Annotated in this window: 55 protein-coding genes (1 of these 55 only partly in view); 23 read left to right on the top strand and 32 right to left on the bottom strand. The window is 67.6% G+C overall.

Going from position 1 to position 54864, the window contains the following annotated elements:
- From metG to rnfB, 3 genes are all read left to right on the top strand, one after another.
- A protein-coding gene (metG, locus tag AC5P7R_RS09575; RefSeq protein WP_021204691.1) for a methionine--tRNA ligase crosses the window boundary here: on the top strand, window positions 1–681 show its final stretch. 1395 nt of this gene lie to the left of the window's left edge; 681 of the gene's 2076 nt are visible here — the last part of the coding sequence; its start codon lies beyond the left edge, outside the window; the stop codon is at window positions 679–681.
- A 75-nt stretch (window positions 682–756) separates the two neighbouring features.
- Window positions 757–1347, top strand: a complete 591-nt coding sequence (locus tag AC5P7R_RS09570; RefSeq protein WP_031270850.1) for an HAD family hydrolase — start codon at window positions 757–759, stop codon at window positions 1345–1347.
- A gap of 25 nt (window positions 1348–1372) precedes the next feature.
- On the top strand, window positions 1373–1786 hold the full coding sequence (gene rnfB, locus AC5P7R_RS09565) for an Rnf electron transport complex subunit RnfB (protein ID WP_021204689.1): 414 nt from the start codon (window positions 1373–1375) through the stop codon (window positions 1784–1786).
- Between the two features lie 152 nt (window positions 1787–1938).
- On the opposite strand, the gene AC5P7R_RS09560 is transcribed toward rnfB, so the two are convergent.
- Window positions 1939–2286: a RidA family protein gene (locus AC5P7R_RS09560; RefSeq protein ID WP_019662128.1), complete on the bottom strand. Its 348-nt coding sequence runs from the start codon at window positions 2284–2286 to the stop codon at window positions 1939–1941.
- Window positions 2287–2478: 192 nt separating this feature from the next.
- Between AC5P7R_RS09560 and mprF the strand changes: the two genes are divergently transcribed.
- Window positions 2479–5043, top strand: coding sequence for a bifunctional lysylphosphatidylglycerol flippase/synthetase MprF (gene mprF / locus AC5P7R_RS09555; protein WP_021204688.1), 2565 nt, complete (start codon window positions 2479–2481; stop codon window positions 5041–5043).
- A gap of 106 nt (window positions 5044–5149) precedes the next feature.
- Here mprF and AC5P7R_RS09550 read toward each other — a convergent pair whose 3' ends face one another.
- From AC5P7R_RS09550 to AC5P7R_RS09535, 4 genes are all read right to left on the bottom strand, one after another.
- Window positions 5150–6496, bottom strand: coding sequence for an AcvB/VirJ family lysyl-phosphatidylglycerol hydrolase (locus tag AC5P7R_RS09550; RefSeq protein ID WP_031270849.1), 1347 nt, complete (start codon window positions 6494–6496; stop codon window positions 5150–5152).
- Window positions 6497–6574: 78 nt separating this feature from the next.
- Window positions 6575–7192: a DUF998 domain-containing protein gene (locus AC5P7R_RS09545; RefSeq protein ID WP_021204686.1), complete on the bottom strand. Its 618-nt coding sequence runs from the start codon at window positions 7190–7192 to the stop codon at window positions 6575–6577.
- Window positions 7189–7362, bottom strand: a complete 174-nt coding sequence (locus AC5P7R_RS09540; RefSeq protein WP_080241960.1) for an oxidoreductase-like domain-containing protein — start codon at window positions 7360–7362, stop codon at window positions 7189–7191. Before AC5P7R_RS09540 ends, AC5P7R_RS09545 begins: the two co-directional genes overlap by 4 nt.
- 49 nt (window positions 7363–7411) lie before the next feature.
- Window positions 7412–8014, bottom strand: a complete 603-nt coding sequence (locus tag AC5P7R_RS09535; RefSeq protein ID WP_478435940.1) for an HD domain-containing protein — start codon at window positions 8012–8014, stop codon at window positions 7412–7414.
- 228 nt (window positions 8015–8242) lie between these two features.
- Here AC5P7R_RS09535 and AC5P7R_RS09530 point away from each other — a divergent pair, with 228 nt between their 5' ends.
- The gene (locus AC5P7R_RS09530) at window positions 8243–9397 is read left to right on the top strand and encodes a tetratricopeptide repeat protein (RefSeq protein WP_478435941.1); all 1155 of its coding nucleotides are present in this window, start codon (window positions 8243–8245) and stop codon (window positions 9395–9397) included.
- 6 nt (window positions 9398–9403) lie between these two features.
- On the opposite strand, the gene AC5P7R_RS09525 is transcribed toward AC5P7R_RS09530, so the two are convergent.
- The gene (locus AC5P7R_RS09525) at window positions 9404–9739 is read right to left on the bottom strand and encodes a zinc ribbon domain-containing protein YjdM (protein ID WP_021204683.1); all 336 of its coding nucleotides are present in this window, start codon (window positions 9737–9739) and stop codon (window positions 9404–9406) included.
- Between the two features lie 181 nt (window positions 9740–9920).
- On the opposite strand from AC5P7R_RS09525, the gene AC5P7R_RS09520 reads away from it, so the two are divergent.
- The 3 genes from AC5P7R_RS09520 to AC5P7R_RS09510 all read left to right on the top strand — a co-directional run bounded on the left by AC5P7R_RS09520 (window position 9921) and on the right by AC5P7R_RS09510 (window position 11998).
- Window positions 9921–11282, top strand: a complete 1362-nt coding sequence (locus AC5P7R_RS09520) for an Hsp70 family protein (RefSeq protein ID WP_019662134.1) — start codon at window positions 9921–9923, stop codon at window positions 11280–11282.
- A 228-nt stretch (window positions 11283–11510) separates the two neighbouring features.
- Entirely contained in the window at window positions 11511–11804 is a 294-nt protein-coding gene (locus tag AC5P7R_RS09515) for a YkgJ family cysteine cluster protein (protein WP_080112561.1), read from the top strand.
- A gap of 11 nt (window positions 11805–11815) precedes the next feature.
- Complete coding sequence (locus tag AC5P7R_RS09510) at window positions 11816–11998, top strand: hypothetical protein (RefSeq protein WP_478435942.1); 183 nt, start codon at window positions 11816–11818, stop codon at window positions 11996–11998.
- A gap of 49 nt (window positions 11999–12047) precedes the next feature.
- Here the strand turns inward: AC5P7R_RS09510 and AC5P7R_RS09505 are convergent, their stop codons facing one another.
- The 3 genes from AC5P7R_RS09505 to AC5P7R_RS09495 are packed head-to-tail and all read right to left on the bottom strand — an operon-like array spanning window position 12048 to window position 14048.
- On the bottom strand, window positions 12048–12929 hold the full coding sequence (locus AC5P7R_RS09505; RefSeq protein ID WP_478435943.1) for a DUF4097 family beta strand repeat-containing protein: 882 nt from the start codon (window positions 12927–12929) through the stop codon (window positions 12048–12050).
- Window positions 12930–12939: 10 nt separating this feature from the next.
- Window positions 12940–13473 (bottom strand): hypothetical protein, encoded by a 534-nt coding sequence (locus AC5P7R_RS09500; protein WP_019662137.1) that lies wholly within the window; start codon window positions 13471–13473, stop codon window positions 12940–12942.
- Complete coding sequence (locus tag AC5P7R_RS09495; RefSeq protein WP_019662138.1) at window positions 13470–14048, bottom strand: RNA polymerase sigma factor; 579 nt, start codon at window positions 14046–14048, stop codon at window positions 13470–13472. Before AC5P7R_RS09495 ends, AC5P7R_RS09500 begins: the two co-directional genes overlap by 4 nt.
- 124 nt (window positions 14049–14172) lie before the next feature.
- On the opposite strand from AC5P7R_RS09495, the gene AC5P7R_RS09490 reads away from it, so the two are divergent.
- Window positions 14173–14352, top strand: a complete 180-nt coding sequence (locus tag AC5P7R_RS09490; protein WP_019662139.1) for a hypothetical protein — start codon at window positions 14173–14175, stop codon at window positions 14350–14352.
- 35 nt (window positions 14353–14387) lie between these two features.
- Window positions 14388–14981, top strand: coding sequence for a mechanosensitive ion channel domain-containing protein (locus tag AC5P7R_RS09485; RefSeq protein WP_019662140.1), 594 nt, complete (start codon window positions 14388–14390; stop codon window positions 14979–14981).
- 537 nt (window positions 14982–15518) lie between these two features.
- On the opposite strand, the gene AC5P7R_RS09480 is transcribed toward AC5P7R_RS09485, so the two are convergent.
- Together AC5P7R_RS09480 and AC5P7R_RS09475 are read right to left on the bottom strand one after the other, a co-directional pair.
- Window positions 15519–15785: a DksA/TraR family C4-type zinc finger protein gene (locus AC5P7R_RS09480; RefSeq protein WP_019662141.1), complete on the bottom strand. Its 267-nt coding sequence runs from the start codon at window positions 15783–15785 to the stop codon at window positions 15519–15521.
- A gap of 170 nt (window positions 15786–15955) precedes the next feature.
- Entirely contained in the window at window positions 15956–16513 is a 558-nt protein-coding gene (locus AC5P7R_RS09475; protein ID WP_111103071.1) for a DUF2058 domain-containing protein, read from the bottom strand.
- Between the two features lie 63 nt (window positions 16514–16576).
- Here AC5P7R_RS09475 and AC5P7R_RS09470 point away from each other — a divergent pair, with 63 nt between their 5' ends.
- From AC5P7R_RS09470 to AC5P7R_RS09460, 3 genes are all read left to right on the top strand, one after another.
- Window positions 16577–17077, top strand: a complete 501-nt coding sequence (locus AC5P7R_RS09470; protein WP_021203991.1) for a M48 metallopeptidase family protein — start codon at window positions 16577–16579, stop codon at window positions 17075–17077.
- Between the two features lie 47 nt (window positions 17078–17124).
- Entirely contained in the window at window positions 17125–17823 is a 699-nt protein-coding gene (locus tag AC5P7R_RS09465) for an RNA pseudouridine synthase (RefSeq protein ID WP_019662144.1), read from the top strand.
- A gap of 69 nt (window positions 17824–17892) precedes the next feature.
- Entirely contained in the window at window positions 17893–19485 is a 1593-nt protein-coding gene (locus AC5P7R_RS09460; RefSeq protein WP_031270567.1) for a phospholipase D family protein, read from the top strand.
- Between the two features lie 3 nt (window positions 19486–19488).
- On the opposite strand, the gene AC5P7R_RS09455 is transcribed toward AC5P7R_RS09460, so the two are convergent.
- Complete coding sequence (locus tag AC5P7R_RS09455) at window positions 19489–20565, bottom strand: HDOD domain-containing protein (protein WP_021203993.1); 1077 nt, start codon at window positions 20563–20565, stop codon at window positions 19489–19491.
- A gap of 277 nt (window positions 20566–20842) precedes the next feature.
- Between AC5P7R_RS09455 and AC5P7R_RS09450 the strand changes: the two genes are divergently transcribed.
- The gene (locus AC5P7R_RS09450; protein WP_019662147.1) at window positions 20843–21940 is read left to right on the top strand and encodes a Glu/Leu/Phe/Val dehydrogenase dimerization domain-containing protein; all 1098 of its coding nucleotides are present in this window, start codon (window positions 20843–20845) and stop codon (window positions 21938–21940) included.
- 46 nt (window positions 21941–21986) lie between these two features.
- Here AC5P7R_RS09450 and AC5P7R_RS09445 read toward each other — a convergent pair whose 3' ends face one another.
- Window positions 21987–24827 (bottom strand): autotransporter serine protease, encoded by a 2841-nt coding sequence (locus tag AC5P7R_RS09445; protein ID WP_111103073.1) that lies wholly within the window; start codon window positions 24825–24827, stop codon window positions 21987–21989.
- A 183-nt stretch (window positions 24828–25010) separates the two neighbouring features.
- Between AC5P7R_RS09445 and AC5P7R_RS09440 the strand changes: the two genes are divergently transcribed.
- The 3 genes from AC5P7R_RS09440 to AC5P7R_RS09430 all read left to right on the top strand — a co-directional run bounded on the left by AC5P7R_RS09440 (window position 25011) and on the right by AC5P7R_RS09430 (window position 27219).
- Window positions 25011–26186 carry a thiolase family protein gene (locus AC5P7R_RS09440; protein WP_019662149.1) on the top strand — a complete coding sequence of 392 codons (1176 nt, stop codon included), beginning with the start codon at window positions 25011–25013 and terminating at the stop codon, window positions 26184–26186.
- A 124-nt stretch (window positions 26187–26310) separates the two neighbouring features.
- Window positions 26311–26652, top strand: coding sequence for a hypothetical protein (locus tag AC5P7R_RS09435; RefSeq protein WP_019662150.1), 342 nt, complete (start codon window positions 26311–26313; stop codon window positions 26650–26652).
- Window positions 26653–26808: 156 nt separating this feature from the next.
- Complete coding sequence (locus AC5P7R_RS09430) at window positions 26809–27219, top strand: hypothetical protein (protein WP_019662151.1); 411 nt, start codon at window positions 26809–26811, stop codon at window positions 27217–27219.
- Between the two features lie 282 nt (window positions 27220–27501).
- Here the strand turns inward: AC5P7R_RS09430 and AC5P7R_RS09425 are convergent, their stop codons facing one another.
- Window positions 27502–29139 carry an acyl-CoA dehydrogenase family protein gene (locus AC5P7R_RS09425; RefSeq protein WP_019662152.1) on the bottom strand — a complete coding sequence of 546 codons (1638 nt, stop codon included), beginning with the start codon at window positions 29137–29139 and terminating at the stop codon, window positions 27502–27504.
- Between the two features lie 113 nt (window positions 29140–29252).
- Here AC5P7R_RS09425 and AC5P7R_RS09420 point away from each other — a divergent pair, with 113 nt between their 5' ends.
- From AC5P7R_RS09420 to pdeM, 4 genes are read left to right on the top strand one after another with little or no spacing between them, the layout of a single operon-like run.
- On the top strand, window positions 29253–30251 hold the full coding sequence (locus tag AC5P7R_RS09420) for a ligase-associated DNA damage response exonuclease (RefSeq protein WP_111098037.1): 999 nt from the start codon (window positions 29253–29255) through the stop codon (window positions 30249–30251).
- Window positions 30248–31855 (top strand): ATP-dependent DNA ligase, encoded by a 1608-nt coding sequence (locus AC5P7R_RS09415; protein ID WP_021203997.1) that lies wholly within the window; start codon window positions 30248–30250, stop codon window positions 31853–31855. The genes AC5P7R_RS09420 and AC5P7R_RS09415 overlap by 4 nt, the downstream gene beginning before the upstream one ends.
- The gene (locus AC5P7R_RS09410) at window positions 31852–34311 is read left to right on the top strand and encodes a ligase-associated DNA damage response DEXH box helicase (RefSeq protein ID WP_021203998.1); all 2460 of its coding nucleotides are present in this window, start codon (window positions 31852–31854) and stop codon (window positions 34309–34311) included. The genes AC5P7R_RS09415 and AC5P7R_RS09410 overlap by 4 nt, the downstream gene beginning before the upstream one ends.
- Window positions 34301–34942 (top strand): ligase-associated DNA damage response endonuclease PdeM, encoded by a 642-nt coding sequence (gene pdeM, locus AC5P7R_RS09405; RefSeq protein ID WP_021203999.1) that lies wholly within the window; start codon window positions 34301–34303, stop codon window positions 34940–34942. The genes AC5P7R_RS09410 and pdeM overlap by 11 nt, the downstream gene beginning before the upstream one ends.
- Window position 34943: 1 nt before the next feature.
- On the opposite strand, the gene AC5P7R_RS09400 is transcribed toward pdeM, so the two are convergent.
- The 9 genes from AC5P7R_RS09400 to rlmD all read right to left on the bottom strand — a co-directional run bounded on the left by AC5P7R_RS09400 (window position 34944) and on the right by rlmD (window position 42229).
- Window positions 34944–35213 (bottom strand): hypothetical protein, encoded by a 270-nt coding sequence (locus AC5P7R_RS09400; protein ID WP_019662157.1) that lies wholly within the window; start codon window positions 35211–35213, stop codon window positions 34944–34946.
- 180 nt (window positions 35214–35393) lie between these two features.
- On the bottom strand, window positions 35394–36662 hold the full coding sequence (locus tag AC5P7R_RS09395; protein WP_111098040.1) for an FAD-dependent oxidoreductase: 1269 nt from the start codon (window positions 36660–36662) through the stop codon (window positions 35394–35396).
- 102 nt (window positions 36663–36764) lie between these two features.
- Window positions 36765–36971, bottom strand: coding sequence for a cold-shock protein (locus AC5P7R_RS09390; RefSeq protein WP_005410590.1), 207 nt, complete (start codon window positions 36969–36971; stop codon window positions 36765–36767).
- A gap of 88 nt (window positions 36972–37059) precedes the next feature.
- On the bottom strand, window positions 37060–37806 hold the full coding sequence (locus AC5P7R_RS09385) for an S-methyl-5'-thioinosine phosphorylase (RefSeq protein WP_459390041.1): 747 nt from the start codon (window positions 37804–37806) through the stop codon (window positions 37060–37062).
- A gap of 82 nt (window positions 37807–37888) precedes the next feature.
- Window positions 37889–38443, bottom strand: coding sequence for a hypoxanthine-guanine phosphoribosyltransferase (locus tag AC5P7R_RS09380; protein ID WP_021204002.1), 555 nt, complete (start codon window positions 38441–38443; stop codon window positions 37889–37891).
- A complete protein-coding gene (gene nagZ, locus AC5P7R_RS09375) occupies window positions 38443–39450 on the bottom strand; it encodes a beta-N-acetylhexosaminidase (protein WP_227854002.1) in 1008 nt (335 codons plus the stop codon). The genes AC5P7R_RS09380 and nagZ overlap by 1 nt, the downstream gene beginning before the upstream one ends.
- A 115-nt stretch (window positions 39451–39565) precedes the next feature.
- Entirely contained in the window at window positions 39566–40261 is a 696-nt protein-coding gene (locus AC5P7R_RS09370; RefSeq protein WP_021204004.1) for a DsbA family oxidoreductase, read from the bottom strand.
- Window positions 40262–40374: 113 nt separating this feature from the next.
- Window positions 40375–40860: a CYTH domain-containing protein gene (locus tag AC5P7R_RS09365; protein ID WP_031270571.1), complete on the bottom strand. Its 486-nt coding sequence runs from the start codon at window positions 40858–40860 to the stop codon at window positions 40375–40377.
- Window positions 40861–40894: 34 nt separating this feature from the next.
- Window positions 40895–42229, bottom strand: coding sequence for a 23S rRNA (uracil(1939)-C(5))-methyltransferase RlmD (gene rlmD, locus AC5P7R_RS09360; RefSeq protein ID WP_031270572.1), 1335 nt, complete (start codon window positions 42227–42229; stop codon window positions 40895–40897).
- A gap of 127 nt (window positions 42230–42356) precedes the next feature.
- On the opposite strand from rlmD, the gene AC5P7R_RS09355 reads away from it, so the two are divergent.
- Window positions 42357–43085 carry a response regulator gene (locus AC5P7R_RS09355; protein WP_031270573.1) on the top strand — a complete coding sequence of 243 codons (729 nt, stop codon included), beginning with the start codon at window positions 42357–42359 and terminating at the stop codon, window positions 43083–43085.
- Between the two features lie 517 nt (window positions 43086–43602).
- Here AC5P7R_RS09355 and recO read toward each other — a convergent pair.
- The 9 genes from recO to rpoE all read right to left on the bottom strand — a co-directional run bounded on the left by recO (window position 43603) and on the right by rpoE (window position 52253).
- Window positions 43603–44322, bottom strand: coding sequence for a DNA repair protein RecO (gene recO / locus AC5P7R_RS09350; protein WP_478435944.1), 720 nt, complete (start codon window positions 44320–44322; stop codon window positions 43603–43605).
- Between the two features lie 18 nt (window positions 44323–44340).
- Entirely contained in the window at window positions 44341–45237 is an 897-nt protein-coding gene (gene era, locus AC5P7R_RS09345) for a GTPase Era (protein WP_019662166.1), read from the bottom strand.
- Entirely contained in the window at window positions 45234–45914 is a 681-nt protein-coding gene (rnc, locus tag AC5P7R_RS09340) for a ribonuclease III (protein ID WP_019662167.1), read from the bottom strand. Before rnc ends, era begins: the two co-directional genes overlap by 4 nt.
- Complete coding sequence (locus AC5P7R_RS09335; protein WP_010482821.1) at window positions 45904–46287, bottom strand: DUF4845 domain-containing protein; 384 nt, start codon at window positions 46285–46287, stop codon at window positions 45904–45906. Before AC5P7R_RS09335 ends, rnc begins: the two co-directional genes overlap by 11 nt.
- A 37-nt stretch (window positions 46288–46324) precedes the next feature.
- On the bottom strand, window positions 46325–47119 hold the full coding sequence (gene lepB / locus AC5P7R_RS09330) for a signal peptidase I (protein WP_021203460.1): 795 nt from the start codon (window positions 47117–47119) through the stop codon (window positions 46325–46327).
- 54 nt (window positions 47120–47173) lie between these two features.
- Window positions 47174–48967, bottom strand: coding sequence for a translation elongation factor 4 (gene lepA / locus AC5P7R_RS09325; protein ID WP_227854026.1), 1794 nt, complete (start codon window positions 48965–48967; stop codon window positions 47174–47176).
- A gap of 180 nt (window positions 48968–49147) precedes the next feature.
- Window positions 49148–50680: a DegQ family serine endoprotease gene (locus tag AC5P7R_RS09320; RefSeq protein ID WP_019662170.1), complete on the bottom strand. Its 1533-nt coding sequence runs from the start codon at window positions 50678–50680 to the stop codon at window positions 49148–49150.
- A gap of 74 nt (window positions 50681–50754) precedes the next feature.
- Entirely contained in the window at window positions 50755–51636 is an 882-nt protein-coding gene (locus tag AC5P7R_RS09315) for a sigma-E factor negative regulatory protein (RefSeq protein WP_021203461.1), read from the bottom strand.
- Window positions 51633–52253, bottom strand: coding sequence for an RNA polymerase sigma factor RpoE (gene rpoE, locus AC5P7R_RS09310; RefSeq protein WP_019662172.1), 621 nt, complete (start codon window positions 52251–52253; stop codon window positions 51633–51635). Before rpoE ends, AC5P7R_RS09315 begins: the two co-directional genes overlap by 4 nt.
- A 235-nt stretch (window positions 52254–52488) precedes the next feature.
- On the opposite strand from rpoE, the gene AC5P7R_RS09305 reads away from it, so the two are divergent.
- The gene (locus tag AC5P7R_RS09305) at window positions 52489–54552 is read left to right on the top strand and encodes a 3-hydroxyacyl-CoA dehydrogenase NAD-binding domain-containing protein (RefSeq protein ID WP_019662173.1); all 2064 of its coding nucleotides are present in this window, start codon (window positions 52489–52491) and stop codon (window positions 54550–54552) included.
- Window positions 54553–54864 lie beyond the last annotated feature (312 nt).

The raw sequence follows: 54864 nt of genomic DNA, 5'->3' as shown, positions 1-54864 counted from the left end.
GAAGGCGCCGACGCGCAGCTGCAGGCCGTGTGCAGCCAGGGCCTGAACCTGTTCCGCGTGCTCGTCACCGCACTGAAGCCGGTGCTGCCGGCCACCGCCGCGCAGGCCGAGGCCTTCCTGGCCGCGCCGGTGAACGACTGGACCGAGCTGGCGCAGCCGCTGCTGGATCACCGCATCGCCGACTACACCCCGCTGTTCACCCGTATCGACCCGAAGAAGATTGACGCCATGATCGACGCCTCCAAGGACACCCTGCAGCCGGCCGCTGCCGCCGCCCCCGCCGCCAGGACCGAAGCGGTCAAGCCGGCCGCCCCGGCCAAGGACGAAGCAAAGAGCGCCGATGCTCCGGCCTACATCGGCATCGACGATTTCGCCAAGCTCGACCTGCGTATCGGCAAGGTGCTGGTGTGCGAGTTCGTGGAAGGCTCGGACAAGCTGCTGCGCTTCGAACTGGACGCAGGTGAACTGGGCAAGCGCCAGATCTTCTCCGGCATTCGTGGCAGCTACGGCGAGCCGGAGCAGCTGGTGGGCCGCAACGTGGTGTTCATCGCCAACCTGGCCCCGCGCAAGATGCGCTTCGGCCTGAGCGAAGGCATGATCCTGTCGGCCGGTTTCGACGGTGGCGCGCTGGCGCTGCTGGACGCCGACAGCGGCGCGCAGCCGGGCATGCCGGTGCGCTGATGCCTGCAGCGGGCGCGGCCACCGCCGCGCCCGCCGGCAGCACCGGCCACGGGGCACGCGATGGGAGGCAACGGAATGGAACTGGCGCTGTTCGACTTCGACCACACCGTGACCACCTGCGATACCTATGGCCGCTTCCTGCGCCGCGTGGCCACCGCCGAACAGCTGGCGCAGGCGTGGTGGAAGGTCGGCCCGTGGCTGGCTGCGTACAGGCTGAAACTGATCTCGGCCGAACGCATCCGCGCACGCGTCACCCGTTTGACCTTCAGTGACCGCCACAGCGATGACATCGCCACGCTGGCGGCCGGCTTCTCGCGTGAGTTCCTGCCCGACGTGGTACGCCCGGAAATGCTGGAGCAGATCCGCTGGCACAAGGAACAGCAGCACACCGTGGTGATCGTGTCCGGTTCGCTGGACCTGTACCTGCAGCCATGGTGCGAGCAGCTGGGCCTGCAGCTGATCTGCAACCGGTTGGAGAGCCGGGACGGACGCCTGACCGGCCGTTACGTCGGCGGCGACTGCGGCCCGCGCAAGGCCGAGCACATTCGACGCCGGTTCGATCTGTCGCGCTACGTGCGCATCCATGCCTACGGTGACAGTGCCGAAGACAGGCCGATGCTGGCGCTGGCCCACGAGCGCTGGTTCCGTGGGAAACCCTTGAAGTGAACTTGACGCGCAGCCTTCGCCACGCATGAGCCTGATTCCGCCCCTGACCGAACGCCTCGACCGCCTGCTGCCGCAGACCCAATGCGGGCAATGCGGCTACGATGGCTGCCGCCCGTATGCTCAGGCCATGGCGCGCGGCGACGCGGGCGTGGACCGCTGCCCGCCGGGCGGAGATGCCGGTGCGCGTGCGCTGGCGCAGGTGCTGGGCGTACCGGCGATTCCGTTCGATCGTTCGCGCGGCGAGTACAAGGCACCGCAGGTGGCAGTGATCGTCGAAGCCGACTGCATCGGCTGTACCAAATGCATCCAGGCCTGCCCGGTGGATGCCATCGTCGGTGGCGCCAAGTACATGCACACGGTCATCGCCGACCTGTGCACCGGCTGCGAGCTGTGCATCCCGCCATGCCCGGTGGACTGCATCGAGCTGGTGCCAGCGTAGCCACCGGACCAACCGGCAGTGGAGCGGCGGGGTAGAGTCGACTGCTAGTCGACTGCTCTTCGTTCCGGCGGCGCAAAACCGCGCGCTGCGTGCGATAGTCGGCCAACAGTCGACTCTACCCCCTCCCTGGTGGGAGGTGACCTTGCCTGCCGTTACGGTACTGCCGCCGTCACCACGATCTCGACCTTCCAGTCGGCGTGGGCCAGCTTGGCCTCGACCGTGGCACGTGCCGGGGTCGCGCCTTCAACCACCCATTCGTCCCATGCCTTGTTCATGCCGTCGAAGTCGGCCATGTCGGCCAGGAAGATCTCCGCACGCAGCACGTGCTGGCGGTCACTGGCGACCAGCGCCAGCAGCTTGTCGATCTCCGCCAGCACCTGCCGGGTCTGGCCGGTGATGTCCTGGCTGGTGTCCTCCGGAATCTGGCCGGAGAGGTAGGCGACCTTGTTGTATACGGTCATTTCGGACATGCGCGGTCCGACGTCGTAACGCTCCATCATGGGCGTGGCTCCTGCGGTTGATCAGGCCTGCATTGTCCTCCAAACCGGTCGACGGTGGGTGCACGGGTGCCCTCCGCGATACGTCATTACCGGGCTCCGACGGTCCCACTGGTCAAATGACGATGACAGGCGCACGATGCGCCACGCCCGCGTTGACACCGCCCTCGCCCCTCCTGCCGCACCCTTGCGCCGATGACCGCCCCCGTCGATTCCACCACTGCCCCTTCCACGCCAACCTGGAAGCGGGTTGCCACCATCGTCATCCCGCTGCTGATCCTCGCCCTGGCCCTGCACGGCCTGGCCAATGAGTTCGACGAGCACGGCTATCGTGCGATCCGCCAGGCGTTCCGGCAGCTCAGCGGCACGCAGATCGCGCTCACCGTGGTACTCGGCCTGGCCAGTTACGCCTGCCTGATCGGCTTCGATGCCATCGGCCTGCGTCGCAGCGGCATCCGCGTGCACCCCGCGCGCGTCGGCATCACCGCGTTCCTTGCGCACACGTTGGGCCAGACCGTGGGCTTTGCCGCGTTGACCGGTGGCGCGGTGCGCCTGCGCGGCTACCGCGGCGCCGGCCTGGATCTGGCGCAGATCGGCCAGGTGGTGCTGATGAGCACGCTCGGTTTCGTATTCGGTGCATGGCTGTTGATCAGCGTGGCCCTATGCATGGAACCCGCCGCGGCAGCGTTGGCATTGCCATTGAATCCCGATGCCGTGCGCATCGTCGGCATCGTTGCCCTGCTCGCCTATCTCGGCACCGTGCTGCTGGTCGGCCGCGACGGACGGCAGTTCAGTGTGCTCGGTCACGCCTTGTGGCTGCCCGATCGCCGCACCATGATCGGTGTCACCGTACTCAGCGTCGTCGAGCTGGTGCTGGCCAGTGCCGCGTTCTACGTGCTGCTGCCGGACTCCACGCCAACCGGCCTGCCGGGCTTCGTCGGCCTCTACCTGGTGGCAGTGCTGGCCGGCCTGGTCTCCACCGTGCCCGCAGGCCTGGGTGTGTTCGAGTGGAGCCTGCTGAAGCTGTTGCCGCAGGTGGCACCGGCAGCGGTGCTGGCGGCAGCACTGATCTACCGCGTCACCTACTACGTGCTGCCGCTGGTGCTGGCCACCCTGCTCGCCCTTGCGCCGGCCCTGCGTCAGCCGCTGCAGGCCAGCGCAGGGGCAACCCGTGCCGGCTGGAACGCGCTGCGCCCGTGGCTGCCGCAGATCATCGCGCTGGCGGTGTTCAGCATCGGCGCCGCGCTGGTCATCGACGGCACGCTGCCGACGCCACGCCGTCACCTGGTGAACGCCTCGCTGCCGATTTTGGAAACCTCACACCTGATCGGCAGCCTCAGTGGCGTCGCGCTGCTGCTGATCGGCCAGGGCCTGGCCCGGCGCAGCCACGCCGCGTGGATGCTGGCGATGGCGGTGTGCGTTGTCACCCCGTTGCCGCTGTGGCTGCGCGGCGGGCAACCATTGATCGCCGTCTCGGCGGTGCTGGTGGCGATGGCCTTGTGGGCTGCACGCCGCGAGTTCTACCGCCAGGGCGCGCTGCTGGATGAAGCCTGGTCGTGGCCGTGGCTGCGCAATCTGGGTCTGGTGCTGGTCGCCGTCACCTGGCTGCTGTTCTTCACCTACAGCCATGTCGAATACCAGAACGAGCTGTGGTGGCAGTTCGCGTTGTCCGGCAACGCACCGCGCGCGCTGCGTGCGTTGCTGGTGGTGGCGATCGCGCTGGTGATGTTCGGCCTGGCCCGCCTGCTGCACAGTACGCGCAGCCCGCTGCCGGCCGCTGACGAGGCCACGTTGCAGTCGCTGGCACCGGTGCTGGCCGGGGCCACCGATACCCAGGCCTGCTTGGTACTGACCGCCGACAAGGCGGTGCTGCGCGATGATGCGAAACAGGGCTTCGTGATGATGCAGCGCTATGGCGGTTCGCTGATCGCGATGGGTGATCCGGTCGGCCCGCCGGACGTGGCCCGTGCACTCATCTGGCGCTTCCGCGAAGAAGCCGACCGGCTCGGCCTGCGCCCGGTGTTCTACCAGGTGGGCGAGACCTACTGGCAGACCTATCTCGACCTCGGCCTGGGCCTGGTCAAGCTGGGCGAGGAAGCGATCGTGCCGCTGCACGATTTCGGGCTGGAAGGCCGCGAACGCGCCGATCTGCGCCAAGCCTGGAACCGCGGCAGGCGCGGCGGCCTGTCGTTCCGCGTGGCACCGGAGGAGGAGGTTCCCGGCCTGCTGCCACGTCTGCATGCGATCTCCAACGCATGGCTGGAGGACAAGGCCGGCGATGAGAAGGGCTTTTCGCTGGGCAGCTACGACCCGGATTACCTGGTGCGCTTCCCGGTGGCACTGGTCGAAGCCGAGGGCCAGATCGTGGCATTCGCCAACCTGTGGCAGGCACCGGCCGGTGCCGAGCTGTCGGTGGACCTGATGCGCCACGTCAACGAAGCGCCGAAGGGGACGATGGACTTTCTCTTCATCGAATTGTTCCTGTGGGGCCGCGCGCAGGGCTATGCGCGGTTCTCGCTGGGCATGGCGCCGTTGTCCGGGCTGGCCCAGCATCGGCTGGCCGGTCGCTGGAACCGCCTGGCCGGCCTGCTGGCGCGGCATGGCGAACGCTTCTATGGCTTCAGTGGCCTGCGCCGCTTCAAGTCGAAGTTCGATCCGCAGTGGCGGCCACGCTATCTCGCGGCGCCCGGCGGCATGCATCTGCCGGCCGCGCTGCTGGATGCCACGCGCCTGATCTCGCTGGATCCGCGGCGGAACTGAAGCCGCGATGCGTCGGGCATGGCTCGACGCTACCCGCTGCTCGGTAGGTGTCGACCTTGGTCGACATGCAACCCCAGCGCCGACCAAGGTCGGCGCCTGCCAAGCGCTACATACCGCCCTTGAGGATCACTTCGGCCAAGCGATCGTAGTCCCCCCCGAAATGGTGATCACCCGGCAGCTTCACCTTCCTCACCCCGTCATTGGCCGGCAGGTCCGGGCACAATGCGTCCTCATCCTTGTCGCCGAACACGCACAGCGTTTTTTCTGCCGGCAGCCTGGCCACTTCCGGGGCGATCGGCAAGCCATCGCCGCCACCGCCCAGCCAGTTGCTGACATGGAATTCGAAGTCGGCCTTCCTGCCCACCGATAGCAGCACGATGCGCTCCAGCCCCTCACGGGTACCGGCATCGAGCTGGTTGATGGTGGCAGGCAACACATCGGCACCCTGCGAGAAACCAATCAGCATCACCTTGTCTCGGTGCCACTGCTGGCGGTAGTGGTCGATGATCTTCTGCAGGTCGCCGGCAAAGCCCTTAGGTGTGCGCTGGCTCCAGAAGTAGCGCAGCGAGTCGATGCCCACCACCGCCACGCCATGCGCGTTGAGTGACGACGCCACGTTCTTGTCCAGGCCCGCCCAGCCACCGTCACCGGAGACGAACACCGCCAGCGTATCGCCGCTGGTGGCCGCCGGCATTTCCACCACCGGCAGGCCCTTCAGTGCAGCAGGCGGCGGTGCCAGGCTGACGCCGGCCTGCGCGCCAATCACCCGCGCCGCCGCCACCAGGCCCGGTGATGCATCACCGCGCGCAGTGCGCTTGAACTCACGCGCCATGGCCACCTGCTGTACGAACCGGCTGGCCTGGCCCGCCCTGCAGCCGTTGTCACCTGCCGCACTCAACCACGGAAAATTCAGTTCGGCCGGCTGCAGCCTGTCGCGCTTCACGCCATCGCCGCAGACCATGCGCTGGTGGCTGTGGTCCGGGCAGAAGCCGGTGGTCAGCACACCGGCGAAAACCTGGGTGTCGGCCTGCGCTGCCAGCGCGTAGGCCATTTCGGCACCTTCGCCATCACCGCCGACCAGCGGCAGGTGGTAGCCGGGCAGATGCAGCGAGGCCTGCAGCCAGCGCGAGAAATTCTCGACGTCACCGGAACCGAACGAACAGGTCGGGTCACCCTCGCGCTTGAGCACACCGCGCAGATGCGCAATGTCCACTGCCGCCACCAGCGCGCCGTCGGCACGCAGGGCCTCGATCGGCAGGCGGCTGGTGTCACCGCCGGCAGTGGGTTCGTGGAACCAGATCACCACCCGTTGCGGCGTGCCGGCCGGCATATGCACCGGAATCTGCTCGAACCGCCCATGGCTGAACTGCTGCGGGGTCACCGCCGCCGTTGCCGGCAGCGTGGCCAGCGCCAATACCACACCCATTGCCCTGCCCAGCCCTGCACGCTTCATGTCGCATCCCCGATCGAATGCGCACACGATACGCCGCCGCCGCGTGCACGGCACGTACCGGCGCAGGCCGTTGGGGATTCAGTCGGCCGCGGCCTGGCGGCTGCGACGGTACAGGGCCGTCGCCAGGTACAGAAGCCAGCCGACGATCACTGCGATCACCACTTTCTGTCCGAGCCCGCGCGGTGGCCCAGCGCGCCACAGCACGTGCAGCCACAGCAGCACGAAGGCCAGCCATGCCCAGCCCCAGAGCAGGTCAGCGGCGGGCTGCCAACCCGGTTCCCGGCGCAGGTACCACGCCTGCAGCAGCATGCCGACGCTGGCACACAGGAACGCCGTGTTGGCTGCCAGCCCGTGGATGAACGGCGCCAGCAACGGGGTCGCTTCAGGCAGCCAACTGTCGCCGATCGCCACCGTCGCCAGGCCCAGGGCGGAAACCGTGAACAACAGCGGTGCGGCCGCACTGCTCCGTGGGCCGATGCTGCCGCGATACAGCGCAACGCCGAGTGCCGCAATGGCCAGCGCCAGCACGCAGTAGGCAGCGCGCAACGCCAGCCCCCACGGCCCGTGCAGATACAGGCTCAACGTCGCCCGCACCCAGTCCAGATCACTGCGCGCAACCTGGGTCCACAGCGCGGTTGCCACGAACAGCAGCAGCGCCACCAGTGCCAGCACCGCCACCGGACGCGCACGGCTCATGCTGCGTCCTCAGGATGCCGCGTCTTCCATTCGGCCAACGCCTTGCGGTAACGCTGCAGCTCCTCGGAGTACAGGTCCAGCACGCACAGCGGGCAGCCGCTGCCGCAGCATTCGTTGGGACCGGGTTCTTCCGGTGGTAGCGGGCGTGGATCGGGATCAGGGACGGACACGGTCGGAAGCGACGATCAGTGGAAGCAGGCCCCAGTGTACCGGGCTGGCTCAGCGGGCCAGCTGTCGGCGCAGGTTCTCCCGAGCGGCCGCATCCAGCCGTTGGTGGAAGAAGTCACTGAGGAAAATCCGCGGCGCCCGCAGCAGGCCCTGCAGGAACCGACGGCGGCCGGCGCGGTACAGGAAGCCCGGCACCACGCCCTTGTATTCGTCGGCCACGCCACGGTCATAGGCGGCAAACACCGGCTCCGGCGCGGCCAGGATCGCCATGTCGCAGTCCAGGAACAGCGCCGCCTCGGCATCCACATCCTGCGGACCCAGCTCACCATGGCGGGCGGTCAGCAGGATCAACTGCCCGACGCGTGCGGCATCCACTGCGGCCAGCTCCGGTGCCTGTGCGATCGCCTGCAGGGCCAGCTGCGCCGAACGGGCCTCGTTGTCCTTGCGCCCCGCGTGGTAGATCGCATCGTGGTAGAGCACGGCCAGATAGATCTCGGCCGGCTGGGTCCAGCTAGGGCCGTCGGCCACCTCCTGGCAGTGCTGCAGCACGGCGCGTACATGGCCGAAGTGGTGGTAGGCCCGTGGCGGCGTTGCATAGCTGTCCTGCAGCGCCTGCCACTGCGCCGGGGCAAGCGTCAGCGGTGAGAAGTCCATGCCCGGATCATCCCGCCTGTGCCGGCGCCGGGCAAGCTGGCGGTTTTTTCACCACGCACTCACAACGCTTGCCGGGCGGGGCCCGGAGCCAGTTGTCCACAGCTTTGTCGAGCGCTGGTCCACATCGGTTGTGGATGACCGCGGCGCCGACCAACGGTCGCTGCAGCCTGACATCCATGGGAATACACTCGCCACAGGCGGGAGCGCCCGCCGCTGCCGGGAACCGTCATGTACCGTTCTGCCGCCCATTGCCTCACCCTTTTCCTGCTGGCCTTCTGTGCTCCTGCCTTCGGCGCAGGCCAGGCACCGCCCGCCGATGTGGTGACGACCCCGACCATCACCGTGTCAGCCGTACGCGTGCCGACCCCGGAAGAAGTGTTCGCCATTCCCGCAGACCTGCGTGCGATGCTCCAGAAGCAGGTGATCCAGCGCAGCTACTCCCGCGACCAGCGGTTGCAGGCGCTCGTCGAGATGATCTTCGGCCAGCACGGGCTGGACCTGCAGTACGACGCCAATGCGACCTACACCGTCAGCGATATCTGGCAGCACCGCCGCGCCAACTGCCTGGCCTTCACCCTGCTGTTCGTGACGCTTGCGCGGGAGGCGGGCATCCAGGCGCGCGTGCAGGAAGTGGGGCAGGTAGTGTCCTGGTACCAGGACCAGGACGCGGGCGTGGTCTACAGCGTCGGCCACGTCAACGCCGGTGTCGACGTCGGCGGGCGTTTCGGTACCGTCGATCTGGATCGCAACGTGCTCTATGACCGCCGTGGGCCGGTTCCGGTCAGCCGTGCGCGGGCATTGGCGCATTTCTACAACAACCGGGGTGCGGAGCGCCTCGCCGACGGTGACTTCGGCGGCGCGCGTGCGTTCTTCGACGCTTCCCTGGGCCAAGACAGCGGGTTCGCTCCGGTGTGGAACAACCTCGGCGTACTCGCCCACCGCGAAGGCAACACCGAGGCGGCGCGGCAGGCGCTGGACCGATCGCTGCAGCTGGACGGCCGCCAGGATGCCGCACTGACCAATGCCTCTGCGCTGTTCCGCAGCCTGGGCTTGACCGCACAGGCGCAGTCACTTGAGCGCCGGCTGAAGTCGGTGCAGCGCGAAGACCCGTTCGCGCAGTACATGTTCGGCGCCAAGGCCGAACGCGCCGGCCAACTGGACGAGGCGATCCGCCATTACCGGCAGGCCGTGCGCCTGTACGACACCGCGCATCAGTTCCACTTCGGGCTGGCACGCGCCTATTTCCTGGCTGGCCAGCTCAAGCGCGCCGATCGTGAACTGCTGCGTGCACGGGAACTGGGGGGCGCGCCGGAGCAGGCGCGCTACCAGGCCAAGCTGGACAGCCTGGCCCGCTGGCGCGCGCAGCAGCAGGCCAGGCGCTGAAGGCGATCAGGCCTTCTTGAGGAAGCAGGTCTTCAGGACCAGGCCCTTGATCTTGTCCGAGTTGCCTTCGATGTGCTCGGCATCATCTTCGACCAAGCGGATGTTGCGGATCACGGTGCCCTGCTTGAGCGGGATCGAGGAGCCCTTCACTTTCAGGTCCTTGATTACGGTGACGGTGTCGCCGGCCTGCAGGGTATTGCCGTTGCTGTCACGCACGACCAGGGTGGAGCCCGCGCTTTCTTCGGGGGTCCATTCGAAGCCGCAGTCGGCGCAGATCCAGAGCGCACCATCGGCGTAGGTGTTTTCCAGGGTGCACTGCGGGCAGGCGGGGGCAGAAGACATCAGCAAGTACCTCAAAGTGAATCAACAGCCGCCATTGTAACCGCCTGGCTTCCCTGCCCCTTTTCCAGGCAGGCCCCGGGCTGCGCACCTGGCCCGACACACAACGGCACGCCCCCGGAACTTGCAGTCGGCGGCGAACTGCAGCAGAGTGCGCGGCCCCTGATCGACCCCGGAACTTCCCATGCGCCTCGGCATCGACTTCGGTACCAGCAACTCCGCCGCCGCCATCGTGCATGAGGGAAAGCTGCTGCCGATCCGCTTCGGCGACGCCGAACAGTTCCGCACCAGCGTGTACTTCCCCGGCGTGGTGCCCGACCCGGATGACTTCCAGCTCGATGATGGGCAGGAACACCAGCTGCAGCAGATGATCGACAGCGCTGCGCGCGCGGCCCGCGCCGCCGGCCAGGAACGCACGCCACAGGCACTGCGCCGCGAAGCCCTGCGCGCACTGCGACGGGAGTGGATGGAAGCGCGCGCCGGCAAGGAACGCAGCGCCAGCGACCTGCTGCAGAACGCGGTCTATGGCGATGACGCGCTGGAAGCCTATTTCGAGGAACACGAAGGCAACCTGGTGCAGAGCCCGAAGTCGATGCTCGGCTACAACCTGCACCCGCGCGCCAAGCAGACCATCACCGGCATCGCCGCGCACATCCTCGAGCACATCCGCCTGACTGCCAGCGCCCAGCTCGGCCAGCCGCTGCGTGCCGCCCTGCTCGGCCGCCCGGTGCAGTTCCGCAGCTCGATCGGCGCGGCCGGCAACGACCAGGCGCTGGACATCCTGCGCGAGGCCGCCACCCAGGCCGGCTTCGACCAGATCGATTTCCTCGAGGAACCGGCCGCGGCGGCCATGCATTACCACGCCGAAAGCCGCGAGCGGCACCAGGCGGTGATCGTCGACATCGGTGGCGGTACCACCGACATCGCGCATGCCGAAGTCGGCGGCGATGCTGCGCCACGCATCCACCGCGCGTGGGGTATTGCCCGCGGCGGTACCGACATCGACCTGGCGCTGAGCCTGTCCAGCTACATGCCGCTGTTCGGCCGCGGCATCACCCGCGTGCCCGCCCACCACTACGTGGAAGCGGCCACGGTGCAGGACATGACCCGCCAGCGTGACTTCCGCCAGCACAAATACGATCACGTCGACGATCCGTGGCGCGCGCGCCTGCAGGCCCTGCAGGACACCGGCAATACCGCCCGCCTGTACCGCGATGTGGAACGCGCGAAGATCGCCCTCAGTGCCGCCAGCGAGCACCGCAGCACGCTGGACTACATTGCCCGCGACCTGCATGCCGACAGCAGCGCCGCCGGCCTGGCCGCTGCCGCTCACGGCTACCTGGAACAGATCCGGGAACTGCTGGCCCAGGTCCGCAGCGACATTGGCGGCGACCCGGATGCGGTGTTCCTGACCGGCGGCATGTCCCGCGCCGGCTACCTGCGCCAGGCCGTGGCCGAGGCCTTCCCGGGCGCCCGCATGGTCCACGGCGAGCCCTCGCTGGGCGTGGTCCAGGGCCTGGCACTGGCGGCAGCCAGCCCGGATTAACAAAACGTTACGCGGTCTAAGTTACTCTTGGTCGGCTAGAACCCCGCTGCACCTTCCACTGGCCACGCCGGTGTGTGTCCACGGTGCAGCCTGGCCCGCCTGCGGGCCTAGCGGCCATGCCTTCCTGGCTCGTTCATGGTCCGCGCAGCACCTGAGCCGCCATCGAGACCCGCTTTGGGCACCCGCCAGGCCCCTGTGGCCTTACAACCTGACGCAGCACCTGCACCCATCGACTGCCGCCGTTGTGACGCGGTCTGTTGTCGGCTGCCCGTGCTGCTGCAGCCCGGCGACCACGTGCCTGGCCAGTTCCTGTCACGCGACTCCCACGGCCGTGCCGTGATGGCGCGCAACGAGGAAGGCTGGTGCGCGGCGATCGATCCCTATCACCTGCGCTGCACGATCTATTCGCAGCGCCCGGCGATCTGCCGCCAGTTTTCGATGGGCGGCGATGACTGCCGCCGCGAGCGGCAGGACTACCTGCGCCAGGCTGATGCCTGGTCGCTTTCCTCCCCTTCCACCTGACAGGAGCAACCATGCCCCGCAAGGCAAAGACCCCCGCGAAGGCCAGCAACAGCATCCGCAGCGAACGCAAGGGCGCGGCCGCCAGCACCGTGGTCAGCAGCGATTCGATCGCTTCGGACCTGGCAGAGTTCCGCAAGGCCGGTGGCAAGATCGAAGTCCTCGGCACCACCTGGGCGCTGAAGAAAGCCAGCTGACCCAGCACCGACCGCGGCGGCGCTGCCGCCGCGGCCTGCCGGACCGCGCTCAGCGATCCAGTCGTAACCTCACACTGCCCGAGTGCGACTGGATGCGGATGTCTCCATCACCGCCGCCCAGACGCGTGTCGAGATGGCTGCCCGGCCCATAGCGCGGCCGCTCCACCTGCCCGGCATCGCTGTTGATCGAGCCGCTGAAGCTGTTCACCGACAGCTGTGCCGACACCGTGCGCGGCAGGCTCAGCGTGACCGGGGCACTGACCGATTCGACATTGATGCGGCCACCGGGCGCCAACCCGGCTGCTGCCAGATCGATGCTGCCCGAGACGGTCTCCACCGCCAACCGCTGCACGCGTCCGGCCTCCACCGCAACCCGGCCGGATACCGTCTGCGCACCGATATCACCGGACACGCCGCCGCCGGCCTCGATCCGGCCACTGACCGTATTTACGTCCAGCTTCGGCGTCTGCAGGCGTGCGCTGACACTGCCACTGACCGTGTTGAGTTTGCTGTCGCCGCTGCGGCCAGCCGCGCTGAGGCTGCCGCTGACGGTGTCGGCCTGCAGCCGTCGCACATCGATGCCACTGATGTCCTGGCTGGCGCTGACCGTGCTCAACAGCAGTTCCACCGAGCGCGGCACGTTCAGCACCAGCGTCGCGCCACCATTGTTGCTGCGGCGCGGGTATTCAATCTCCCAGCGCACCCGGTTGGCGCTCTTTTCCTGGCGCAACTGCAGGCCATCGCTGAGCGTGCCGGTGAGTTGCACATCATTGCGGTCCCAGCCACGCACGGTCACCTTGCCGGCCACGTTGCTCAGTTCGATGCGACCGCCCGCAGCCAAGGTGTGGCGCTCGTCGATGCGGGTGTCGGCCAGCGCCACGGCAGGGGACAGCAGCAGTGCGACACAGCAGGAAATCAGGGTTCGGGTCATGGGGGTCTCCTCAAGTCGTCAGGCCGGACTCGGCGGCATAGGCCGCCTGCCGGGTCAGTTCCAGCCGCAGCGCATAGGTGCGCTTGAGCTGGCCAAGCAGGTGCGGCGCGCGCGGGTCCTGCGCCAGTGCGGCACGGATCTGCGCCGCGCTTTCATCCAGTTCGTGCAGGGCCGGCTGCCATTCCGGCGCGCGCCCATCGGGCAGCGAGGCCACGGCCTGCTGGTACTGCTCGGTCATCGCAGCCGCCTGCAACTGCAGCGTGGACGGCACCGGTGTATCCGGCTGCGCATGCCACCAAGGGGCCACCGCGTAGATCGCCAGGCTGGCAGCCAGGGCAGCGCCGGCCGGCAACCACCAGCGGCGCCGCGAACGCGTTGCCAGGGCCACCACGTTGCCCGTTGGCGCAGGTGCTGCCTGTGGTTCACGCGGCGGCAGCCGGGCAGACAGGCGTGCCCAACCATCAGTGGGCACTTCGCGCTCATTCGGCAGCGCACGCAGCCGGGCCAGCAGGTCGTGATCGAAATCGTGTTCGTGCGTACTCATGTCATGTCTCCCAGCCGTGCGCGCAACAGGCCGCGCGCACGATGCAGCTGTGCCTTGGAACTGCCGACGGCCATCTGCAGCTGCTCGGCGATTTCCTGGTGTTTCCAGCCTTCGATGTCGTGCAGCACCAGTACCGCACGCGCCCGTGGTGGCAGTGTCGACAGCGCGCGCTCCAGGTCGCGCTCGGTGCCGGCGCAGCGGTCACGCACCGCCAGTTCCTGCAGGCCCCCGTCGACGTCGTCCAGACTGTCGTGATCCTGCCCGCCCGCCCGGCCACGCAGCTCCATGAGCGCGGCGTTGACGCCCAGCCGATGCAGCCAGGTCGACAGGCTGCTCTCGAAGCGGAACCCCGGAAGCGCTTTCCAGGCCTGCAGGAAGGCCTCCTGCAGCGCATCCTCGGCACGTGCCTGCTGGCCGCCACACAACCGCCACAGCACAGCGAATACACGCGGCGCGTGACGCCGGTACAGCAGTTCGTAGGCAGCAGTGTCTCCCGCAGCGGCCGCCCGCACCAGGGCGGGTTCGTCGACGGGGTCGTTGGCGGCAGGCAGCGCTGGCATGGTGGTGTCGAGCATATCGCTTGGATGCGGCGGCCCGGAAAAAGGTTTAGAGGTGATCGGCGATCAGGGACATGCAACCTTTTCGACGATGGCTGCATCCATGAAAGGTCTTCGAGAAAACACCTCCGGGAGTCCAGTCATGTCCAGCCCCGCCTGCGCCGCCGTGCTGGTGATCGCCGCCTGCGTCGTGCTGCAGGCATTGGGCCTGTCCCTGCAGCTGCGCACGGACAGTGGCCGCGCCTGCCTGCAGCAGCATCGCCAGGAACTGGTGTGCCTGGCCTGGGCACCGGCAGTCGAATCCACGGCAGGCGCCGGGTAACATCAAGGGCCGTTATTGCCACCTGTTGTCGCGCCATGATGTTGTCGCTGAAGGATCATCTCCCCGCCTGGACCCACCCCTGGCTGCATGACGTGGGTATCGCCGTGAAGATCCTGCTGACCCTGCTGGCCGCGTGGCTGCTGCGGGTGCTGGCACGGCGCCTCATCCGGCGTTTCGCCGAGCACTACACACTGCCACCGGAGATGGCGATGGGCGCCCGGCGGATCACCAGTTTCGTGGTCTATTTCAGCGCCCTGCTGTACATCCTCAGCCTGCTGGGCGCGTCGCCTTCGGTACTGTGGACGGCGTTCACCGGCTTTGCCGCCGTGGGTGCGGTGGCCTTTTTCGCGGCGTGGAGCGTGCTCTCCAACATCTTCTGCACGCTGCTGATCTTCACCACGCGCCCGTTCCGCCTGCATGACTACATCGAGGTGCTGGAGAACGGCGAGAAGCCGGGCCTGAAGGGCCGGGTGATCGATGTGAACCTGATCTACACCACGCTGCAGGAAACCGGCGACGGCCACGAGGGCACGGTGCTGCAGTTGCCGAACAACCTGTTCTTCCAGCGCACCGTGCGCCGCTGGCGCGACCCGGCACAGGCGCCTGGCGGCATCCAGGGCGACGGTTGAGGCGCGGTGTTCGGCAGGGCTTGCAGCCCTGCACCTGCCGAATCAACGTCAACGTCAACGGCAGAAGCTGGCTATCCGTGGGTAGGCGGGGTGGGTCCGGTTGAGGGGGACGCTGCAAGTACGTCCATGTAAGCTCGGTCGCCGCATCCATGCGGCTCACGCCCCCTCAACCGGACCCACCCCGCCTTCGACAGTTTTCCGCGAGCTGTCGGAACGACGCATTGCTCTGGTGCGTGTCGACCTTGGTCGACACGGTGGATCCACGCCATCCGTGGATGACTCATTCGATATCTGACAGATGTGTCGATCAAGGTCGACACCTACCAACAGCCGCGGAAATCTGTCAGAGGTGGGGCGGTGTCGGAGTGCGGGGTGTCAGCCGCATGGATGCGGCTGCCAAGCCTACAAGGACGTACTTGCGGCGTCCCCGCACTCCGACACCGCCCCGCCACCCCACGGAATGCCAGCTTTTGCTGTTGCTGCTGCCTTGGCTTGAAGGCTTCGGCGGGTGCAGGGTGCAGCCCTGCCCAACAACCTTTACCTCAACTGGCTGTCCTTGCTGCCACGCCGGTTGTACCCGGCATGCGCCTGCTCTTCGTCATCCCGCGCCTGCTGGCACGCAACGCACAGCCGCACACCAGGCACGGCCTGGCGCCGCGCCAACGGAATCGGCGCGTCGCATTCCTCACAGTGTTCCAGACCGGGTCCCTCGCGCAGCTGGCGCCGCGCGCGGGCGATCGCATCATCAACGGTGGCGTCGATCTGGTCCTGGACCGCGCCGTCTCCCGCCCAACCGGTGGCCATGGCCGTCCTCCGCAGGTGTGTCGCCTGATATGGGGACGATACACCCCGGTAAAAAGGAATGCCTTCCTGTAGCGCCGAGCCATGCTCGGCGGGGCTTCAGCAAGCTGAGTGGAACGCGCACGGGTTCGATCAATCCGATTGCGACTTAATCCCCTCCGTCCCCTTTTTGTTTACCAGATCAGGTCGTCCGGTACCTGGAACTGCGCATAGTAGGCGTCGTCCTCGGCGTTGCCGGTCGAGATCTCGGCGGTCGAGCCCGGCTGGCCGTGGTCGACGATGATCGCTTCGGGCGCGCGTTCACGCACCTTTTCGGCGGCAGCACGCGGCAACACGGCGTAACCGTCACCATGGGCAATGATGACCAGAACGCCCACCGACAGCGCCTTGCGCAGCTTGGGGTCGATCAGCAGGGTGCGGATCGCCGTGCCATCGCTGAAGCGGTACTCGTCATCGCCCTTGTGGGGCACGGCATGGGCCGCGATGATCTGCTTCGCCTGCGCCTTCTGTTCAGCTTGCCTGGCCTGGGCATTGCGCTCGGCGGCCAGCGCGCGGTCGCGCTCGACCTTCTCGGCGCGGGCACGCTCAGCCTCGCGCTGGACCTCGGCCGACGTCGATTCGGCCTTGCCTTGCCGCGCCTTGGCCTGCTCGCGCGCGGCGGCGCTGGCCTGCGACTTCTTGGCCAGGCCGGCCTTGAGCAATTGTTCCTGCAGCGCGTTGGGCTTTGCCATGGTCGATGTGTACCGCGTGTAATCTTGGATGTCCCCATTCTACCGACGCCCCGCCACCCCTGCATGGCAGTCCTGAAGTACCTCACCGGCTATCCCGAACCCCTGGTCGCCCAGGTCAGCGACCTGCTGGCACAGGGCAAGCTCGGCCCATGGCTGCAGCAGCGCTACCCCGACCCGCACACCGTGCGCAGCGACCGCCAGCTGTACGACTACACGCAGGAGCTGAAGGACCGCTACCTGCGCAAGTCGGTGCCGCTCAACAAGGTCTGCTACGACAACACGCTGGAAGTGATCAAGCACGCGCTGGGTACCCATACCGCCATCTCGCGCGTTCACGGCGGCCGCCTCAAGGCCAGCCGCGAGATCCGCATCGCCACCGTGTTCCGCCAGGCACCGGCAGCGTTCCTGCGCATGATCGTGGTGCATGAGCTGGCCCACCTGAAGGAAGCCGACCACAACAAGGCCTTCTATCAGCTGTGCCAGCACATGGAGCCGGATTACCTGCAGCTGGAATTCGATACCCGCCTGTACCTGACCGAGCTGGCCAACCGCGGCCAGCGCTGACCGGCCGCAGCAGCTACACTGCGCGCCCACTGCCCGACCTGCCTGCCATGGAACCGATCCGTCTCGACAAACGCCTGTCCGCCCTGCTCGGCATCCCGCGCGGCGAAGCGCGGCGCTACATCGAAGGCGGCTGGGTCACGGTCAATGGCGAGGTGGTGGAACAGCCGCAGCGTCCGGTCGATGACAGCGCGGTGATCGTGGTGGCCGAGCAGGCCAGCGATGAAAAGGCCGAGCGGGTCAGCATGCTGCTGCACAAACCGGCTGGCGTTGCCGCCGAAACCCTGTGCGCGCTGGTCAGCAGTGACAGCCGCAGCGAGCTGGACGCCAGCGACATCCGTCCGCTGCAGCGCCACTTCCACGGACTGCAGCTGGCGGCCGCCCTTCCGGCCAGCGACAGCGGCCTGGTGGTGGTCAGCCAGGACCCGGCCACGCTGGCCCATCTTCAGCGCAACCTGGGACGCACCGAGCAGGAATACCTGATCGAGGTCGCCGAAGGCGGCCCCGAGCGTGGCCCATGGCTGCTGGCGCGCCTGCAGCAGGAATCCGGCGGTGCCAAGGTCAGCTGGCAGAGCGAGCAGCGCCTGCGCTTCGCGGGCAAGGGCCTGACCGCCAAGGGCCTGCGCGTGGCGGTCACCGCGGCCGGCCTGCAGGTGACGGCCGTGCGTCGGCTGCGTATTGGCCGCGTGGCACTGGGACCGCTGCCTGCAGGGCAGTGGCGTTACCTGGGCAGCGACGAGCGGTTCTGACAGGGAAGTCCCTGTGATCCACGCATGGCGTGGATCTTCTGCGATGCACCGTCTGCCTTTGATCCACGCGTGGCGTGGATCTACCATCGGCGCATGAGCCTGCCCAAGCCCCTGTGGCGACGTCTGCTTCGCGTTGCTGCAATCATCCTCGCCACACTGGTGCTGCTGGTCCTGTCCGGGCTGCTGCTGGCCGACCATCTCACCCCGCAGGCACGGGGCACGCCCTCGCACGTGCTGCCGCTGCAGCCGGCACAGACGCGGATCGACCGGCAGATCGTTCCGTTGCAGGAAGCCCATCCAGGCCAGTCCGGCGTGGCCTTCCTCAGCGATGGCATGGATGCCTTCGCCGCGCGCGCGATGATCACCACCCACGCCGGGCGCAGCCTGGATCTGCAGTACTACATCTGGCACGACGACCTGATCGGCCACCTGATGGCCAAGGCGTTGTACGACGCCGCCGAACGCGGCGTGCGCGTGCGCATCCTGCTCGACGACATGAACGCCAAGGACAAGGACGCCCTGATGATGGCGCTGGACCGGCACCCCAACATTGAAATACGCCTCTACAACCCGTTCCGCAACCGGACCGGCCTGCTGCGCATGGTGGAGATGGTGCAACGGTTCTTCAGCGTGAACCACCGCATGCACAACAAGAGCTGGATTGCCGACGGCCGCGTCGCGATCGTCGGCGGCCGCAACATCGGCGAGGAATACTTCAGCGCGCGCACCGATGTGAACTTCCAGGACCTGGACCTGCTGGTCGCCGGCCCTGCCGTGGAGCAGGCCAGCCGGATCTTCGACGACTACTGGAACAGCGAGGCCGCCATTCCGGTATCGGCGCTTGCCTTCCATACCGATGCCCAGCTGCGCCTGCTGATACGCGAATCGGACCATGAGGCCCAGCGTGACGTGGCCCAGCCCTACCTTGCGCGCGTGGCCGAATCGCGCAGGCGGCAGCGCCCGAGTCCCGAGCCATTGCGCTGGAGCCGTGCAGTGCGCATCGTCTCGGACCCGCCGATGAAGCACCGCGACGATGATCGCGGCGCGTGGCTGGTTTCGACGCTGACCAGCGAGCTGCAGGCCGCCCGGCACAAGGCCCTGTTGATCTCGCCCTACTTCGTGCCCGGCAACGAGGGCCTGGATGGCTTTTCGGCCATGGCCCGGCGGGGCGTGCAGGTCGGCGTGGTCACCAACTCACTGGCTGCCAATGACGTCGCCGCGGTGCACGGCGGCTACATGGGCTACCGCGTGCCGTTGCTCGAAGCCGGCGTCCACCTGTATGAGCTGAAGGCACAAGGGCAGTCCGGCGATGCGGGCGTGTTCGGCAGCAGCGGCGCCAGCCTGCACACCAAGGCGTTCCTGGTCGATGACCGCCGCGGCTTCGTCGGCTCATTCAACCTCGATCCGCGCTCGGCCTACCTGAACACTGAAATGGGTGTGCTGTTCGACGATCCGTTGCTGGGTGCACAGCTGCGCGGCGAGTACCTGCGCCTGGCGGATCCCAGGCACAGCTGGTGGCTGGCGCTGGACGACCGTCGCCGGTTGCGCTGGCTGGAGCGCGAACCACCACCGCACTGGGCGGAGGAAGAGCCAGGGGCAACGGCGCGCAAACGCTGGTTGTCGCGGGTGATCAGCTGGCTACCGCTGGAATCGCAGCTGTAACGCTCAGCGCCCCGGATCGGTGGCTTCCTGCCCGGCATCATCCAGCGTTTCCACGCTGCGCCCATGCAGTCGCCGCCAGATCCAGCGCAATGCATGCGGCGGTGCCGAAGGCAGCTGTTCCAGCAGGGCCAGCATGCGGCTCTGGCTGGCATGCCCATGGCGGCACAGCAGGCTGGCCGCCGCAGCGGCGCTGGCCAGGCGCAGGCTGTCGGCCAGCGGGCCCTCGGCCTCCGGCAACAGCGCCTGATGCACCGGCTCGGGCAGCTCCCACGCAGCCGCCACCCGTTGTGCCAGCGGTAACGACCACTGCTGAAGCAGCTGCAGTGCCAGCGCCGGCTCCACGGTTTCACCACGTGCCTGGGCTTCCTGCAGCAGCTGGCGCATCACCAGCGCCGCGCCCAGGCCCTGCACCAGGCCCAGCCACTGCGCGGCGAAAGCATCACCGAAGGTAACCGTGCGTGCGTGGTCTGCAGCCGCGCGCGAGGCCAGCAGTGCGTGCTCCCAGATGATCGTGCTGAACTGCGGGAACGCATCGCACTGCATCTGCATCACCGGCTGTACCAGTACCGCGCTGATGATCTGCCGAACGCCGTCGGTACCGACCAGGGTCACTGCCCGCTGCAGGCTTTCCACGGGCCGCTCGTGCACCTTGTAGGCGGGGCTGTTGGCGATGCGCAGCAGGTTGCCGGTCAGCACCGGGTCCTGGCCGATGATCGCGGCCATCACCCGCGCGGAGGCGGCATCGTCGTTGACGGTCTGGATCAGCTGCGGCAGCAGCTGCGGACGGCGCGGCAACTGCCGGGTAGCCCAGTCGCGGTCCTGCAGCGCGCGTGCCACCGCTTCCCCCAACGCCGGATCCTGTAAAGGCGCCGGCTCACCGGCCAGTCGTGGGTACAACGCCAACGCGTGCAGGCCGCGCTGCAGATGTGCGGCGATCTCCGCAGACGGCAGGGCCTCACCCTGCAGGCTCGCAGCCGCTGCCGCCACTGCCTGTCGCGATACCGCCGCCAAGCGGGACGGCGCAGCCCCGGTCGAGCGCGCCAGCCAGCCGCGCAGTGATCGCCACCAGGCCGCTGTCATCGCCGCCTGCCCTGTCGTTGTGGTGCCCTTGCCGTCACTGACCGCCTGCCTCTTCACGCGAATCCGGCCACCCGCCGTCGTCGCAGCATCGGCCGCACTTTCATCTTCTTTAACCGGAAGGCATGCGATGTCGACGGCACCGGCCGGGGGAATGGACTAGAATGGCGCCGCGCGACCCGTCCCCCTGCACCGACGACGTCGCTTTTTTTGTTTTGGGACCCTACCGTTCACTGGCCGTTCGCTGCAGTTCGCCGCTGATCGCGCCATCGGAGACGCCATGCTATTCGAAACCCTCGCCACCACCGGCCACGAACAGGTGGTGTTCTGCCACAACCACGACGCCGGCCTGAAGGCGATCATCGCCATCCACAACACCACCCTTGGCCCGGCCCTGGGCGGCGTGCGCATGCGTCCTTACGCCAGCACCGACGAGGCGCTGGCCGATGCGCTGCGCCTGAGCCGGACGATGACCTACAAGAATGCACTGGCCGGCCTCAACGTCGGTGGCGGCAAGGCGGTGATCATCGGCGACCCCAAAGCGGACAAGACCGAAGTGCTGTTCCGTGCCTTCGGCCGCTATGTCGATTCGCTGGGCGGACGCTACATCACCGCCGAGGACGTCGGCACCGATGTCAACGACATGGAGAACATCTACCTGGAGAGCCAGTTCGTGACCGGCGTGCACCAGGTCCATGGCGGCTCCGGCGATCCGGCCCCGTTCACCGCCTACGGCGCGCTTCAGGCGTTGATGGCGTCGATGCGCTTCAAGTTCGGCCATGAGGAAGTGGGCAAGACCAGCATCGCGGTGCAGGGCCTGGGTCACATCGGGATGGAACTGGTGAAGCTGCTGCGTGACCGCGGTGCCAAGCTGTATGTCACCGACCTGGACAGCGCGCTGGTTGACCGCGCGGTCAGCGACTTCGGCGCTGAAGCGGTCAAGCCGGACGAGATCCATGAAGTGAATGCCGATGTGTTCGCACCGTGTGCGCTGGAAGGCGCGATCAACGCCGACACCCTGCCGCGGATCAAGGCAAAGATCATCTGCGGCACCGCCAACAACCAGTTGTCGAGCCTGGAAATCGGCGACGAACTGCATGCGCGCGGCATCCTGTATGCGCCGGACTATGCGGTCAATGCTGGTGGCGTGATGAACGTGTCGCTGGAGATCGACGGCTACAACCGCGAACGCGCGATGCGCCTGATCCGCAGCATCTATCACAACCTCACCCGCATCTTCGAACTGTCGCAGCGCGAGAACATCGCGCCGCAGCGAGCGGCCGACCGCATCGCCGAAAGCCGCATCCTGTCGATCGGCAAATTGAAGATGCCGCTGGGCCGCAGCACCCCGCGCCTGGGCAACCTGCGCGGCGGCTGAGCGCGTCGATGTCGCGCCGGGGCTGGCGTCCCGGCGCGACTGTCACTCAGAACCCGGTGCTGTAGCGCAACGCCGCCTGGCGCGCGCCCTCGCCCCCGACGCGCTGGTCGAAGCCCAGGCTCAGGCGGCCACTGCGACCCCACCACGATTCCAGCGCCATGCCGATCAGCGCACTGCCGCGCGGCGCATTCCAGCCCGCCAGTGGTGCCCAGGCATCGACGCCGACGAAACTGGCCTGCCACGCCGCATCGGCACCCTCGAGCCGCTGCTGCCACTCGGCATGCCCGCGCAGGGTCCAGCGCCCCCAGCCATGCTCGCCGCGGATGCCGGCCAGCATCTGGCTGCGCTGCACGCGGTTGGCATCGCCACGCAGGCCGAAGCCGAACCCGCCCAGTTCGTTGAACGCATCGGTATCCACGCGCGTAGTGCTGGCGCCCAGATACGGTGTCAACGAGGCACCCGCGCGGCCGAAGCGATAGCCGCCTTCGACACTGGCACTGCTGAAGCGCCCGCCATAGCGGGCCGAAACACCGTAACTACCCGCGCCCAGCAGCAATTGGCGATCCAGCGCCCGGGTGAACTGCCCGCTGCCGATCTGGGCCAGCGCATAGCCCCGGCCCAGATTCCAGCCCGCGTAAAGCTGTGCCTGCGCCTGGCGATCACGCCCGCGATCGCCGCCGAAGCTGCTGCCACCGTTGCTGCGGGTCTCGCCGAAGGCCACACCCATCAGCCCGGTGCTGCCCAGCGGCAGGTCCTGGCCGGCCATCCAACCGCGGCTGTCGGCGGCGTTGCCGGCAAAGCTGCCCTGCCCGGCCTGGCCGAGCGCACTCTGCCAGGCCCCGCGCAGGCGCGGCGCCGCCTGCACGCGATCAAAGCGCTCTGCGATGGCACGGCGTGACATGTCGATGCTGTCGAAGGTGGCCGCTTCGGCCCGCGCGTGCGCCTGCCCGGACAGGCTCTGCAGACTAGCCTCGAGGCCTTTGCTGCCACCGCCGGTCCACTGCAGCGCCCCGGCGGCCGTACCGAAGGCCGATCCCTGCAGTCCTGCATTCTTGTCGAGCACGGCAAATGCACCCTCCAGCCGCTGTGCTGCCGCCTGGGCGGAAGCCCCCAGGCCGCTGGCTGCCCCGGTGACACTGACCTGGGTCAGGTTCAACCAGGCGTTGTTGCTGTCGTAGCCATAGCTGCTCTGCAACAGCGACAGTCCCTGCAGGCCGCTGGAGGTGGCCGGCGTACTGAAGGCACCACTGAGTCCGCCGTCCGCATGGATCAGGTCCTGCCGGGTGCCGCTCTGTGGCACGTAGCCGGAGACGAAGCCATGCACGCGCACGCCACCGTCGAGGGTGGCCTTGCCGGTGACCTGCAGCGCATTGGCGCCGAGTGCGATCATCAACTGTGCGCCCGCCTGCTGGGCGTAGTCGCCCTCGATGGTGCCGGTGGTGTTGCCGGTGGTGAGGAATACGCTGCTGCCGTTGACCACGTTGCCGACCACGCGCGGCGCGCCGCCATTGAACTGCAGGCCGGTCGAATCCGGATCGGACTGGCCGAGGATGGTCACGTTGGAACGGATCACGCCACCGTCCTGCAGTGCCAGGATGCCGCGTTCGATGCGGGTGGAACCGGTATAGCTGTTGTTGCCGGCCAGCACCAGAGTGCCCCCGCCCTGCTTGACCAGGCCGCCGCTGCCGACGATGTTGTTGCGCCACGCCGAACCGCTGGAGGCCACATCCACGTTGGCAACCACATCCCCCCAGTCGAAGCGACCCGGACCGTTGATCGCACGACCGATGTCGAGCAGGCCGTAGCCGAACACCGGATCCACGCCCGGGGCGCCGATGTCCTTGGCAGTGCCCAGCAGGGTCTGCCGCACCAGGTCGTTGCTGAAATACGGATAGCGCTGCCAGACCAGCGCAGCGGCGCCGGACACCAGCGGCGCCGCGAATGACGTGCCGTAGTTCCAGTAGTAGCTGCCCCCGTTTGCATCGGGATAGACCGCGCTGCCCGGCGCTGCCAGGCAGTAGCGCGCGGCCTGGCCGCAGCCATTGGCGTAGCTGGCCAACGTGCCCGGTGCATAGGGATCCACCGCGGTCGCCACCAGCCAGCCGCGCTCCAGATCTGCCGCCGGCAGCGAGCCGGCAACGCCCAGCTGGCTGGGCAGCGCGGCCAGGCTGCTCGGTTCACTGCGGCCGTCATTGCCCGCTGCGAACACCACCAGCCCGCCGTGGTTGACCACGAAGGGGCGATACTCGGCGGCCACCTGCGCGGTGGTCGGCAGGTCGGTCCAGTACAGGCCGCCCCACGAGTTGTTCATCACCTTTACGTTGTAGCTGATCAGGTCCTGGTGCACCTGGGCCACGCCCAGCGGTCCGCTGAAGGAATTGCCCTTGCCGCTGCCATCGTCGGCGGGCGGCTTGTCGGCGATGATCCGCGCCGAAACGATCTGCGCACCAGGGGCGATGCCGCCTGGCCAGGACCCAACCGGCGCGCCGGCAGCCAGGCTGGCTACCGCCGTGCCGTGGCCCACCACGTCGTCCACCTGCAGGTTGTTGCGCGACGGATCGATGTAGTTGAGGTTGGCCACCACCCGCCCGTTCAGTGCCACCGCGTCGCGCTGCACGCCCGAATCGACGATACCGATGCGCACGTTCTGGCCGCTCAGGCCGGCGGCCTGTGCGGCACGCGCATTGGTGACCGACAGATGCGCGTCGAAGGCCGGCTCCTGCGGTTTTGCCGGCGGCGGCGGCGTCGGTGGCGGGGTCGTGGGTGGCGGCGGTGGTGGCGGTGTGTCAATGCGCACGTTGCCGCCCCCGCCACCTCCGCCACAGGCTGTCAGCGCCAGTGCCAGCGCGGTTGCCAGGGCAGATTTCACCGTCGTCGTGCGTTCCATCGATTCCTTCCCATGAACATTGGCCCGTCGTTGTCCCGGCAGGCATGCGGCGCCGTCCAGCGGCGGCCCTCCCCGACCCTCTATACTTGGGCCGACCCCCACGCAGTCTGCCGGGAAACCGGGGCGCTTCCAACGGCCCACGGTCTCCTTTCCGAACATTGCTTACGCATCAACGAGATTGCCATGTCCAACATCGTCATCGCCGCCGCCAAGCGCACCGCCATCGGCTCCTTCCTCGGCCAGTTCAACGGCGTGCCGACCCCGACCCTGGGCGCGGCCGCCATCGCCGCCGCACTGGAGCAGTCGGGCATCCCGGCCAGCGACGTTTCCGAAGTCCTCATGGGCTGCGTGCTGCCGGCCAACCTCGGCCAGGCGCCCGCCCGCCAGGCGGCGATCGCTGCCGGCATTCCGCTGTCGACCGGTGCCACCACGCTGAACAAGGTCTGCGGCTCCGGCATGAAGACCATCATGCTCGGTCATGACCTGATCAAGGCCGGTTCGGCCAGCATCGTTGTCGCCGGCGGCATGGAATCGATGTCCAACGCGCCGCACATGCTGCCCAACTCGCGCACCGGCAACCGCTTCGGCAACTTCCAGGCGGTCGATCACATGGCCCACGACGGCCTGGTCAACGCTTATGACGGCAAGGCGATGGGTGAATTCGCCGAATGCGCCGTGGACAAGTACCAGTTCAGCCGCGAAGAGCAGGACGCCTACGCCATCGAATCGGTCAAGCGCGCGCAGGCAGCCCAGGCCAACGGCGCGTTCGCCGATGAAATCGTCGCGGTGAAGGTCGCCACCCGCAAGGGCGAGGTCGAGATCACCACCGACGAGCAGCCCGGCCGTTCGGACATCGCCAAGATCCCGACCCTGCGCCCGGCCTTCAAGAAGGACGGCAGTGTGACCGCCGCCAGCTCTTCCAGCATTTCCGACGGCGCTGCCGCAGTGGTCCTGCTGACCGAGGAAGATGCGGCTGCGCGCGGCATCAAGCCGTTGGCCCGAATCGTCGGCCACGCCACCCATTCGCAGGAACCGGAGTGGTTCACCACTGCCCCGATCGGCGCGCTGCGCAAGCTGCTGGACAAGACCGGCTGGTCGCTGGATCAGGTCGATCTGTTCGAAATCAATGAAGCCTTCGCTGTGGTGGCGATGGCGCCGATGCGCGAACTGGGCATTCCGCACGACAAGCTCAACGTGAATGGCGGCGCCTGTGCACTGGGCCATCCGATCGGTGCCTCCGGCGCACGCCTGGTGGTGACCCTGGTCAATGCCCTGCGCACGCGCGGTGGCAAGCGCGGCATTGCCACCCTGTGCATCGGCGGTGGCGAAGCAACCGCGATCGCCATCGAATTGATTTAACTAGATTTAACGATGATTTCGCAAAAATGAATGCGGGATCGCTTGACACCCAATCTTGGCTTGTCATCATGTTGTCGGCGCGCAGCATGCGCGTTGCCTAATTCTAACGACGAGGATTTACACAATGAGCATCAACAAGCTGCTGGTCGCGATGTCCCTGGCTCTGGCCCTGGCCGCCTGCTCGAAGCAGGAAGCTGCCCAGGACGCCGCTGCTTCGGCCAACGAAGCCGCCACCGAAGCCCAGGCTGCTGCCGACCAGGCCGCCGCTGCTGGCGCCCAGACCGCCGACGCTGCCCAGCAGGCCGCTGACACCGCCGCCACCGCTGCCGACGCTGCGACCGACGCTGCTGCCAACACCGCCGCTGCTGCCACCGACGCCGCTGCTGGCGAAGCCAAGGACGCCGCCAAGGCTGCCGAAGCTACCGCTGAGCAGGCCAAGGACGCTGCTGAAGAAGCCAAGAAGTAATCACTTCTTTCTTCACGCTGTTCCGGAAAAGCCGCTGGTTCGCCAGCGGCTTTTTCTTTGCGCCCGTGGATCGCGACTGAGCGCGCTCCGCGACCCCGTCTTCACAACGGCATGAATAGGCTGGCGTCCCCATCCATTGCAGTACCGGAGACCGCCATGAAGATTCGTCCGATCACCACCACCCTGCTGGCCGGCTCCCTGCTGCTGGCCCTGGCCGCCTGCAAGGGCCCGGAGGCCGAACAGGCCAAGCAGGACGCGCAGCAGGCCGCCGACAGCGCTGGCGTCGCTGCCCGCGATGCCGTCGACCGGGCCGCTGCCGCAACCCGCGACGCCGCCGACAAGACCGCTGCTGCTTCCGAGCAGGCCGCCGCCGATACCCAGCAGGCGCTGGACAAGGCCGCCGACGCCACCGCCAATGCCGCTGACCAGGCCAAGGTCGCCGCCACCGACGCGGCCGCGCACGCCAGCGACGCCACTGCCGACGCCGCGCAGAAGGTCGCCGACAAGGCGCGCGATGTCGCCAATGACGCCAAGGCCAACGCCGCCAAGGAAGAAGCCAAGCACTGAGCCTTGCCGGCAGCCGAGCACCGGCTCGGCGCTACAGGAAAAGCCGCGGCATGGCCGCGGCTTTTTCTGTTTTTCGCTCTCCGCTCTTTCTGTTGATTCCGTGGTGGACGGCACGGAAACCGTCCAAGGCCGCGCGGGTAGGTTGCGCAGGGGCGTAAGCGCCATGGATGGCGCGCCCGAGCCTACAAGGACGTATTCACGGCGCCCCCTGCGCGACCTACCCGCGCGGCCCATCCATCAGTATCAGCGCCCACCACGAGGGGCACCGCCGTTGGCCATTGCCTACGGCAGCGCGCGCGCCAGCATCGCGGTCAGCTCCAGGCCCGCCGGCAGCGTCCCGAATGCCAGCCCGTGCTCTCCTTCCAGCCGGCTGCGCACGAACGCCTCGGCGATCGGGCTGCGCGCACGCAGCAGCAGCGCTGCCTGTAACAACAGCGCAGTGCGCTCGCAGAACAGCCGCGCCTGTGATTCCTCCGGTGCCGGTGCCGCTGCCCAGCGCTGCAATGCCGCTGCGTAGCGCGCATCACGGTCGGCCACCGCCGCCAGCTCGCCGCGCAATGCCGCCATCGCCTCCGGTTCACGGGCCAATGCACGCAGCACATCCAGACACTGGATGTTGCCGCTGCCTTCCCAGATCGAATTCAACGGTGCCTGCCGGTACAGGCGCGGCAGCATCGACTCCTCCACATAGCCCGCGCCGCCCAGGCATTCCTGCGCTTCATTGACGAAGGCCGGCGCACGCTTGCACAGCCAGTACTTGCCCAGTGCCGTCCCCAACCGTGCCATCGCGGCTTCATTGGCATCCACACCGGCACGATCCACCGCGCGTGCGATGCGGATCGCCAACACCGTGGCCGCTTCCGACTCCATCGCCAGATCAGCCAGCACGTTGGTCATCAACGGGTGCTCGACCAGCAGCTTGCCAAAGGTGCGGCGATGCCGTGCGTGATGCAGCGCCTGCGCCAGCGCCATGCGCATCTCCGCTGCGGCGCCCAGCATGCAGTCCAGGCGGGTCATCATCACCATGCCGATGATGGTGGCCACGCCGCGGCCCTCTTCACCCACCCGCCACGCCTGCGCGCCGCAGAACTCGACCTCGCTGGAGGCATTGGCCCAATCCCCAAGCTTGTCCTTCAACCGCATCAGGCGGAACGCATTGCGGTCACCGTCTGCCAGGCGGCGCGGCAACAGCAGGCAGGTCAGTCCTCCCGGCGCCTGCGCCAGCACCAGGAAGCCGTCGCACATCGGCGCGGAAAAGAACCACTTGTGGCCGACCAGGCGATAGCGCTCGCCATCGATCGGTTCGGCGCGGGTACTGTTGGCACGTACATCCGAGCCGCCCTGCTTCTCGGTCATGCCCATGCCCAGGGTGATGCCGGCCTTGTCCGCCACCGGCACGTCGCGCGGGTCATAGACCGGCGCTGCGGCCTTGCGTGCCCACTCGGCCAGGTGCGGCTGCGTGCGCAGCACCGCTACTGCTGCATGGGTCATCGTCAATGGGCAACTGGTGCCCGCCTCGGCCTGGTGATGCAGGTAGCTCAACACCGCACGTGCCACGTGCGCGCCGGGCTGCGGCTCATGCCAGGACAAGCCTGCGACCCCGTGCGATTTGGCCGTGTCCATCAACTGGTGATAGGCCGGATGGAACTCCACCGTGTCGATGCGATGGCCCTGCGCATCATGCGTGCGCAGGCGTGGCCGATCGCGGTTGGCATCGAAGCCGACCCGGTACAGCTCATCACCCGCCAGCGCGCCATACACCGCCAATCGTGGCGCGAAGCTGCCAGCGCCTTCGCGCTGAACGGCTTCCATCAGCGCCGCGTCGTCGGTCCACAACTGCCGCCCCGCGAACGGCGGCGGCTGGTTCAGTACCACATGGGTTTCGTAGGGCGCGTTGCTGCTGAAGCTCGGTCCACTCATCCGGTCCATCCTGGCGGCAAGAAGTGTGCGGCCCGATTGTGCCGCATGACCTGCCAAGCCCGTGTTCAGGCCGGTTCTCACCCCGTGCACGAGCCGCAGGCCACAGTGATGGCATGGCAAGCAATGACGATCTGGTGGTGTTGCGACCGGAGGGGCTGTACTGCGCTGCGGGCGACTTCCACATCGATCCCTGGCGGCCGGTGCCGCGCGCGGTCATCACCCATGGCCACGGTGACCATGCTCGCCCGGGCATGGGCGAATACCACTGCAGCGACGGCAGCCTGCCGATCCTGCGTTGGCGCCTGGGCGACGTGCCGGTGCAGGCGCATGCCGAGGGCACCCCGTTCCGCCTGGGCCGGGTGCAGGTATCACTGCATCCAGCCGGCCACGTGCTGGGGTCCTCGCAGGTGCGCATCGACGACGGGCGGCAGGTCTGGGTGGCCTCCGGCGACTACAAGCGCCAGCCAGACCCGACCTGCGCGCCGTTCGAAGTGGTGCCCTGCGATACGTTCATCACCGAGGCAACCTTCGCCCTGCCGATCTACCGCTGGCCGGACACGCCGGCAGTCGCTGCGGAGATCGTGGCGTGGCGCCGCGAATGCGAACAGCGCGGCGAGGCGGCGATCCTGCTGTGCTATGCACTGGGCAAGGCACAACGGGTGCTGGCCGAGCTGCGGCCGCTGGATGATCGCCCGGCCTGGCTGCATGGCGCCATCGCCAATGGCGTAGCGGTGTACCGGCAGGCCGGCGTACCGATGCTGGAGACGCTCACCGTGGCCGAACAGGGCCGTCAACCCGATGCCGCCGGCCAGTTGATCCTCGCCCCGCCCTCGGCTGCGGGCACGCCCTGGATGCGCCGCTTCGGGCGCCACCAGCTGGGCTTCGCCTCGGGCTGGATGCAATTGCGCGGTAACCGGCGCCGACGCAACGTCGATCGTGGCTTCGTCATTTCCGATCACGCCGATTGGCCAGCACTGCTGACGACGATCGAACAGACCGGCGCGCAGCGGGTGATCGCCACCCATGGCAATACCGATGCGCTGATTCCCTACCTGCGTGAGCGCGGCGTGGCTGCCGAAGCCTTCCGTACCGGTTTCGGGAGCGAGGAATGAAAGCCTTCGCAGCGCTCTACCAACGCCTGGACCGCAGCACTGCCACGCTGGACAAGCGAGCGGCACTGGTCGATTACTTCGGCCAGGCAGGCGCGCACGATGCGGCGTGGGCGCTGTACCTCCTCAGTGGTGGCAAGGTGGGCGGCGCACGCCGGAAGATCGCCGCCAGTGGCGAACTGCGCGCCTGGATCGCCGAGGAATCAGGGTTGCCACCGTGGCTGGTGGACGACAGCTATGCGCAGGTCGGTGACCTGGCCGAAACGCTGACCCTGCTGCTGGACGACCCACCAAACCCCTCGCCTGACCGCCCCCTGGCCGAATGGATCGAACAGCACCTGCTGGCGGTGGCCAACCAACCCGAGGCGGTGCGCCGTGCGGCGGTCGTCGCCGGCTGGCGGCAGCTGTGCAGCAGCGAACGCCTGGTGTTCAACAAGCTGCTGACCGGAGCCCTGCGCGTTGGCGTCTCGCAACGGCTGGTGCAGCAGGCGCTGGCCGAGTGGTCCGGCCTGGATATTGCCCGCATCGCCCAGCGCATGCTGGGCGAGTGGGTGCCCTCGCCCGGGCTGCTGGCCCAGCTGCTGTCGCCGGATGAGCTGCCGCTCGACCGGCAGCAGCCCTACCCCTTTTTCCTCGCCTCGCCACTGGAGGGCAGCCCTGCCGAACGACTCGGTGCGATCGACGACTGGCTGCTGGAATGGAAGTGGGATGGCATCCGCGTGCAGCTGCTGCGCCGGCGCGGCGAGGTCGCCTTGTGGTCACGTGGCGAAGAGCGGCTGGATGGTCGCTTCCCCGAAATCGAACAGGCGGCGATGGCGCTTCCCGATGGCTGCGTGCTGGATGGCGAGCTGCTGGCCTGGGACGAAGCCGCGGACCTGCCACGTGCCTTCACCGCGCTGCAGACCCGCATCCAGCGCCGCAAACCCGGCGCGGCCACCCTGCGCAACACGCCGGTGCGCGTGCTCGCCTACGACCTGCTGGAACTCGATGGCGCGGACCTGCGCGAACTTCCATTGCAGCAACGGCGCGCGCGGCTCACCGAGGTCGTCGGTGCACTGGGCGATGCGCGCATCCAGCTGTCGCCCGACGTTGCCGCCGGCGACTGGCCGCAGGCCGCGACGATGCGCGATGTGGCGCGCGAACGCGGTGTGGAGGGGTTGATGCTGAAGCGGCGCACGTCCTCCTACCAAGCGGGGCGACGACGCGGCGACTGGTGGAAATGGAAGGTCGATCCACTCACGATAGACGCGGTGCTGCTGTACGCACAGGCCGGGCACGGCCGACGCAGCACGCTGTACACCGACTACACCTTTGGCGTGTGGGACGGCGACACGCTGGTGCCGGTGGCCAAGGCGTATTCCGGCCTGGACGACAAGGAGATCCTCGCGCTCGACCGCTGGATCCGCGCCAACACCCGCGAGCGCTTCGGGCCGGTGCGCAGCGTACGCGCCGAACAGGTGTTCGAGCTGGGCTTTGAAGCAGTCAACCGCAGCAGCCGGCACAAGTCCGGCATCGCCGTGCGCTTCCCGCGCATCCTGCGCTGGCGCCACGACAAGCCCGCCAGCGAGGCCGATCAGCTGGCCAGCCTGAAGGCGCTGGCGCGATGACCCGCAGCCAAGCGCTGCGCCGGCTGGAAGACTGGTTTGCGTCCAGAGGCTGGCGCTCACTGCCGTTCCAGCGCGCAATGTGGCGCCACTACCTGGCGGGCGAATCCGGGTTGCTGCATACGCCCACGGGCAGCGGCAAGACACTGGCGATGTTCGGCGGGCCCCTGCTGCAGGCCATGATCGATCCGCCGCCCTTGCCCCGTCGGGCCAGCGCGGTGCGCCCACTGCAGGTGCTGTGGGTGACGCCCTTGCGCGCGTTGGCCAGTGATACCGCACGCGCACTGCAGGACGTGGTCGATGGGCTGGGGCTGGGATGGCGTGTCGGCCTGCGTAGTGGCGACGCCAGCAACCGCGAACGACGACAGGCGCGCGAGGGCCGCGTCGACGTACTGGTGACCACGCCCGAATCGCTGGCGCTGTTGTTGAGCTATCCCGACACGCTGCCGCGCATGCGCCAGCTGCGCTGCGTGGTGGTGGATGAATGGCACGAACTGCTGGGCAACAAGCGCGGCGTCCTGCTGCAGTTGAACCTGGCGGTGTTGCGCGATGCCAGGCCGGCATTGCAGCTGTGGGGTCTGTCGGCCACGCTGGGCAATCTGCAGGAGGCGCGCGACGTGCTGCTGCCCGGTCAACCGGAAGCACCGATCGTGCAGGGCGTACGGCCGCGCACACTCAGCGTGCGCAGCCTGCTGCCAGACCCCGGCGAACGCTTCCCATGGGCGGGGCATCTGGGCCTGGCACAGCTGCCACGCGTGCTGGAGGCGCTGATGCAGGCACGCAGCAGCCTGCTGTTCACCAACACCCGTGCACAGGCAGAACTGTGGCATCAGGCGCTGGCCGCGGTGTGGCCGGAGGAACTGGACACGCTTGCGCTGCACCACGGCTCGCTGGATCCGGCCCTGCGCCAGCAGGTGGAAGACGGACTGCGCGCGGGCGCGCTGCGCTGCGTGGTTGCCACTTCCAGCCTTGACCTCGGCGTGGACTTCCCCGAAGTAGAACAGGTCCTGCAGCTGGGCAGCCCGAAGGGCGTGGCGCGCCTGCGCCAGCGCGCCGGACGCGCACGCCACCGCCCGGGTGCCAGCGGCGCCATCCTGTGCGTGCCCAGCCATGCGCTGGAACTGGCCGAGTACGCTGCGGTGCGCCGTGCATTGGCTGAAGGCGTGGTCGAAGCGCGCAGGCCGCCGACGCTGTCGCTGGATGTGCTGGCCCAGCACGCGGTCAGCCGTGCGCTGGCGGGCGGCTTCGACAGCACTGCGCTGCTGGAACAGGTCCGGCGTACCCATGCCTTCGCGTCGCTCGGCAACGACCAATGGCAGGCCGTGCTCACGTTCATCGTGCAGGGCGGGCAGGCCTTGGCCCAGTACCCCGATTTCCACAAGGTCGTGCGTGATGCCGATGGGTGGTACCGCATGCATGACCGCCGCCAGGCGCTGCGTCATCGGCTTTCGATCGGCACCATCAGCAGCGATGGCAGCGTGCGCGTGCAGTTCCTGCGCGGCGGCAGCCTGGGCGCCGTGGAGGAGCAGTTCGCCAGCCGGCTGCGACGTGGCGATCGTTTCCAGTTCGCCGGGCGCCTGCTGGAGCTGGTGCAGCTGCGCGACATGACCGCCTTCGTGCGGTTGGCACGAGGGCGCGGAGACGGCGTCGTGCCACGCTGGCAGGGAGGCCAGTTGCCGCTGTCGATGCCACTCGGTCGCGAGCTGGAGTGGGTACTGTCCGGCGCCGACAACAGTGCCGAATCACGCTGGCTGTCGCCCTTGCTGGCACTGCAGCAACAGTTGTCGGCGCTTCCCGGCCCGGACCACCTGCTGGTGGAACAGGTGCGGCGTCGCGAAGGCCAGTTCCTGTTCGTCTATCCCTTTGCCGGCCGCCACGTGCATGAGGCGCTGGCCGCCCTGCTGGCCTTGCGCTGTACCCGCCTGCAGCGCAACAGCATCGGCTACGCGGTGAACGACCATGGCCTGGTGCTGGCACCGGCCCAGGCGATCGATCTGGACGCAGCGCAATGGCGAGCATTGTTCACCCCCGATCAGCTGCTGGATGATCTGCGTGCCGCAGTGAACCTGGGCGAGCTGGCGCGGCGCCAGTTCCGCGGCATCGCACGTGTGGCCGGCCTGCTGGTGCCCAGCCTGCCCGGTGGCATGCCGCGATCGCTGCGGCAGTTGCAGGCGTCGGCGGGCCTGCTCTTCGATGTACTGCGCGAGCACGATCCGGGCCATCTGCTGCTGGCGTTGGCCGAACGCGAAGTGCTGCACGACAGCCTTGACCTGCCGGGCTTGCGGCAGGTACTGGCAAGGATCGGCACGCAGGCGCTGTCGGTGCAATGCCCGGCGTCGCTGACGCCCCTGGGCTTCCCGCTGTGGGCCGAACGCCTGCGTGGGCAGTTCAGCAACGAGGACTGGCGTACCCGCGTGCAACGCGCGGCCAAGCAGCTGGAGCGCCGCCATGGCCGATGAACTGCTGCTGCTGCGCGCGGGCGAATCGCTTGTGCTGCTTGGCGAGCGCGCGCTGTACTGGCCCACACGGCAGGCGCTGTTGATCGCCGACCTGCACTTGGGCAAGGCCGACGTATTCCGCCGTGCCGGCATCGCGCTCCCCAGTGGTGGCACCGGGGAAGACCTCAATCGCCTGCAGGCGCTGCTGGACAGGTATGCATGCCGCGAGCTGTGGATCCTGGGCGACATCCTGCATGGACCGGCGCATCGCGCCGCGTGGTACCAGCAATGGTTGGCGTGGCGCGAACGCAACGCGGCGCTGGACGTGCATGTCCTGCGCGGAAATCACGACCGCCACCTGCCGCACGCCCAGCTACTGGTACAGATCCACGATGAAGCACACCTGCATCCGTTCATGCTTCGCCATGAGCCAGTGGCCGATGCAGGACGGCATGTGATCGCTGGGCATCTGCATCCGCAGGTCGCCCTGCCGCCGTTGCGTCGGCGCTTCCCCGTATTCTGGCTGCGTGACGGGATGACGGTCCTGCCGGCCTTCTCTGCGTTCACTGCGGGAATCGTGCCTGTTCCCGCTCCCGGCGAGCAGAGGGTGGCCTGCGTCGAGGGCAGCCTGGTCGAACTGCCCGTGACGTGAATCAGGCGGGGCGGATCTCCAGCTGCGGCATCAACTGGAACTCGGGCGTATCCCCTTCACGCCGCCGCGGCAAGGCCTGGATCCTCGCCAGCATTTCCTGCGCGCAGGCGCGGATGCGTGCATGGTGTTCCGGCGACGCGTGGCTGATCAGGCTGCCCACATGGAATTCAAACACGTCCTCCAGTACGTCGGGCTGGTCCTCGTGCAGCATCTGCAGCAGACCACGCAGCTTGCAGATTTCCGATTCCAGCTCCTCGACCGCGAACAACATGGCGTCCTCCTCTTCAACAACAGGCGGCGCGTCCGGGCCGCAACAGGCCGCAACGGCAGCGCCGCCCGGGCCACGCGCGATGTCGATCACGGAAAGGAAAACGGGCGACGCGCAATCGCGTGCAACCCACTTCTCGCATATCTGTAGTGACGCAGCCGTTAATTCACGTGACGACGCGCCTCACGCACTGGCCGTGATCGCGTTGCTGGGAGGCATTGCCATCGACGTGCCCAGTTCGTTGACGAATGCCGGGTCCAGTTGGAGCGAGCCAAGCCAGCCATGCTGCGTGCCACTGAGTATGCGCAGCATATGCCCACGGCCACCGGGCAGGCGCCCCATCGGGCCAAGCAGCACATCACGCGCTTTCGCCCAAGCGTCGCGGTCGGACTGGAACAGTGGCGTCAGCCAGCGGCTCCAGCGCTGGTACACGGCCACATGTGCGCGCCGCTGCGCTTGGTAGGCCTGCAATGCCGCCGCACTGCCGCCATGGCTGCGCACGGCATCGCGCAGTGCCAGCGCATCGAGCAACGCCATGTTCACACCCTGCCCCAGCTGTGGGCTCATCGCATGCGCCGCATCACCGGCCAGCACCATGCGGCCTTGGTGCCAACGTGTCATCACCGCATCACGGTAAACGGCGCGCGCCATCTGGCCGGCATCGCGCAGATGGGCGAAGCGCGCACTGGCCTGCGGCCACAGCGCATGCAGTTCATCCAGCCAGGGCGCCATACCTTCGGCCTGCCACCGATCGAAATCGGCGCGTGGCAGGCTCCAGAAGAAGCTCAGGCGCGGCATGTCATCACCGGGGCGGGTACCGACCGGCAGCAGCCCGATCATCTTGCGCGCGGCCACGTAGCGCTGGCGCAGCTCGCTCATGTGCGGCCAGTCCTCGGCCGGCAGCAGGCACCACAGCGCGCCCCACGGGTAAACCCTGTCCAGCGCGATGCCCCGCTCGACGCCGCCGCGCAGCGTTGAAGCTGCACCATCGGCAGCCACCACAAGGTCGAACGGTCCGTGCTGGCGCCCCTCGCTGTCGCGCAAACGCCCCTGTGCGGCGTCGACGGAAACGATGGTGGTGCCGACATGCAGCTGGCCGGCGCCATCGCGGGCCTGGTCCAGCAGCGAAAACAGCGCCCCGCGCTGCATGCCCAGCCCATGCAGGCGTGCATCCAGCCCGGCATAGGCCATGTCCATCACCGCGCGCTCGCACGGCGTGTCGCCATACAGGCGATGCACCGGCGCGGCATGTGCACGCACGGAATCAAGCAGGCCCATCTGCCACAGTACCTGCAGGCCGCTGGGCTGCAGCAGGAAGCCGGCGCCAACCGGTCCCGGCGTGGGCACGCGTTCGAAGATCTCCACCTCGTGGCCGTCACGGGTGAGCAGGATGGACACTGCCTGTCCAGCGGTGCCGTAGCCGATCACGGCGATGCGCAGTCGTTCCTTCATGGGCGCATTGTGCCCGAGGTGGGTGGATCGCGAACGGGCCGCGAGCATGCCGCGCAAAAAAAACCCCGCCGGAGCGGGGTTTTCAACGCACTGTCGAGTGGATCACTCGGCCGGCGTGATGTTCGAAGCCTGGGCACCCTTCGGGCCCTGGGTCACGTCATAGGTGACACGCTGGCCTTCCTGCAGGCTGCGGAAGCCCTTGGAGTTGATGGCGGAGAAGTGCGCGAACACGTCGGCGCTGCCATCCTCCGGCGAGATGAAGCCAAATCCCTTGGCGTCGTTGAACCACTTGACGGTACCGTTCGGCATGGTGATGCGAGACCTTATGCAATGAATGGGTGGTGTACGCTGAACCCGCGCACAAGCTGAGTATGCAAAGCTTGCTCGGCGAAGACAATCACCCCCGTGCCAATTCACCTACCAGTTCCGGAAGTCCGTTGCTGGCGGCCTGCACGTTGGCAAGTACTTCAGCCATCGTGATCTCTTCACCATCGCCACAGCCGGCAGCCCAGTTGGCGATGATCGCCAGGCAGGCGTAATCCAGCCCCAGCTCCCGTGCCAGTGCGGCTTCCGGCATCCCGGTCATGCCCACCAGATCGCAGCCGTCGCGGCGCATGCGGGCGATCTCGGCGATGGTTTCCAGGCGCGGGCCCTGCGTTGCGCCGTAGCAGCCGCCGTCATGGACCGTGACACCGGTCACTTTCGCAGCGGCCAGGATCTTGCTGCGCAGCACCGGCGTATAGGGGTGGCCGAAATCGACGTGGACCACGTCGGTGCCTTCTTCTTCACAGATCGTGCTGATGCGGCCCCAGGTGTAGTCGATGATCTGATCCGGGCAGGCCAGCACGCGCGGACCAAAGTGTTCGGTGATGCCTCCCACCGTGTTCAACGCCAGCACGCGCTGCGCGCCCAGTTGCTGCAGTGCGGCCAGGTTGGCGCGGTAGTTGATCTTGTGCGGCGGCAGCGAATGGCCCTCGCCATGCCGCGCCAGGAACGCCACGCGGTGTCCAAGCAGCGTACCGACGCGTACCGGGCCGGACGGGCGGCCGAAGCGGGTGTCGACCTCGTGGGTCTGCACGTCGTCAAGCTTGGCCAGGTTGTAGACACCGGTACCGCCGATCACGGCCAGGGCGATCTGTTGCATTCAAAGCACTCCATGAAAAGACCAACGCCGGCACCCGAGGATGCCGGCGGCAGAAGAAGACGCGCCGCGGGCGGCTGCGCCGTTATTCCTTCATCGCGTAGATGGCCGGCACGCAGCGCAGGGTTTCATTGACGTCCATGCCGAAGCCGAACACGTAGCGGTCCGGCAGTTCGATGCCGGCGTAGTCGGCGGTCACGTCCGGCAGCGCGCGGTCGTGCTTCTTCACCGTCATCGCGGCGATGCGCACGTCGGTCGCGCCCTGTTCCAGGCACCAGGTGCGCACGCCCTGCAGGGTGTAGCCCTCGTCCAGGATATCGTCGACCAGCAACACGCGGCGGCCGAACAGCGAGGTCGCCGGCTTGTGCTTCCAGACCAGGTCGCCGCCGGTGGTTTCGCCGCGGTAACGGGTGGCGTGCAGGTAATCGAACTGCACGTCCTGGCCGCGCGCGCCCAGCTCCAGCGCCAGCTGGCCGGCGAACGGCAGCGCGCCGTGCATGATTGACAGGAACAGTGGCACCTCGCCCCTGTAATCGCGCGCGATGGCGTCGGCGATACCAGCGATGGCCTTGTCGATGGTGGGGCGGTCGACCAGCAGGTCAGCCTGGGCCAGGGCCTGGGAAATGGTGAGGTTGGGCATCAGACGGTTCTTCCAAGGGTTTCAATCAGACGGGATTGGGTGTGGCCATGGCGGGCATCGGCCAGCAGGCCATCCCAGCCAAGCGCGCCGCGGCCGAGCAGGCCCAGCAGCGCAGCAGTATTGAGGGAGCGCCCCTGCACCGCGTGCAGGGCTTCATCAACCAGCTCCGGGTGGCAGATCAGCACCACGTCGCAGCCGGCGTCCAGGTGTGCGTGCACGCGCGCGGGCACGCCACCGGCACTGTGCGAGGCGGCCATGCCGATGTCATCGGAGAACACCACGCCGCGGAAGCCGAGCTCGCCACGCAGGATGTCCTGGATCCAGCGCGGCGAATAGCCAGCCGGTTCAGGCGCAATCTGCGGGTAGATCACGTGCGCCATCATCACCGCGTCGGCACCGGCGGCGATGCCGGCCTGGAATGGCACCAGGTCCTGCGCGCGCAGCTCGTCCAGCGCGCGCGGGTCGATCGCGGTATCCACGTGGGTGTCTTCCAGCACGGTGCCGTGGCCGGGGAAATGCTTGAGCGTGGCGGCCATGCCGACCGCATGCATGCCGCGCACATAGGCTGCGGTGAACGCCGCAACCACCTGCGGGTCTTCACTGAAGGCGCGGTTGCCGATGGCGCGGTTGCCGCGGCCAAGATCGACCACCGGGGCGAAGCTGAGGTCCAGCCCGCTGGCGCGGACTTCACTGGCCATCAGCCAGGCGTGCTGCTCGGCCAGCGACAGGGCCTGCTGCGGGTCGGTGGCGTACAGGGCACCGATGTCCTGCAGTGGCGGCAGATCACTGTAACCTTCGCGGAAGCGCTGTACGCGCCCGCCTTCCTGGTCCACGCAGATCAGCTGCGGGCGCGGCGCAGCGGCGCGGATCGCCGCGCTCAGATCGGTTACCTGCTGGCGCGAGGCGAAGTTGCGCTTGAACAGCACCACCCCGGCCACGGCATCGTGCTGCAGCCAGTCACGTTCCTGGGTGGTCAGTTCGGTGCCAGCAACGCCGATCAGCAGCATGGTTGATCTCCACAACGCGCGCCCGCATGGCGCAGTGCCGCATTGTCGCAGAACCGGCCGACAGGCGCAGTGGTCAAGGGGAAAAGGGAAACGCGGGGGCTCTGCCCCGGTCTGCTCAGACCCTGCAGCCGTCCGGGCCGCAGGCCTCGTCGTCGCCAGCCGGGGCGGCCGGGGGCCCCTGTTCGGCCGCGATCTGGCGCAGCGCGTTGGCAAAGCCTTCTGGCGGCTGCGCCCCGGAGATCGCCCACTTCCCGTCGATGACAAAGGTCGGCACGGAGGAAATGCCCAGCGCGTGGGCTTGGCCGAGCTTGGCCTCGACCTCGGCCAAGCCACGGTCCGAGGCCAGCATCTGCGCGATTTCGCCACCGTCCAGGCCGCCAGCCACGCCGGCCTTCACCAGTACAGCGTTGTCGGCCAGGTTCTGGCCATGTTCGAAGTGGGCGCGGAACAGCGCCTCGCTGACCGCATCCTGCACGCCGTGCTCGCCGGCCAGCCACAGCACTCGGTGCGCCGGCAGCGTGGTCACCCGCACCTGGCCCTGGTTGAAATCCATCGGAAGCCCCTCCGCGCGCGCGGTGGTCTGGGTCTGGCCGAGGATCTGCTCGGTGCGCTCGACGCCCCCAAACTTCCGCGAATAGGCCTCGCGCAGCGGCACCGGGGTGTCGTCCGCATCCGGGTCCAGCTGGAACGGCTGCCAGTGGATATCAAGATCAGGCGCGTGCTCGCCCAGCAACTGCACGCCCTGCTGGAAACGATGCTTGCCGATCCAGCACCAGGGGCAGACCACGTCGGAATAGATGTCGATTCTCATCCCCACCACATGGGGCCCCCCTTCCTCGATAAAAGGGGACGGAGGGGATTAAGTCGCTTTCTGCACAGGCGGGGTAAAGACGACTTAATCCCCTCCGTCCCCCTTTTTGGGGTTCACCACTCTGAATACGGGCGGCTGGCCAGGGCAACGTTGTAGTAACGGGCGTCATCGGTCACTTCGGCACCGACCCAGTCCGGCAGGTCGATGGCTTGGTCGGCGCTTTCCAGCTCGACTTCAGCCACCACCAGGCCGGCGTTGTCACCGAGGAACTCATCCACTTCCCAGGTCAGGCCGGCGTGTTCGACCAGATGGCGGCGCTTGTCGATCAGGCCGCCGACGCACAGCGCCAGCAGTGCGCGCGCGTCCTCCACCGGGATCGGGTAGTCGAACTCCTGGCGGGTATGGCCGAGGGTGCGCGACTTCAGGTTCAGCGCGGCGTGGTCGCCTTCGATGCGCACGCGCACCGAGGCGTTCTGGGTGCCGCGGTCGAGCGCGCCCATGTCGTTGATGTAGCCCTGCGCCATCGGGATCACCCGATGCGCGGCGGTGCGCCAGCCATCGCTGCTGACCAGGAATTTGCGTTCGATTTCGATGCCCATGGCGCAATTATGCGCCACGGGTGATGACACCTGCTCAGCGCTTCTCGAATACTGCGATGCTTTCCACGTGCGCGGTGTGCGGGAACATGTCCATGGCACCGGCGCTGACCAGGGTGAAGCCCTGTTCGTTGACCAGATAGCCGGCATCGCGTGCCAGCGAGCCCGGGTGGCAGCTCACGTAGACAATGCGCTTGAACTGCTTCAGCGGCAGCTGCTGCAGCACTTCGATCGCGCCCGAGCGCGGCGGATCCAGCAGCAGCTTGTCGAAGCCCTGGCGCATCCACGCCGTGCTGCGCTGGTCCTGGGTCAGGTCGGCGCTGAAGAACTGGGCGTTGGCCAGGCCATTGCGCTCAGCATTCTCACGGGCGCGCGCGACGAGGCCGGCATCGCCTTCCACGCCAACGACCTCGCGCACGCGGCGGGCCAGCGGCAGAGTGAAATTGCCCAGGCCGCAGAACAGGTCCAGCACGCGCTCGTCCTCACCCGGCTCCAGCAGATCCAGGGCATGGGCGATCATCTTTTCGTTGAGCTTGGCGTTGACCTGGATGAAGTCCAGCGGGCGGAATGCCAGTTCCACATCCCAGGGCGCCAGCCGGAACGACAGGGGCACACCCTGCCCGTCCAGCGGCTGCACGGTGTCCACGCCACCGGACTGCAGGTAGATCACGAAGCCATGCTGCTGGCCGAAGGCAGCCCAGGCCGCACGGTCCGCATCGCTGAGTGGCTGCAGGTGGCGCACGGTCAGGACCACGGCCTGGTCGCCGGCGATGAACTCAATCTGCGGGATATCGCGCTTGCCATCGAGCGATTCGATGAAGGTGGACAGCGCCTCGACCTTGGTGCCGATCTCCGGGATCACGGTCAGGCACTGGCTGAGGTCGGCGACGAAACGCGGATCCTGTTCACGGAAGCCGACCAGGGTCTTGTCCTTCTTCTCGACCCGGCGCACGGAGAAGCGGCCCTTGCGACGGTAACCCCAGCTGTCGCCGACCAGCGGCGCAAGCACGGTGCCCGGCTTCACATGGCCGATCCGCTCCAGGTTGTCCATCAGCACGCGCTGCTTGGCGACGATCTGCTGGTCTTCGTCCAGGTGCTGCAGCACGCAGCCGGCGCAGGTGCCGAAATGCGGGCACTTCGGGGTCACGCGCTGCGGCGAGGCCTGCAGAACTTCCAGAGTGCGCGCTTCGTCGAAATGGCGGCTGCGGGCCGTCTGTTCGGCCGTCACCACCTCACCCGGCAGGGCACCGCTGACGAAGGTGACCTTGCCGCCCTCGCCTTCACGGCGGGCGACGCCGCGACCATCATGGCTGAGGTCGAGGATTTCGGTCTGGAACGGGGTACGGTCGATGCGGGAGCGGGATCGGGCCACGTGGCAACAGGCTGCGGGCAAAAATGGGGGCGTATTGTCGCAGATCCTGACCGGCAGGGTCCGGACCCGCTTGCGCCCGCCGCCGCCGTGCTTGATGATTGCAGCAGCTGACATGGAGGCAGCCCTGATGCAGATGACCCCGCGGGCCAGCCGGCCCCGCTTCCTGCTTGTCGAGGACGACATCATCAGCCGCGGTTTTTTCAAGGCGGCGTTGGAAACGTTACCGGCGGATGTGGACACCGCAGATTCGCTGGCCAGCGCTTTGGCCAGCGCCGAACCCGGCGCGCACGACCTGTGGCTGATCGACGTCAACCTGCCGGACGGCAATGGCGCGCAGCTGCTGCGCGAACTGCGCCGTTCACATCCCGACACCCCGGCGTTGGCACATACCGCTGACGGTGACACGTCCATCCATGCCCGCCTGCGCGAAGCTGGCTTCAGCGACACCCTGGTCAAGCCTCTGGGCCGCGACCAGTTGCTGAAGGCGGTGCGCCGCGCACTGGTGAACAGCCCGGCGGGGATCTCCGTTGCCCCGGCCCCGGCAGCGGTCGAGCTGCAGGTGCAGGACTGGGACGAGACAGCGGCACTGGCCGCGCTCAATGGCCAGCGCAACCACTTGATCGCCCTGCGCGAACTGTTCCTGGCCGAGCTGCCGGGGGTGCGTGACGCGGTCGAGCAGGCGGTGGACCAGCATGATGAGCGTCAGCTGCGCAGCCAGTTGCACCGGTTGCAGGCGAGCTGTGGGTTCGTGGGCGCGGCACGCTTGGCCCGGGCGGTGCGCCAGCTGCATCATGCGCCGGAGTCCGGGCAGGCCCAGGATGGGTTCCGCGCGGCGGTGGCGGCCCTGCTGCATTGAGGGTTGGTCGGCAGGGCTGCGCCCTGCACCTGCAGAGGCTTCAAGCCAAGGCAACAGCAACAGCAACAGCTGGCATTCCGTGGGGTGGCGGGGCGGTGTCGGAGTGCGGGGACGCCGTAAACCCGTCCATGGGGGCTTGGCAGCCGCATCCATGCGGCTGACACCCCGCACTCCGACACCGCCCCACCTCTGACAGTTTGCCGCGATCGGGTAGATCCACGCCATGCGTGGATGAATTTCTGTCAGATATCGAAATTCAAACTGGGGGTCAGATCCGTTTTCCGAAGGAAAACGGATCTGACCCCATTGCCATTCCGACAGCTCGCGGAAAACTGTCGAAGGCGGGGTGGGTCCGGTTGCGGGAGTGTCCGCGGCATGGATGCCGCGGCCAAGCCCCCAGGGATGGGTTTACGGCGTCTCCCGCAACCGGACCCACCCCGCCTACCCACGAGTAGCCAGCTTTTGACGTTGCCGTTGATTCGGCAGGTGCAGGGCTGCAAGCCCTGCCGAACACCCCCTACCTGCGGGGTGCGAGCTGCTCGAGCATTTCCCAGGACTTCAGGCCGCGCGGCCCGAGGTGATGGGCCAGCACCCGCCGCATCGGCAGGCGCAGGCTGGCCAGATCGGCGGCATGGGGTTCTTCGTCGGCCGCCAACGCCAGCAGCGCCGAGCCAGTGGCCGCCGCCCGGCGTTCCCCACCGCGCTCGCTCAGCAGGCGCTGCGCGCCTTCCTGCGGGTCCAGTTCGTAGCGCGCGGCCGGGTCGATCGGCCGGCCGTCGCTCGCGCTGTCCAGATCGAAACCCAGGCCCAGCGCGGACAGCAGCTCGCGTTCGAAGCGACGCAGGGTCCAGGCCAGGCCGGCGCCCACGGCCAGCCGCGCACGTGCCTCGCCGTAGGCCAGGTACAACCCGGGCAGCGGGTCCTGGCGCGGGGCCAGGCGCAGGGTCAGTTCACTCAGGTAGAAGCCGGCCAACATCGCCTGGCCGACCAGGCGTGGCGCGGCATCCAGCGCCTCGGCACCGCGCAGCTGGGCCAGTTCACCGCGCTGCTGGGCACTGAAGCGGATCCATTGCAATGGCTGCAGGGCAGCGCGCAGCACCTGGCCCTTGGCGGTTGACACACCACGCGCGAGCAGGCCGATACGGCCATGCTGCGCGCTCAGCACTTCGACCAGCAGGCTGGTCTCGCGGTAGGCCCGTGCATGCAGCACGAAGCCGGTGTCGTCCTCGATCAGCATCGAAGCGACCGCAACGACTTACTCGTAACCGAAGGCCTTCAGTGCGGCCTCGTCGTCGGACCAGCCTTCACGCACGCGCACCCAGGTCTCCAGGAACACCTTGGCCCCGAACAAACGTTCCATCTGCAGGCGGGACTTGGCGCCGATCTCCTTCAGCCGGGTGCCACCCTTGCCGATCACGATCGCCTTCTGGCCTTCACGTTCGACCCAGATAACCGCACCGATGCGCAGCAGGTTGCCATCTTCGGTGAAACGCTCGATTTCCACCGTGGTGGCATACGGCAGTTCCTCGCCGAGCTGGCGCATCAGCTGCTCGCGCACCAGTTCACCGGCCAGGAAACGCTGGCTGCGGTCGGTGATCTCGTCCTCGCCGAACATTGGCGGGGCTTCCGGCAGCAGCTTCAGCACATCGCGCACCAGCGCTTCCAGGCCGTTGCGCTTCTGCGCGGAGATCGGATGCACGGCGGCGAAGTCGCGACCTTCGGTCACCTGCTGCAGGAACGGCAGCAGCGCGCCCTTCTCCTTCAGGCGATCGATCTTGTTGACCACCAGCACCACCGGAATGCCAGCGTCGCGCAGCACATTGAAAGCCAGGCTGTCCTCTTCATCCCAGCGGCCGGCTTCGATCACCAGCAGGCCGGCGTCGACGCCTTCCAGCGAGCCGCGCGCAGCGCGGTTCATCACCCGGTTCATCGCCCGCTTCTGCACCTTGTGCAGGCCGGGGGTGTCGACCAGCACCAGCTGTCCTTCCGGATAGGTGGCGATGCCCAGCAGGCGATGGCGCGTGGTCTGCGGGCGGTTGGAAACGATGCTGACCTTGGCGCCGACCAGGGCATTGGTCAGGGTCGATTTGCCCACGTTCGGGCGGCCGATGACGGCCACGCTGCCGCAATGATGGGAAGTTTGTTCGCTCACTTGGAATCCAGTTGTTCTAGGACGGCCGCAGCCGCCTGTTGTTCGGCAAGCCGCCGCGAGGCGCCTTCGCCCTCGGTGCTGGCGGCCGGGTCGGCTACGTTGCAGCGTACCCGGAAGTGCTTGGCGTGGTCGTCACCGGATTCTGACACCAGCTCGTACTGCGGCAACGCCTTCTGTCGGGCCTGCAGCCATTCCTGCAGGCGGGTCTTGGGATCCTTCTCAGGCCGGCCCGAGGCCGGCAGCGCCTCGATCGAAGCACTGAACCAGGGCAGCACCACTGCCCGGCAGGCCTCGAAGCCGGCATCCAGGTAGATCGCAGCCACCACGGCTTCCACCGCATCGGCCAGGATCGAGTCGCGGCGATGACCACCGGACTTCATTTCGCCCGGGCCCAAGGTCAGCCGCTCGCCCAGTTCCAGGCTGCGCCCGATCACCGCAAGTGCGCCTTCACGCACCAGCTCTGCGCGGGCACGGGTCATCGCCCCTTCGTCGGCCTTGGGCCAGCGCCGGTACAACGCCTCGGCCGCCATCATGTTGACGATGCTGTCGCCAAGGAACTCCAGCCGCTCATTGTGCGGCGCACCGGCACTGCGATGCGTCAGCGCCTGCTTGAGCAGCGCCGGGTCGCTGAAGGCATGACCGATCAGGTCGCCACGTTGGATGAATTTACTGGGCACCGCTTCGTGTCAGGTCCTGGGAAGAATCGAATTTGCCAACCACATCGAGGTTGCCGATCAGCTGACGGCGCACTTCGTAGTTGACCTTGAGGGTCCAGCCATTGTCGCGACGGTCGAACTTCACGTTGGCCGGCTTCACGTTGTCCGAGTAGTTGATGTACAGGCGCTTGAAGAACAGGTCCTGGATGCGCGCCGGCTCCATGCTGCCCACGCCCGGCTCGTTGGCCAGGCTCTTCATCGCCGAGCGCACAGCGTAGTACTCCTGATACATCGGGAACAGCTTCATGCCGATGTAGAGGAAGAAGCCCACCACGATCAGGACCGTCAGGAACGAGGTCAAGGTCATGCCACGCTGCGTGTTCATCGTCTTCATTGCGTTCTCCCCAGATACGCGTTGGATGTGAAGGTACTCAGTTGATGCTCGAGCCGATCCGCGACGGCTCGAAGCCATCCTTGCACAACCAGCCCTGGCAGTTCAGCCAGATCAGGAACGCCTTGCCGCGCAGGTTTTCTTCCGGCAGCAGGCCCCAGAACCGGCCGTCATCGCTGTTGTCGCGGTTGTCGCCCATCACCAGGTACTTGCCGGCCGGCACGGTCCACTGGCCCTGGCCGCGCGGATAGTCGGTCTCCAGCACCGTGTGGCTGCGGCCCGGCAGGTGCTCGAGCAGCAGGTTGGCGCCCTCGCCCTGGCCCTTGTGGCCGGCGTAGATACCCTTGTTGTCATACTTCAGCGGCTCGCCGTTGAGGATCACGCCGTCGCCTTCGAAGACCACGGTGTCACCCGGCACGCCGATCACGCGCTTGATGAAGTTCTCGCCCTTGGCCGGATCGTTCTCGCCATGGCCGGGGAAGTGGAACACCACCACGTCACCACGCGACGGCTCGCCAAACGGCACGATCTTGGTGTTGCTGATCGGCAGGCGCAGGCCATAGGAGAACTTGTTGACCAGGATGAAATCGCCGATCAGCAGGTTCGGCATCATCGAACTGGATGGAATCTTGTACGGCTCCGCAATGAAGCTGCGCACGACCAGCACGATCGCCAGCACCGGGAAGAACGCACGCGAGTAATCCACCAGCACCGGCTCGGAATCGAGCAGGCCCGCGCGCTGGGCGCGACGCTTGGCGAGGTACAGCTTGTCCGCAAGCAGGATCAGGCCCGAGGCCAGGGTCAGCACGACCAGGAGGATCTCAAACAGTTTCATTCAGGGTCCTTTGCAACGTCACCAGACGACCGGCCCCGCAGGGCCGGTGCGGGCTTACTTGTTGTCCATCTGCAGCACGGCCAGGAACGCTTCCTGCGGGATCTCCACGCGGCCGACCTGCTTCATGCGCTTCTTGCCTTCCTTCTGCTTTTCCAGAAGCTTCTTCTTGCGCGAAACGTCGCCACCATAGCACTTGGCCAGCACGTTCTTGCGCATGGCCTTGACCGTGGTGCGGGCGATGATCTGCGAGCCAACGGCGGCCTGGATGGCCACGTCGAACATCTGGCGCGGGATCAGGTCCTTCATCTTTTCGCACAGCTCGCGGCCGCGGCGGTCGGCATGGCTGCGGTGCACGATCAGCGACAGGGCATCGACCTTGTCACCGTTGATCAGCACGTCCACGCGCACGAACGGGCCCGCGTCGAAGCGCACGAAGTGGTAGTCCAGCGAGGCATAGCCACGGCTGACCGACTTCAGCTTGTCGAAGAAGTCCAGCACCACCTCGGCCATCGGCAATTCATAGCTGATCTGCACCTGGCTGCCCAGGTAATTGATGCCGATCTGGCTGCCGCGCTTTTCTTCGCATAGCTTGATGATGTTGCCGATGTACTCCTCGGGAGTGAGCACGTTGGCACGGATGATCGGCTCGCGGATCTCCTCGACCTGGTTCACCGGCGGCAGCTTGGCCGGATTGTCCATGTTGATGATCGAGCCATCGGTCTTCAGGACCTCGTACACCACCGTCGGCGCGGTGCTGATCAGGTCCAGGTTGTATTCGCGCTCCAGGCGCTCCTGCACGATCTCCATGTGCAGCATGCCCAGGAAGCCGCAGCGGAAGCCGAAGCCCATCGCCTCGGAGCTTTCCGGCTCGAAACGCAGCGCGGCGTCGTTCAGGCGTAGCTTGTCCAGCGCTTCGCGCAGGTCCGGGTAGTCCTCGGCGTCGACCGGGAACAGGCCGGCGAACACGCGCGGCTGCATTTCCTGGAAGCCCGGCAGCGGCTTCGGGGCCGGGTCGCCGGCCAGGGTCAGCGTGTCGCCGACCGGCGCACCGTGCACGTCCTTGATGCTGGCGGTGACCCAACCCACTTCACCGGCCTTCAGCGCCGGCAGCACCTTGCGCTTCGGGGTGAACACGCCAACGTTGTCGACCTGGTGGTTGCGGCCGGTGGACATCACCTGCAGCTTGTCACCGGCCTTGATCTCGCCCTGCATCACGCGCACCAGCGACACCACGCCCAGGTAATTGTCGAACCACGAATCGATGATCAGCGCCTGCAGCTTGTCGGTGTCGCGCGGCGCCGGCGCCGGGATGCGGTGCACGATCGCTTCCAGCACATCCTGCACGTTCAAGCCGGTCTTGGCGCTGACCGGCACCGCGTCGGAGGCGTCGATGCCGATCACGGCCTCGATCTCGGCCTTGGCGCGCTCGATGTCGGCGGTGGGCAGGTCGATCTTGTTGATCACCGGCACCACTTCCAGGCCCTGCTCCACCGCGGTGTAGCAGTTGGCCACCGACTGCGCTTCCACGCCCTGGGCGGCATCGACCACAAGCAGCGCGCCTTCGCAGGCGGCCAGCGAGCGGCTGACTTCATAGGAGAAGTCGACGTGGCCGGGGGTGTCGATGAAGTTCAGGTGGTAGGTCTGCCCGTCCTTGGCCAGGTACGGCAGCGACACCGACTGCGCCTTGATCGTGATGCCACGCTCGCGCTCGATCGGGTTGGAGTCGAGCACCTGCGCTTCCATCTCGCGGGCCTGCAGGCCACCACAGAGCTGGATGATGCGGTCGGCCAGCGTGGACTTGCCGTGGTCGACATGGGCGATGATGGAGAAGTTGCGGATGTTCCGCATCGAATCAGAAGACATAGGTGGCGGCGGCGCGCGGCGTCGTCAGGGTAACGGTCGATTATCGCATGCCCGGCGCCCGCCCGCGAAAACGGCCTCATCGAGCCGGGCCCGGAATGCCCGAAGCCCCGCCGGGGCGGGGCTTCGGGGGAACCACGTGGCCGCCGGGGCGGCCCTGCACCGGCCTTATTGGCCAGCCTTGACCGCTACGAACGCGCTGTTGCCGCTGCCGGTGCGCACCAGCAGCATCACTACGTCGCCCTTCTTGTAGCTGGACAGCGCACGGTTCAGCGCGTCCACGCTGCCGACCTGGGTGCTGGCTACCTGCAGGATCACCATGCCCGGAGACAGGCCCGCATCGCGGGCGCCCTGGCCCTTGACCCCGGTGATGCGCACGCCCTCGCCCGATTCCAGGCCCAGCTGCTTGCGCTGCGGCGCGGTCAGGTCACTGACGTCCAGCCCCAGCAGGGCGTTGGCGCCGGCCTGTGGAGCCGCATCGCTGTTGCCGGCAGCCGGGCCACGCGAACTGGCCTGCGCATCTTCGGTCAGTGCGGTCAGGGTGGCGCTGAGGTCGCGCGGCTTGCCATCGCGGATCACGCCCAGGGTGACCCGGCTGCCCGGTGCCATCGCGCCGATCAGCGGGGGCAGGTCGGACCAGCTGTTGACCGGCGCGCCGTTCACCGAACGGATCACATCGCCGATCTTCACCCCGGCCCGGGCTGCAGCCGAGTCCGGCACGATCTGGTTGACCAGGGCGCCGCGGCTGTCCGGCAGGCCCATCGCCTGCGCTTTCAGGCCGTCGATTTCCTGCACCACCGCGCCGAGCTGGCCACGGGTGACTTTGCCGGTCTTCTTGATCTGCTCGACCGCGCTCATCGCCAGGTCGATCGGGATCGCGAAGCTGATGCCCATGTAGCCGCCCGAAGCAGAGAAGATCTGCGAGTTGATGCCGACCACTTCGCCACGCGTGTTCAGCAGCGGGCCACCGGAGTTGCCCTGGTTGATCGCCACGTCGGTCTGGATGAAGGGCACGTAGCGCTGGTCCGGCCCGCCGGTGCTGCGGCCAAGGGCGCTGACCACGCCGGCAGTGACCGAGTGATCGAGGCCGAACGGCGAGCCGATCGCGACCACCCATTGGCCCGGCTTGAGGGAGTTGGAGTCGCCAACGCGCACGGTCGGCAGGTTCTTGCCGTCGATCTTCAACAACGCGACGTCGTACTGCTGGTCGCTGCCCACCACTTTCGCGGTGAACTCACGGCGGTCGCCCAGCTTGACCTTCACCTCGCTGGCATCGGCCACCACGTGGTAGTTGGTCAGTACATAGCCATCGGGCGAGATGATGAAGCCCGAGCCCATGCCACGGCCCTTGATGCTGGGGCCGCCATCCGGCCCACCCGGCCCCTGCCCGGGCATCGGGAAGTCCGGGCCGAAGAAGCGGCGGAAGAACTCCGGCATGTCATCGTCGCCCATCGGGCCGCGGGCGACCTGGCGGTTGTTGCGGACGATGGTGGTGTCGACGTTGACCACGCCCGGGCCGACCTGTTCGACCAGATTGGTGAAGTCGGGCAGGCCGCTGACCAGCGGCTGCGCCGGTGCCCGCGCTGCTGCAGCTGGCGCAGGCTGGGTCTGCGCGGCAGGCGCGGGGGCCTGTGCGCAGGCCACCAGGGGAAGGGTCAGGGCCAGCAGACCCATGGCCTGCGTGCGGAGTCGGGGAGTCATCGGACGGCAACCTCCGGATCGGATGGAAAGAGGAATACGGACCCCGCCGGCGGCGGGGCGTGAAAGCGCCCGGCTCAGTCGCGCGGGCGCGGCGGCACCGGCAGGTCGTCCTGCAGGCGCGGCTCGAACGGATAGAACGCCGCGCCGCCGGCATGGGCCGGGAAGCTGGCATTGAGTGCGCCACCGGCAGCGGGCGCCAGGCTGGAGCGCGGCCACGGCCGGGCCTGCAGTCCGCCCACCTCGCCGAACGGCAGGTTGCGGCTGGCGTTGGCCGGCACGGTCGGGGTCAACGGCGCCGGCGCTGCGGCGACGGCCCGTTGCGGGGCCTCGTCGCGCTGGGCGGCACGCGCAGCCTGCTGGGTACGCGTGGCGCTGGCACGGCGGGCGTCCTGACGACGGCTGGAAGCGGCCATCGCCACAGCCGGCGCAGCAGCCACGGCCATCGCGGCCGTATCCACCGAAGCCTCGGTCACCGGGGCCGGCGCGGTGGGCGCCGGCGCCAGCTCCGCCTGGCTGGCGATCACCTGCGGCGCCAGCGGTTCACCCGGCGTGGCCTCCTTCAGCTTCTCGCCGCCGATGAACAGCGCGACGGCGGCCACCGACGCGGCCAGGGCGGCGCCGCCGCCCCAGGCCCGCCAGCCACTGCGGCGTACCTGGCGACGCGGCTCGACCTGCGGCGCCGGTTCGGCCGCGATCGCGGCGGCCACGGCCGCGCTGAAGCCGGCCGGCGCCAGCGCCGACGCCTGCCCGCGCATCACGTCGCCCAGCAGCTGCCAGCGTTCCTGGCATCCGGCCAGCTCGGGGTCGTGCTCCATCCGGCGCAGCAGGAAGCGCGCTTCGTCGGCGCCCAGCTCACCATCGACCAGGGCCGACAGCTGCTCGCGATGGCGCTGGTCCAGGCGCTGTCCGGCGGGCGATTGGTGGTTCTGCGATTCGTTGAACGGTTTACTGGTCATACGCGGCTCTTCTCACGGGTGGCGCTGCCGATGTCCAGCAGCGGCCGGAGTTCGGTGTCGATCGCCTCGCGCGCCCGGAAGATCCGTGAACGCACCGTGCCGATCGGGCACCCCATCTTCTGCGCGATATCCTCGTAGCTCAGGCCTTCCACCTCGCGCAGGGTGATTGCCGACCGGAGTTCTTCCGGCAGCGCGTTGACGGCCTTCATTACCGTCTGTTCCAGCTCCTGGCGCATCAACTCGCGTTCGGGCGTGTCGGTGTCGCGCAGGCGGGTACCGGTGTCGAACTGTTCGGCGTCGCCGATGTCGATGTCATCGGTCGGCGGCCGTCGATTGTGTGAAGCCAGGTAGTTTTTGGCGGTATTCACGGCGATTCGATGCAACCAGGTTGAGAACTGGGCGTCGCCACGGAAACTCCCGATCGCGCGGTAGGCGCGGATGAAAGTGTCCTGGGCGACGTCCTGACATTCGCTCCAGTCGGCGATGTAGCGACCGACCAGGGCCACCACCCGATGCTGGTACTTGCGCACCAGGACATCGAAGGCGGCACTCTCGCCGTGCTGCACGCGCCGGACCAGTTCCAGATCCAGCTCCTGTGGTGTATCAACCTCGGCCATGAGGGGCCGCACTCCTGTCAGCCCAACCGACGTCGGGCAATGAGACTGCCAATCCCGGGAAAAGTTCAGTCGCCGATCACCTGGCGCCGCACCAGCTTTTAACCACCGTTCCGTTAGCGTCCCGGTCCACGGCCATGGATCCGGGGGCGCCACTCCCCTGCTATTGGGATTTGACGCGGGGGAAACAACCTCTGGATCATAGCCGCTTCTCCATACACAACCGGATGGAACGTCCATGCTCTCAGGCTTCGATGGTCTCCGCTTCAGCCACTGGCACCCCGAGATCCGCGACGACGGCGTGGTGGTTCTCTCCCTGGATCGTCAGGACAGCAGCGTCAACGCCATGTCGCAGGACGTGCTGCTGGAGCTGGGCGACCTGCTTGAGCGCATCGCGCTGGATCCGCCCAAGGGCGTGGTGATCCAGTCGCTGAAGAAGGCCGGCTTCATTGCCGGTGCCGACCTGAAGGAGTTCCAGGAGTTCGACCGTCGCGGCACTGTCAACGACGCGATCCGGCGTGGCCAGGCCACCTACCAGAAGCTGGCCGAACTGCCCTGCCCGACCGTGGCGGCGATCCATGGCCACTGCCTGGGAGGCGGCACCGAACTGGCGCTGGCCTGCCGCTACCGCGTGGCCTCCAACGACAGCAGCACCCGCATCGGCCTGCCGGAAACCCAGCTGGGCATCTTCCCGGGCTGGGGCGGCAGCGCCCGCCTGCCGCAACTGGTGGGTGCACCGGCGGCGATGGACATGATGCTGACCGGACGCACCCTGTCGGCCTCGGCCGCGCGGGGGATCGGCCTGGTCGACAAGGTGGTGGCGCCGGCGGTGGTGCTCGACACCGCCGTCGCGCTGGCGCTGTCCGGCACCAGCCGCCCGTTCAAGCAGCGCGCGATGGCCTGGGCCACCAACACCTGGCTGGCACGCCGGCTGCTGGCGCCGCAGATGGTCAAGCAGGTCGCACGCAAGGCGAAGAAGGACCAGTACCCGGCGCCGTACGCGCTGATCAGCACCTGGCAACGCAGTGGCGGCAAGCCGATCCAGGCGCGTTTGGACGCCGAGCGGCGCGCGGTGGTGAAGCTGGCCAGTACACCGACCGCGCGCAACCTGATCCGCATCTTCTTCCTCACCGAGCGACTGAAGGGCCTGGGCGGTGGTGATTCCGGCATCCGTCACGTGCACGTGGTCGGCGCCGGCGTGATGGGCGGCGACATCGCCGCGTGGGCCGCCTACAAGGGCTTCGACGTGACCCTGCAGGACCGTGAGCAGCGCTTCATCGACCCGGCCATGGAGCGCGCGCAGTCGCTGTTCGCCAAGAAGGTGCGTGACGAGAGCAAGCGCCCTGCCGTGGCCGCGCGCCTGCGTGCCGATCTGGAAGGCAACGGCGTGGCCGAAGCCGATCTGGTGATCGAGGCCATCATCGAGAACCCCGAGGCCAAGCGTGCGCTGTACCAGACGCTGGAACCGAAGATGAAGCAGGACGCGCTGCTGACCACCAACACTTCGTCGATACCGCTGGTGGAACTGCGCGATCACATCCAGCGCCCGGCGCAGTTCGCCGGCCTGCACTATTTCAACCCGGTCGCGCAGATGCCGTTGGTGGAGATCATCCATCACGACGGCATGGCGCCGGAAACCGAACGCCGCCTGGCCGCGTTCTGCAAGGCACTGGGCAAGTTCCCGGTGCCGGTGGCCGGCAGCCCGGGCTTCCTGGTCAACCGCGTGCTGTTCCCTTACATGCTGGAAGCGGCCACCGCGTATGCCGAAGGCATTCCGGGCCCGGTGATCGACAAGGCCGCCGTGAAGTTCGGCATGCCGATGGGACCGATCGAACTGATCGACACCGTGGGGCTGGACGTGGCTGCGGGCGTGGGCCGCGAACTGGCGCCGTTCCTCGGCCTGCAGATTCCGGCGGCCCTGCAGACGGTGGAACAGGACAAGCGCGGCAAGAAGGATGGCCAGGGCATCTACACCTGGGAGAACGGCAAGCCGAAGAAGCCGGACGTGGCCAGCGATTACCAGGCCCCGGCCGATCTGGAGGACCGCCTGATCCTGCCGCTGTTGAACGAGGCGGTGGCGTGCCTGCACGAAGGTGTAGTGGCCGATGCGGACCTGTTGGATGCGGGCGTGATCTTCGGTACCGGTTTCGCGCCGTTCCGTGGCGGCCCGATCCAGCACATCCGTGCGGTGGGTGCCGATGCGATCGTCGAGCGGTTGAAGGCGCTGCAGCAGCGGCATGGCGACCGCTTCGCCCCGCGCCCGGGCTGGGACAACCCCGCCCTGCGCGAACCGGTGGTCTGAGTTTATCGGCCGGGCCTGCGGCCCGGCACCCGCAGAGGCAACGTCAAGTTCCACAGCAGAAGCCAGAGCCAAAGCGGCTCTGGCTTTTCTGTTTGTTGGGCGGGGCGGTGTCGGGTTGCGGGGACGCCATAAACCCGTCCTTGGGGGCTTGGCCGCGGCATCCATGCCGCGGACTGATCTGGCCCCCCGTCAGCGGACGCCAAGAAGCGATACTTTGATCGCACCTGGAGGTCCCTTATGTCCCGTATCACCCGTCGTAGCTATACCGATGAGTTCAAGCACCAAGCCGTGGAGTTGGCCGAGTCGCTCGGG

The sequence above is a fragment of the Stenotrophomonas sp. YJH_SMC_27 genome (assembly GCF_059369815.1).
The sequence above is the reverse complement of the archived record's forward strand: the minus strand, read 5'-3'. Positions and strand labels throughout refer to the sequence as shown.

What these genes read in the sequence shown, in the direction of transcription:
- AC5P7R_RS09410 (WP_021203998.1), top strand. Translation starts at nt 31,852, where the DNA reads ATGACCCGCAGCCAAGCGCTGCGCCGGCTGGAAGACTGGTTTGCGTCC.
- AC5P7R_RS09365 (WP_031270571.1), bottom strand. Translation starts at nt 40,860, where the DNA reads ATGGGCATCGAAATCGAACGCAAATTCCTGGTCAGCAGCGATGGCTGG.
- AC5P7R_RS09415 (WP_021203997.1), top strand. Translation starts at nt 30,248, where the DNA reads ATGAAAGCCTTCGCAGCGCTCTACCAACGCCTGGACCGCAGCACTGCC.
- rpoE (WP_019662172.1), bottom strand. Translation starts at nt 52,253, where the DNA reads ATGGCCGAGGTTGATACACCACAGGAGCTGGATCTGGAACTGGTCCGG.
- mprF (WP_021204688.1), top strand. Translation starts at nt 2,479, where the DNA reads ATGACCGCCCCCGTCGATTCCACCACTGCCCCTTCCACGCCAACCTGG.
- AC5P7R_RS09380 (WP_021204002.1), bottom strand. Translation starts at nt 38,443, where the DNA reads ATGCCCAACCTCACCATTTCCCAGGCCCTGGCCCAGGCTGACCTGCTG.
- lepA (WP_227854026.1), bottom strand. Translation starts at nt 48,967, where the DNA reads ATGCGGAACATCCGCAACTTCTCCATCATCGCCCATGTCGACCACGGC.
- AC5P7R_RS09550 (WP_031270849.1), bottom strand. Translation starts at nt 6,496, where the DNA reads ATGAAGCGTGCAGGGCTGGGCAGGGCAATGGGTGTGGTATTGGCGCTG.
- AC5P7R_RS09335 (WP_010482821.1), bottom strand. Translation starts at nt 46,287, where the DNA reads ATGAAGACGATGAACACGCAGCGTGGCATGACCTTGACCTCGTTCCTG.
- AC5P7R_RS09480 (WP_019662141.1), bottom strand. Translation starts at nt 15,785, where the DNA reads ATGGCCACCGGTTGGGCGGGAGACGGCGCGGTCCAGGACCAGATCGAC.
- AC5P7R_RS09570 (WP_031270850.1), top strand. Translation starts at nt 757, where the DNA reads ATGGAACTGGCGCTGTTCGACTTCGACCACACCGTGACCACCTGCGAT.
- AC5P7R_RS09535 (WP_478435940.1), bottom strand. Translation starts at nt 8,014, where the DNA reads ATGGACTTCTCACCGCTGACGCTTGCCCCGGCGCAGTGGCAGGCGCTG.
- AC5P7R_RS09440 (WP_019662149.1), top strand. Translation starts at nt 25,011, where the DNA reads ATGTCCAACATCGTCATCGCCGCCGCCAAGCGCACCGCCATCGGCTCC.
- AC5P7R_RS09395 (WP_111098040.1), bottom strand. Translation starts at nt 36,662, where the DNA reads ATGAAGGAACGACTGCGCATCGCCGTGATCGGCTACGGCACCGCTGGA.
- AC5P7R_RS09505 (WP_478435943.1), bottom strand. Translation starts at nt 12,929, where the DNA reads ATGACCCGAACCCTGATTTCCTGCTGTGTCGCACTGCTGCTGTCCCCT.
- AC5P7R_RS09485 (WP_019662140.1), top strand. Translation starts at nt 14,388, where the DNA reads ATGATGTTGTCGCTGAAGGATCATCTCCCCGCCTGGACCCACCCCTGG.
- AC5P7R_RS09560 (WP_019662128.1), bottom strand. Translation starts at nt 2,286, where the DNA reads ATGATGGAGCGTTACGACGTCGGACCGCGCATGTCCGAAATGACCGTA.
- AC5P7R_RS09455 (WP_021203993.1), bottom strand. Translation starts at nt 20,565, where the DNA reads ATGACAGCGGCCTGGTGGCGATCACTGCGCGGCTGGCTGGCGCGCTCG.
- AC5P7R_RS09490 (WP_019662139.1), top strand. Translation starts at nt 14,173, where the DNA reads ATGTCCAGCCCCGCCTGCGCCGCCGTGCTGGTGATCGCCGCCTGCGTC.
- AC5P7R_RS09545 (WP_021204686.1), bottom strand. Translation starts at nt 7,192, where the DNA reads ATGAGCCGTGCGCGTCCGGTGGCGGTGCTGGCACTGGTGGCGCTGCTG.
- AC5P7R_RS09355 (WP_031270573.1), top strand. Translation starts at nt 42,357, where the DNA reads ATGCAGATGACCCCGCGGGCCAGCCGGCCCCGCTTCCTGCTTGTCGAG.
- nagZ (WP_227854002.1), bottom strand. Translation starts at nt 39,450, where the DNA reads ATGCTGCTGATCGGCGTTGCTGGCACCGAACTGACCACCCAGGAACGT.
- AC5P7R_RS09370 (WP_021204004.1), bottom strand. Translation starts at nt 40,261, where the DNA reads ATGAGAATCGACATCTATTCCGACGTGGTCTGCCCCTGGTGCTGGATC.
- AC5P7R_RS09530 (WP_478435941.1), top strand. Translation starts at nt 8,243, where the DNA reads ATGTACCGTTCTGCCGCCCATTGCCTCACCCTTTTCCTGCTGGCCTTC.
- AC5P7R_RS09450 (WP_019662147.1), top strand. Translation starts at nt 20,843, where the DNA reads ATGCTATTCGAAACCCTCGCCACCACCGGCCACGAACAGGTGGTGTTC.
- AC5P7R_RS09420 (WP_111098037.1), top strand. Translation starts at nt 29,253, where the DNA reads ATGGCAAGCAATGACGATCTGGTGGTGTTGCGACCGGAGGGGCTGTAC.
- rnfB (WP_021204689.1), top strand. Translation starts at nt 1,373, where the DNA reads ATGAGCCTGATTCCGCCCCTGACCGAACGCCTCGACCGCCTGCTGCCG.
- AC5P7R_RS09400 (WP_019662157.1), bottom strand. Translation starts at nt 35,213, where the DNA reads ATGTTGTTCGCGGTCGAGGAGCTGGAATCGGAAATCTGCAAGCTGCGT.
- AC5P7R_RS09435 (WP_019662150.1), top strand. Translation starts at nt 26,311, where the DNA reads ATGAGCATCAACAAGCTGCTGGTCGCGATGTCCCTGGCTCTGGCCCTG.
- recO (WP_478435944.1), bottom strand. Translation starts at nt 44,322, where the DNA reads ATGCTGATCGAGGACGACACCGGCTTCGTGCTGCATGCACGGGCCTAC.
- AC5P7R_RS09425 (WP_019662152.1), bottom strand. Translation starts at nt 29,139, where the DNA reads ATGAGTGGACCGAGCTTCAGCAGCAACGCGCCCTACGAAACCCATGTG.
- AC5P7R_RS09465 (WP_019662144.1), top strand. Translation starts at nt 17,125, where the DNA reads ATGGAACCGATCCGTCTCGACAAACGCCTGTCCGCCCTGCTCGGCATC.
- AC5P7R_RS09525 (WP_021204683.1), bottom strand. Translation starts at nt 9,739, where the DNA reads ATGTCTTCTGCCCCCGCCTGCCCGCAGTGCACCCTGGAAAACACCTAC.
- AC5P7R_RS09510 (WP_478435942.1), top strand. Translation starts at nt 11,816, where the DNA reads ATGCCCCGCAAGGCAAAGACCCCCGCGAAGGCCAGCAACAGCATCCGC.
- AC5P7R_RS09320 (WP_019662170.1), bottom strand. Translation starts at nt 50,680, where the DNA reads ATGACTCCCCGACTCCGCACGCAGGCCATGGGTCTGCTGGCCCTGACC.
- AC5P7R_RS09495 (WP_019662138.1), bottom strand. Translation starts at nt 14,048, where the DNA reads ATGCTCGACACCACCATGCCAGCGCTGCCTGCCGCCAACGACCCCGTC.
- AC5P7R_RS09315 (WP_021203461.1), bottom strand. Translation starts at nt 51,636, where the DNA reads ATGACCAGTAAACCGTTCAACGAATCGCAGAACCACCAATCGCCCGCC.
- lepB (WP_021203460.1), bottom strand. Translation starts at nt 47,119, where the DNA reads ATGAAACTGTTTGAGATCCTCCTGGTCGTGCTGACCCTGGCCTCGGGC.
- AC5P7R_RS09475 (WP_111103071.1), bottom strand. Translation starts at nt 16,513, where the DNA reads ATGGCAAAGCCCAACGCGCTGCAGGAACAATTGCTCAAGGCCGGCCTG.
- AC5P7R_RS09390 (WP_005410590.1), bottom strand. Translation starts at nt 36,971, where the DNA reads ATGCCGAACGGTACCGTCAAGTGGTTCAACGACGCCAAGGGATTTGGC.
- AC5P7R_RS09430 (WP_019662151.1), top strand. Translation starts at nt 26,809, where the DNA reads ATGAAGATTCGTCCGATCACCACCACCCTGCTGGCCGGCTCCCTGCTG.
- AC5P7R_RS09305 (WP_019662173.1), top strand. Translation starts at nt 52,489, where the DNA reads ATGCTCTCAGGCTTCGATGGTCTCCGCTTCAGCCACTGGCACCCCGAG.
- pdeM (WP_021203999.1), top strand. Translation starts at nt 34,301, where the DNA reads ATGGCCGATGAACTGCTGCTGCTGCGCGCGGGCGAATCGCTTGTGCTG.
- AC5P7R_RS09470 (WP_021203991.1), top strand. Translation starts at nt 16,577, where the DNA reads ATGGCAGTCCTGAAGTACCTCACCGGCTATCCCGAACCCCTGGTCGCC.
- AC5P7R_RS09500 (WP_019662137.1), bottom strand. Translation starts at nt 13,473, where the DNA reads ATGAGTACGCACGAACACGATTTCGATCACGACCTGCTGGCCCGGCTG.
- AC5P7R_RS09520 (WP_019662134.1), top strand. Translation starts at nt 9,921, where the DNA reads ATGCGCCTCGGCATCGACTTCGGTACCAGCAACTCCGCCGCCGCCATC.
- AC5P7R_RS09445 (WP_111103073.1), bottom strand. Translation starts at nt 24,827, where the DNA reads ATGGAACGCACGACGACGGTGAAATCTGCCCTGGCAACCGCGCTGGCA.
- AC5P7R_RS09385 (WP_459390041.1), bottom strand. Translation starts at nt 37,806, where the DNA reads ATGCAACAGATCGCCCTGGCCGTGATCGGCGGTACCGGTGTCTACAAC.